42 protein-coding genes (1 of these 42 running past the window's edge) are annotated in these 57671 nt (G+C 70.7%); 11 read left to right on the top strand and 31 right to left on the bottom strand.

Annotation, left to right across the window (positions count from 1 at the left end):
- Nucleotides 1-217: 217 nt before the first annotated feature.
- The 3 genes from JW592_RS29970 to thyX all read right to left on the bottom strand — a co-directional run bounded on the left by JW592_RS29970 (nucleotide 218) and on the right by thyX (nucleotide 4908).
- Nucleotides 218-1903 (bottom strand): ribonuclease J, encoded by a 1686-nt coding sequence (locus tag JW592_RS29970; RefSeq protein WP_209268402.1) that lies wholly within the window; start codon nucleotides 1901-1903, stop codon nucleotides 218-220.
- A gap of 174 nt (nucleotides 1904-2077) precedes the next feature.
- The gene (dapA, locus tag JW592_RS29975; RefSeq protein ID WP_209268403.1) at nucleotides 2078-2977 is read right to left on the bottom strand and encodes a 4-hydroxy-tetrahydrodipicolinate synthase; all 900 of its coding nucleotides are present in this window, start codon (nucleotides 2975-2977) and stop codon (nucleotides 2078-2080) included.
- Between the two features lie 284 nt (nucleotides 2978-3261).
- The gene (gene thyX, locus JW592_RS29980) at nucleotides 3262-4908 is read right to left on the bottom strand and encodes an FAD-dependent thymidylate synthase (protein WP_209268404.1); all 1647 of its coding nucleotides are present in this window, start codon (nucleotides 4906-4908) and stop codon (nucleotides 3262-3264) included.
- Nucleotides 4909-5192: 284 nt separating this feature from the next.
- On the opposite strand from thyX, the gene JW592_RS29985 reads away from it, so the two are divergent.
- Both JW592_RS29985 and JW592_RS29990 read left to right on the top strand, forming a co-directional pair.
- Nucleotides 5193-5429 carry a hypothetical protein gene (locus JW592_RS29985; RefSeq protein WP_209268405.1) on the top strand — a complete coding sequence of 79 codons (237 nt, stop codon included), beginning with the start codon at nucleotides 5193-5195 and terminating at the stop codon, nucleotides 5427-5429.
- Nucleotides 5430-5566: 137 nt separating this feature from the next.
- Entirely contained in the window at nucleotides 5567-6121 is a 555-nt protein-coding gene (locus JW592_RS29990; protein WP_209268406.1) for an SCO5741 family PH domain-containing membrane protein, read from the top strand.
- Between the two features lie 27 nt (nucleotides 6122-6148).
- Here JW592_RS29990 and JW592_RS29995 read toward each other — a convergent pair whose 3' ends face one another.
- From JW592_RS29995 to eccD, 6 genes are all read right to left on the bottom strand, one after another.
- Nucleotides 6149-6601, bottom strand: a complete 453-nt coding sequence (locus tag JW592_RS29995) for a tetratricopeptide repeat protein (protein WP_209268407.1) — start codon at nucleotides 6599-6601, stop codon at nucleotides 6149-6151.
- A gap of 22 nt (nucleotides 6602-6623) precedes the next feature.
- A complete protein-coding gene (dapB, locus tag JW592_RS30000) occupies nucleotides 6624-7376 on the bottom strand; it encodes a 4-hydroxy-tetrahydrodipicolinate reductase (protein ID WP_209268408.1) in 753 nt (250 codons plus the stop codon).
- 57 nt (nucleotides 7377-7433) lie between these two features.
- Nucleotides 7434-8840, bottom strand: a complete 1407-nt coding sequence (locus JW592_RS30005) for a M16 family metallopeptidase (protein WP_209268409.1) — start codon at nucleotides 8838-8840, stop codon at nucleotides 7434-7436.
- A complete protein-coding gene (locus JW592_RS30010; RefSeq protein WP_209268410.1) occupies nucleotides 8837-11122 on the bottom strand; it encodes a polyribonucleotide nucleotidyltransferase in 2286 nt (761 codons plus the stop codon). Before JW592_RS30010 ends, JW592_RS30005 begins: the two co-directional genes overlap by 4 nt.
- A 330-nt stretch (nucleotides 11123-11452) precedes the next feature.
- Nucleotides 11453-11743, bottom strand: coding sequence for a 30S ribosomal protein S15 (gene rpsO, locus JW592_RS30015; protein WP_016470189.1), 291 nt, complete (start codon nucleotides 11741-11743; stop codon nucleotides 11453-11455).
- A 93-nt stretch (nucleotides 11744-11836) separates the two neighbouring features.
- Nucleotides 11837-13363: a type VII secretion integral membrane protein EccD gene (eccD, locus tag JW592_RS30020; RefSeq protein WP_209268439.1), complete on the bottom strand. Its 1527-nt coding sequence runs from the start codon at nucleotides 13361-13363 to the stop codon at nucleotides 11837-11839.
- A gap of 297 nt (nucleotides 13364-13660) precedes the next feature.
- Here eccD and eccCa point away from each other — a divergent pair, with 297 nt between their 5' ends.
- Complete coding sequence (eccCa, locus tag JW592_RS30025) at nucleotides 13661-17632, top strand: type VII secretion protein EccCa (protein WP_209268411.1); 3972 nt, start codon at nucleotides 13661-13663, stop codon at nucleotides 17630-17632.
- A gap of 130 nt (nucleotides 17633-17762) precedes the next feature.
- Nucleotides 17763-18029 (top strand): DUF397 domain-containing protein, encoded by a 267-nt coding sequence (locus tag JW592_RS30030; protein ID WP_209268412.1) that lies wholly within the window; start codon nucleotides 17763-17765, stop codon nucleotides 18027-18029.
- A gap of 64 nt (nucleotides 18030-18093) precedes the next feature.
- On the opposite strand, the gene JW592_RS30035 is transcribed toward JW592_RS30030, so the two are convergent.
- The 6 genes from JW592_RS30035 to eccB form a co-directional block, all read right to left on the bottom strand.
- On the bottom strand, nucleotides 18094-18426 hold the full coding sequence (locus JW592_RS30035; protein ID WP_209268413.1) for a WXG100 family type VII secretion target: 333 nt from the start codon (nucleotides 18424-18426) through the stop codon (nucleotides 18094-18096).
- 79 nt (nucleotides 18427-18505) lie between these two features.
- Nucleotides 18506-18961 (bottom strand): WXG100 family type VII secretion target, encoded by a 456-nt coding sequence (locus tag JW592_RS30040; RefSeq protein ID WP_209268414.1) that lies wholly within the window; start codon nucleotides 18959-18961, stop codon nucleotides 18506-18508.
- A gap of 63 nt (nucleotides 18962-19024) precedes the next feature.
- A complete protein-coding gene (locus tag JW592_RS30045) occupies nucleotides 19025-20182 on the bottom strand; it encodes a S8 family serine peptidase (protein ID WP_229377095.1) in 1158 nt (385 codons plus the stop codon).
- A gap of 1968 nt (nucleotides 20183-22150) precedes the next feature.
- Nucleotides 22151-22690, bottom strand: coding sequence for a DUF2563 family protein (locus JW592_RS30050; RefSeq protein WP_209268416.1), 540 nt, complete (start codon nucleotides 22688-22690; stop codon nucleotides 22151-22153).
- 218 nt (nucleotides 22691-22908) lie between these two features.
- Complete coding sequence (gene mycP, locus JW592_RS30055; RefSeq protein ID WP_209268417.1) at nucleotides 22909-24270, bottom strand: type VII secretion-associated serine protease mycosin; 1362 nt, start codon at nucleotides 24268-24270, stop codon at nucleotides 22909-22911.
- Between the two features lie 12 nt (nucleotides 24271-24282).
- On the bottom strand, nucleotides 24283-25800 hold the full coding sequence (gene eccB, locus JW592_RS30060) for a type VII secretion protein EccB (protein ID WP_209268418.1): 1518 nt from the start codon (nucleotides 25798-25800) through the stop codon (nucleotides 24283-24285).
- 247 nt (nucleotides 25801-26047) lie between these two features.
- Between eccB and eccE the strand changes: the two genes are divergently transcribed.
- From eccE to JW592_RS30075, 3 genes are all read left to right on the top strand, one after another.
- On the top strand, nucleotides 26048-27436 hold the full coding sequence (gene eccE, locus JW592_RS30065) for a type VII secretion protein EccE (RefSeq protein WP_209268419.1): 1389 nt from the start codon (nucleotides 26048-26050) through the stop codon (nucleotides 27434-27436).
- On the top strand, nucleotides 27436-28140 hold the full coding sequence (locus JW592_RS30070; protein ID WP_209268420.1) for a hypothetical protein: 705 nt from the start codon (nucleotides 27436-27438) through the stop codon (nucleotides 28138-28140). The genes eccE and JW592_RS30070 overlap by 1 nt, the downstream gene beginning before the upstream one ends.
- Nucleotides 28141-28252: 112 nt before the next feature.
- Entirely contained in the window at nucleotides 28253-31702 is a 3450-nt protein-coding gene (locus JW592_RS30075; RefSeq protein ID WP_307805598.1) for an SCO5717 family growth-regulating ATPase, read from the top strand.
- A gap of 122 nt (nucleotides 31703-31824) precedes the next feature.
- Here JW592_RS30075 and JW592_RS30080 read toward each other — a convergent pair whose 3' ends face one another.
- From JW592_RS30080 to rimP, 9 genes are all read right to left on the bottom strand, one after another.
- Complete coding sequence (locus tag JW592_RS30080; protein ID WP_209268421.1) at nucleotides 31825-32769, bottom strand: bifunctional riboflavin kinase/FAD synthetase; 945 nt, start codon at nucleotides 32767-32769, stop codon at nucleotides 31825-31827.
- A 123-nt stretch (nucleotides 32770-32892) separates the two neighbouring features.
- A complete protein-coding gene (locus tag JW592_RS30085; RefSeq protein WP_209268422.1) occupies nucleotides 32893-36561 on the bottom strand; it encodes a S1C family serine protease in 3669 nt (1222 codons plus the stop codon).
- Between the two features lie 266 nt (nucleotides 36562-36827).
- Nucleotides 36828-37754 carry a tRNA pseudouridine(55) synthase TruB gene (truB, locus tag JW592_RS30090; RefSeq protein WP_209268423.1) on the bottom strand — a complete coding sequence of 309 codons (927 nt, stop codon included), beginning with the start codon at nucleotides 37752-37754 and terminating at the stop codon, nucleotides 36828-36830.
- Nucleotides 37755-37757: 3 nt separating this feature from the next.
- Nucleotides 37758-38258: a 30S ribosome-binding factor RbfA gene (rbfA, locus tag JW592_RS30095; RefSeq protein ID WP_209268424.1), complete on the bottom strand. Its 501-nt coding sequence runs from the start codon at nucleotides 38256-38258 to the stop codon at nucleotides 37758-37760.
- Nucleotides 38259-38363: 105 nt separating this feature from the next.
- Nucleotides 38364-38660, bottom strand: a complete 297-nt coding sequence (locus JW592_RS30100) for a DUF503 domain-containing protein (RefSeq protein WP_209268425.1) — start codon at nucleotides 38658-38660, stop codon at nucleotides 38364-38366.
- A 145-nt stretch (nucleotides 38661-38805) separates the two neighbouring features.
- Nucleotides 38806-41850: a translation initiation factor IF-2 gene (gene infB / locus JW592_RS30105; RefSeq protein ID WP_209268426.1), complete on the bottom strand. Its 3045-nt coding sequence runs from the start codon at nucleotides 41848-41850 to the stop codon at nucleotides 38806-38808.
- 155 nt (nucleotides 41851-42005) lie between these two features.
- A complete protein-coding gene (locus JW592_RS30110; protein WP_209268427.1) occupies nucleotides 42006-42302 on the bottom strand; it encodes a YlxR family protein in 297 nt (98 codons plus the stop codon).
- A gap of 148 nt (nucleotides 42303-42450) precedes the next feature.
- On the bottom strand, nucleotides 42451-43476 hold the full coding sequence (gene nusA / locus JW592_RS30115; RefSeq protein WP_209268428.1) for a transcription termination factor NusA: 1026 nt from the start codon (nucleotides 43474-43476) through the stop codon (nucleotides 42451-42453).
- A 2-nt stretch (nucleotides 43477-43478) separates the two neighbouring features.
- Entirely contained in the window at nucleotides 43479-44039 is a 561-nt protein-coding gene (gene rimP, locus JW592_RS30120) for a ribosome maturation factor RimP (RefSeq protein WP_209268429.1), read from the bottom strand.
- Nucleotides 44040-44340: 301 nt separating this feature from the next.
- Between rimP and JW592_RS30125 the strand changes: the two genes are divergently transcribed.
- From JW592_RS30125 to JW592_RS30135, 3 genes are read left to right on the top strand one after another with little or no spacing between them, the layout of a single operon-like run.
- Nucleotides 44341-45018: a hypothetical protein gene (locus tag JW592_RS30125; protein WP_209268430.1), complete on the top strand. Its 678-nt coding sequence runs from the start codon at nucleotides 44341-44343 to the stop codon at nucleotides 45016-45018.
- Entirely contained in the window at nucleotides 45015-45506 is a 492-nt protein-coding gene (locus JW592_RS30130) for a ferritin-like domain-containing protein (RefSeq protein WP_209268431.1), read from the top strand. The genes JW592_RS30125 and JW592_RS30130 overlap by 4 nt, the downstream gene beginning before the upstream one ends.
- Before the next feature lie 57 nt (nucleotides 45507-45563).
- The gene (locus JW592_RS30135) at nucleotides 45564-46517 is read left to right on the top strand and encodes an aminoglycoside phosphotransferase family protein (RefSeq protein ID WP_209268432.1); all 954 of its coding nucleotides are present in this window, start codon (nucleotides 45564-45566) and stop codon (nucleotides 46515-46517) included.
- Nucleotides 46518-46570: 53 nt separating this feature from the next.
- On the opposite strand, the gene JW592_RS30140 is transcribed toward JW592_RS30135, so the two are convergent.
- The 6 genes from JW592_RS30140 to dxr all read right to left on the bottom strand — a co-directional run bounded on the left by JW592_RS30140 (nucleotide 46571) and on the right by dxr (nucleotide 53968).
- A complete protein-coding gene (locus JW592_RS30140; protein ID WP_209268433.1) occupies nucleotides 46571-48280 on the bottom strand; it encodes a proline--tRNA ligase in 1710 nt (569 codons plus the stop codon).
- A gap of 113 nt (nucleotides 48281-48393) precedes the next feature.
- Entirely contained in the window at nucleotides 48394-48963 is a 570-nt protein-coding gene (locus JW592_RS30145) for a GNAT family N-acetyltransferase (protein ID WP_209268434.1), read from the bottom strand.
- A gap of 85 nt (nucleotides 48964-49048) precedes the next feature.
- Complete coding sequence (locus tag JW592_RS30150) at nucleotides 49049-49894, bottom strand: GNAT family N-acetyltransferase (protein WP_209268435.1); 846 nt, start codon at nucleotides 49892-49894, stop codon at nucleotides 49049-49051.
- A 142-nt stretch (nucleotides 49895-50036) separates the two neighbouring features.
- Nucleotides 50037-51194 (bottom strand): flavodoxin-dependent (E)-4-hydroxy-3-methylbut-2-enyl-diphosphate synthase, encoded by a 1158-nt coding sequence (ispG, locus tag JW592_RS30155; protein ID WP_209268436.1) that lies wholly within the window; start codon nucleotides 51192-51194, stop codon nucleotides 50037-50039.
- 168 nt (nucleotides 51195-51362) lie between these two features.
- Nucleotides 51363-52667 (bottom strand): M50 family metallopeptidase, encoded by a 1305-nt coding sequence (locus tag JW592_RS30160; RefSeq protein ID WP_209268437.1) that lies wholly within the window; start codon nucleotides 52665-52667, stop codon nucleotides 51363-51365.
- Nucleotides 52664-53968: a 1-deoxy-D-xylulose-5-phosphate reductoisomerase gene (gene dxr, locus JW592_RS30165; RefSeq protein WP_209268438.1), complete on the bottom strand. Its 1305-nt coding sequence runs from the start codon at nucleotides 53966-53968 to the stop codon at nucleotides 52664-52666. Before dxr ends, JW592_RS30160 begins: the two co-directional genes overlap by 4 nt.
- Before the next feature lie 381 nt (nucleotides 53969-54349).
- Between dxr and JW592_RS30170 the strand changes: the two genes are divergently transcribed.
- Complete coding sequence (locus JW592_RS30170; RefSeq protein WP_307805599.1) at nucleotides 54350-56050, top strand: translation initiation factor 2; 1701 nt, start codon at nucleotides 54350-54352, stop codon at nucleotides 56048-56050.
- A gap of 3 nt (nucleotides 56051-56053) precedes the next feature.
- On the opposite strand, the gene JW592_RS30175 is transcribed toward JW592_RS30170, so the two are convergent.
- On the bottom strand, nucleotides 56054-57671 hold the 3' portion of the coding sequence (locus tag JW592_RS30175; protein ID WP_229377096.1) for a hypothetical protein. 536 nt of this gene lie beyond the right edge of the window; the window shows 1618 of its 2154 coding nt (coding positions 537-2154); its start codon lies off the right edge, out of view; the stop codon is at nucleotides 56054-56056.

Raw genomic sequence — 57671 nt, forward strand, 5'->3', positions numbered from 1 at the left:
TTCCAACCTTACCAGAATCTTTTTCCGGCTCGTTTCCGAGTCGATTTCGGATTCCTGGCCATCGGCCGTTCCCAGGCCGTGGCGGCTCCGGGTTCCCGATGCGGTGGAGATGTAAACGTACTTGAGCGGGGCGCCCGGAGGCAAATCGAGGCGCCCCGCTTGCCCGTGGACCCGAACACTCGCACGAACGTGCGCATGTGTCGGGGCCGACAGGGCGTCAGACCTCTACGACCACGGGGAGGATCATCGGACGTCGGCGGTAGGTGTCGGAGACCCACTTGCCGACCGTGCGGCGCACCAGCTGCTGGAGCTGGTGGGTCTCGGCGACGCCATCCTGCGCCGACTTGGCGAGGGCCTCGTCGAGCTTCGGGATGACCGCGGCGAAGTCGGACTCGTCGATGCCCGAGCCACGGGACTGGAGGTGGGGGCCGCCCACGATCTTGCCGGTGGTGCTGTCGACCACGACGAAGATCGAGATGATCCCCTCGTCGCCGAGGATGCGCCGGTCCTTGAGGGAGGACTCGGTGACGTCGCCGACCGAAAGACCGTCGACGTACACATAGCCGGCCTGGACCTTGCCGCTGATCTTGGCCTTGCCGTCGACCAGATCGACCACGACCCCGTCCTCGGCGATCACGATGCGGTCGTGCGGCACTCCGGTCGCCGCGCCCAGTTCGGCGTTGGCACGCAGGTGGCGCCATTCGCCGTGGACGGGCATCAGGTTGCGCGGCTGGCAGATGTTGTAGAAGTACAGCAGTTCGCCCGCCGAGGCGTGGCCGGAGACGTGCACCTTGGCGTTGCCCTTGTGCACCACGTTGGCGCCCCACCGGGTCAGCCCGTTGATCACGCGGTAGACGGCGTTCTCGTTGCCCGGAATGAGGGAGGAGGCCAGGATCACCGTGTCGCCCTGGACGATTCGGATCTGGTGGTCCCGGTTGGCCATCCGGGAGAGGGCGGCCATGGGCTCGCCCTGGGAACCGGTGCAAACCAGCACGACTTCGTCGTCCGGGAGGTCGTCGAGCGTCTTGACGTCGACGACGAGGCCAGCTGGGACCTGGAGGTAGCCGAGGTCGCGGGCGATGCCCATGTTGCGGACCATGGAGCGGCCCACGAAGGCGACCCGGCGGCCGTGCTCGTGTGCGGCGTCGAGAATCTGCTGGATGCGGTGCACATGGCTGGCGAAGCTGGCCACGATGATCCGCTTCTGGGCGCTGGCGAACACCTGGCGCAGCACCGAGGAGATCTCGCGCTCGGGCGGCACGAAGCCGGGCACCTCGGCGTTGGTCGAGTCGCTGAGCAGCAGGTCGATGCCCTCTTCACCGAGGCGTGCGAAGGCCCGCAGGTCGGTGAGGCGGCCGTCCATCGGCAACTGGTCCATCTTGAAGTCGCCGGTGTGGACGACCATGCCGGCCGGGGTGCGGATCGCGACGGCGAGGGCGTCGGGGATGGAGTGGTTGACCGCGAGGAACTCGCAGTCGAAGGGGCCGATGCGTTCCTTGTGTCCCTCTTCCACCTCGAGGGTGTAGGGCCGGATGCGGTGCTCCTGGAGCTTTGCCTCGATCAGGGCGAGGGTCAGCTTGGAGCCGATCAGCGGGATGTCGGCCTTCTCCCGCAGCAGATAGGGGATGCCGCCGATGTGGTCCTCGTGGCCGTGGGTGAGGACGATGCCGTCGATGTCGTCGAGGCGGTCCCTCAGGCTGGTGAAGTCGGGGAGGATGAGGTCGATGCCCGGCTGTTCCTCCTCGGGGAAGAGGACGCCGCAGTCGACGATCAGGAGCCTGCCGCCGTACTCGAAGACGGTCATGTTGCGCCCGATCTCGCCGAGACCTCCCAGCGGGGTGACCCGTAGGCCGCCCTCGGGGAGCTTTGGCGGTGGGCCAAGCTCGGGATGCGGATGACTCAAAAGACTCTCCTTACCACGCGCGCCACGCACCCGCCTGGGCACGTGGCGCGCGATATTCATGATGCGCACGCGGACGCACGTGTCGTACGTACGTGTCGTGCTGGTTCTGATGGGTCATGCACGGTTGTGCACTGCTGCCGTTGTCCGGCGGTATGCAGTTGTGAAGTCTGAGATCTACAGATGTACCCCGCCGTGAGCGAGATCGTGCTTGAGCTGTTCCAGTTCCTCGGGGGACAGCTCGACCAGCGGCAGGCGCAGCGGTCCCGAGGGAAGGCCCAGCCGGGCGAGCGCGGCCTTGGTAGTGATGACGCCCTGGGTACGGAACATTCCGGTGAAGACCGGGAGCAGCTTCTGGTGGATCTCGGTCGCCTTGGCGACATCGCCGCTCAGGTGGGCCTCCAGCAGGGCGCGCAGCTCCGGAGTGACGACGTGGCCGACCACGGAGACGAAGCCGACGGCGCCCACGGACAGCAGCGGGAGGTTGAGCATGTCGTCGCCGCTGTACCAGGCGAGACCGCTGGTGGCGACGGCCCAGCTCGCGCGGCCGAGGTCGCCCTTGGCGTCCTTGTTCGCGACGATGCGGGGGTGCTCGGCGAGTCGTACGAAGGTCTCGGTGTTGATGGGCACACCGCTGCGGCCGGGGATGTCGTAGAGCATCACCGGGAGGTCCGTGGCGTCGGCGATGGCCGTGAAGTGCTGGTAGAGACCCTCCTGCGGGGGCTTGCTGTAGTACGGGGTCACGGCCAGGAGACCGTGTGCGCCTGCCTTCTCGGCGGCGCGGGCCAGCTCGAGGCTGTGTGCGGTGTCGTTGGTGCCGGCTCCGGCCACCACATGGGCCCGGTCTCCCACGGCCTCCACGACCGCCTTGACCAGCTGGGCTTTCTCCGCATCGGTGGTGGTCGGGGACTCACCGGTGGTGCCGTTGACGACAAGGCCGTCGTTGCCGGCGTCCACCAGGTGGGCGGCGAGCTGCTGCGCGCCGTCGAGGTCGAGCGCGCCGTCAGCGGTGAACGGCGTGACCATCGCGGTCAGGACCCGCCCGAAGGGCGTCTGCGGTGTGGAGGTCGGAGCCATAGGGTCCACGCTACTCGCAGCGCACCCCGCGACGCTCCCTCGGGGCTGCCGATGCGGCGGAGATCCGCCGGGAAATCGGCGGGGGTACGGCGGGGAAGTGGGCGGGTCCGGCGCTGAGTGGGGAGTACGGAGAGGGCCCCGGCACTGCCTGCTCGGGGGTTCAGGCAGTGCCGGGACCGCACAATCACCCTAGATGAACTTCTCCAAAGGGTGCAATACGGACACCGTCCCGCACCCCGCCGACCGGCGGGTAGGAGTGCGGCACGGTTCGCGCCGAGCAGGGGTCAGGGGGCGACTCGGCCGTTGGCGTTGAACGCGGCGTAGGTCAGCGGCATCAGCTTGGCCCACTGCTCCTCCATCAGCTCCCCCACCATCTCGATCTCGCGCTGCGGGAAGCTGGGCACCTTGGCCTGCTCGTGCTGGGTGCGCAGGCCGAGGAAGTGCATCAGCGAGCGCGCGTTGCAGGTGGCGTACATCGACGAGTAGAGACCCACCGGCAGGACCGCGCGGGCGACCTCGCGGGCCACACCGGCCGCCAGCATCTCCTCGTACGTCTCGTACGCCTTCCGGTAGACCTCGGCCATGGAGCGGCTGGTCAGCTCGTGCTGCTCCTCGGTGCCTGCGACGAACTCGTACTTGCCTGGGCGGCCCTGCTGGACGAGCTTGCGGGACGCGTCCGGGATGTAGAAGACCGGCTGGAGCTGCCGGTAGCGGCCGGACTCCTCGTTGTACGAGTTGTGGACGACGATTCCGTTCGCGAGGAAATTGTGCCAGGGGCCCTCGACCGACAGGTCGTAGGTCATCTCCTCGCCGTCTTCGATCACCGCGACGATCTCGTCCGGGCGAGCGACCGCCACCTTGCCGCCTCGCTTCGCCCGCGCCTGCTCACCTGCGCTCTTGGTCGCATGGCAGTCAGCGCAGGCGGGGGCGAGATTACTCTCGTCCAAAGCGCGCGACAGGTCGTCCACCACGGGGATGACGTGGTCGAGGGCGAGGTCCTGCCGGGCAAACGGACGTGAGCAGAGATGGCAGACATCCTGCTCGGCGATGAGACGCTCGCGCTGCATCGAGGTCCACACTCCGATACCCCGGCGGAGACCGGGCGGCACGAGCCGGTCGCTCGGCCGCGCCGCCGTACCGGCAGCCATGACGGCGTCTCCCACCCTGAGCTCGCCGGCCTTGCACCAGCCGTCAGGAGTGAACACCGCGTGATCGACCGAACAGCGCAGCTCGCGGCCTGCAGCAGTCGTGATCTTGATCAGCTGCTTCACTCCGGACTCGATCACATCGACGATCCGAGCGCGCTGAGCGGTGAGAGTCTCCTCGTCATAGCACCTCACGTGGTTGCGGCGCACCGAACCGAGCCGTCGCAGCCGGGTGGTCGGATGCTGATCCCTGAACTCCAGCACCGCGCTCTCCGCGGCCTCCCGGCTCTCGTGGAGGCCGAGGTAGTGGCAAACGCCTTGGCGCCACACCTGAGCCCTCCACTTACCCGCTTTGGCGTGCCAGGTCACTCCTCCTGCGGACCAAGGGAGTTGGTCCTCCACGCCGTGGTGCCATTGCTGGTACAAGTCCTTGATCGTCTTGCGCCGGAGATTCCCCGCTTCACTCTCCAAAGTGATCTCTGTGTCACCAGCCAGACACCACCCGACACGGTGACGGTGGAACTCCCGGAAGACGAAGAGGGGGGCGCTGATGAAGAAGGTCATCGAGTTGTGCTCGAAGGGGCTGCCGTGCCGGTCCCGCATCAGGTAGTTGATCAGGCCCTTGGAGCGTTCCGGGTCCTTGTTCAGCTCGTCCAGGGACTGCTCGCCCGCGGTGGAGACCCGGGCCGCCCAGAGCACATCGGTGTCGGAAGCGCTGTGCTTGACCAGCTCGACGGTCATGTCGCTGCGGAAACTGGGGGCGGGCGGGGCGGGGGTTTCGGTCACCGGCTGGTCCTTCCACGTACGTCTGGCTGAGCGGGGCCAGCCTAAGGGGCGGGGCTGACAGCGAGGCCGAGCGGAGCGAGTAGCCCGTTTTGCCCATGTTTTTGCGGACAAACGAGTCCGAGGATGAAGAAACACGACCCCGGTTACATACCTCTGCGTCCCGGTTGATATTTTTCACATCTGGTCCGGCGGTTGCGGGCACTCGGACGCCGACCCGGACGTTCACCTCATAACCAACGCAGAGCCATATCCGACCCAGAACGATCACGCAGGAGCGCACCTTCATGTCCCGCCGCGGAGAGTCCGTCCCGTTCGCCTTCATAGCTGAGGCCGACCGGTTCCGCAGCAATGTCACCCCGCCGCCCCCTGCCCGCCGCAGCTTCCGCGAGGTCGCGGGCAGCGCCCTGGTGGGGCTGACCGTCGTCGCCGGGCTCGTGGGCTCGGTGCTGCTCGGTCTGCCGGCGCTCAGCGACCACGAGACGCCCTCGCACCAGCCTCCGGCAGCGGCCGAGGGCCGATGACCCAATGGCCACCCCCGGGAACGCACCCGGGGGTGGCCGGGTCCGTCAGGTCTCGCTAATGTCACCGCTCACACCACTCACACGCTGCGGCGAGCAGCCGTGGGCCCAGCCTGTCGTGACCGAGCGAGGACCCTGCCGTGCCCCTGCCCTTTCTGACAGCCGACCGTGAAGACCGCGTACTCGCGGCCCAGTCGGTGACCCTCGCCGAGGCCGACCGCGATCTGTGGCGACGTCCCTACCGTCCGGGCCCCTGGCGGGTGGGCAGCGGCGCACTTCTGCTGCTGCTCTCCTCCTATGTGCTCTTCTCCGCACTGATCATCACCCTGGCCGGCGGGCTGCCGAGCGGCGCGATATGCGCGGGTTTCGGCGTACTGCTGGTCGTACTCGCGGTACGGCTGTTGCGCTGCGGGGTGTGGGTCAGCTCCCGCGGACTGCGACAGGTGGGGCTGCTGCGCACCGCAACGCTGCGCTGGAGCGAGGTGGCGGCGGTGCGTACGGTGCAGCGGCCGGTGCGGTGGCTGGGGCTGCCGCGTACGGTGCAGGGGCAGGCGCTGGTTGCCACGGTGCCGAGCGACTCCGAGCGGGCGCTGCTGACCAGCCACAATCCCGACTTTCTGTCCCGGCCGCGGGCGTTTGACCGTGCGGCCGACGTGATCGAGAGCTGGGCCGCGGAGTCCCGTACGGGCGGGTGACATCCACGTACCCGCAGGGGCACCCCCTCACCGGCGGCGCGCGGCGGCCTCATGCAGGGCTATGGCGTGCTGCATCGCCTTCCTGGCCCGCGGCGTATCGCGGGCGTCGTGATAGGCGACAGCGAGCCGGAACCAGGAGCGCCAGTCGTCAGGGTTCTGCTCCGCCTCGACTCGGCGCCGCGCGAACACCGCATCCGCGGAGGCGCGGTCGATACGTCCCGAGGGCGTGCGTTCGAGTTCGTCGACCGGCAACCCGCCCTCTGCCTCCAACTGCCGGGCCAGCCGTCCGGCCCGCCGGGCGAAGCGCGTGGTGTGCCACAGGAACCAGGCGCCGATCAGCGGCAGCACCAGTACGGCGACGCCGAAGGCGACGGTGACGGCTGTGCCCTGTTCGATCAGCAGCACGCCCCGGCTGCCGACCAGGACGAAGTACACGACCAGGACGGCGGCCAGGAGGAAGTAGGTGATCTTCGCGCGCATGCTGCTGTGCTCCGTCGTCCGGTCAGTCCAGGTCGAGGAAGTTCTCGAGCCCGAAGGTGAGCCCCGGGGCCGAAGGCACCTTCCGTACGCCCAGCAGCACGCCGGGCATGAACGAGCTGCGGTGCAGGGAGTCGTGCCGGATGGTGAGCGTCTCGGCCTCGTCGCCGAAGAGGACCTCCTGGTGCGCGACCAGGCCGCGCAGCCGCACCGCGTGCACGGGCACCCCGTCGACGTCGGCGCCGCGCGCGCCCTCCAGCGAGGTCGTGGTCGCGTCGGGCTGCGTCGGCAGGCCGGCGGCCTCGCGGGCCTCGGCGACCACCTGAGCGGTGCGCACAGCCGTACCGCTGGGCGCGTCGGCCTTGCCGGGGTGGTGCAGCTCGACGACCTCGACGGACTCGAAGAAGCGGGCCGCCTGCTGCGCGAAGCGCATCGTCAGCACGGCTCCGATGCCGAAGTTCGGGGCGATGAGCACTCCGGTGCCGGGCGACTCGGCGAGCTGGGCGCGAACCGTCGCCAGCCGCTCGTCGGTCCACCCGGTGGTGCCGACGACAGCGTGGATGCCGTGCGCCAGGCAGAACTCCAGGTTGCCCATGACGGCGTCCGGGCGGGTCAGGTCGACGGCGACCTGGGTGCCCGCCTCGGTCAGCGCGCTGAGCGGGTCACCGCTGCCGAGGGCCGCGACCAGCTCCATGTCGTCGGCGCCCTCGACGGCGCGTACGGCCTCGGAGCCCATCCGGCCCTTGGCGCCGAGGACGGCTACCCGCAGCTTGCTCATTGTGCTCGTTCCTTACGTGAGAGACATGTGAGACGTGTGGCCCAGGAGGGAGGGCCGTCAGGCCACGGCCTCGTGCAGGTGGGCCGTCTGGCGGTCGGTGAGCCGCCCGATGGCAGCCAGCGAGGGGCGCCGGTCCAGTACCTGGCGGGCGACCTCGCGGACGTCGTCCGGGGTGACGGCGGCGATCTTGCCGAGCATGTCGTCGGTGGACATCTGCTCGCCCCAGCACAGCTCGCTCTTGCCGACACGGTGCATCAGCGCACCGGTGTCCTCCAGGCCGAGCACCGTGGAGCCGGACAGCTGGCCGATGGCGTGCCGTACCTCGTCGTCGCTCAGCCCGTGCTGTGCGACGCTGTCGAGTTCCTCACGGCAGATCTTGAGCACGTCGGGCACCTGGCTGGGGCGGCAGCCCACATAGACGCTGAAGAGGCCGCAGTCGGCGTAGCCGGAGGTGTAGGCGTAGGTGCTGTAGGCCAGGCCGCGCCGTTCGCGGATCTCCTGGAAGAGCCGGGAGCTCATACCGCCGCCGAGCGCCGTGCTGAGCACGGCGAGCGGCCAGCGGCGCTCGTCGTGGCGGGAGACGCCGGGCATGCCGAGCACCAGGTGGGCCTGTTCGGTCGGCCGGTCCAGGAAGTCGACGCGGCCGCCGCCGCGCAGGGTGCGGCTGCCGGACCGGGGGCCGACCGGATCGGCGCCGGCCGTGCGGTCGAGGGCTCCGGCGCGGTCGAACGCGGCCCGCACCTGCCTGACGACCTTCTCGTGTGAGAGGTTTCCGGCGGCGGCGACCACCAGCCGGGTGGGGTCGTAGTGCTTCCGGTAGAAGCGGGCCACCTGGTCGCGGGCGAGGGCGTTGACGCTGTCCACGGTGCCCAGGACAGGGCGGCCCAGCGGGGTGTCGCCGAACATGGTGTGCGCGAACAGGTCGTGGACGCAGTCGCCCGCGTCGTCCTCCGTCATCGCGATCTCTTCGAGGATCACGCCGCGCTCGGACTCGACCTCGGCCGGGTCGATGACGGAGCTGGTGAGCATGTCGGAGACCACGTCGATGGCCAGCGGCAGGTCGGCGTCCAGAACCCGCGCGTAGTAGCAGGTGAACTCCTTGGTGGTGAAGGCGTTCATCTCGCCCCCCACCGCGTCCAGCGCCGCCGAGATCTCCAGTGCGCTGCGCCGCTCGGTGCCTTTGAAGAGCAGATGCTCAAGGTAGTGCGTGGCACCGCTGAGCGCCCGCGTCTCGTCGCGGGAGCCGACGTGTGCCCAGATGCCGAAGGTGGCCGAGCGGACGGTCGGCAGGGTTTCGGTGATCACCCGGAGCCCGCCTGGGAGCACGCTCTTGCGGACGGTGCCCGCGCCGTTCTGCCCGGGGATCAGGGTCCGGGTGCGGGTCTTCGCCGTGGTCTTGGTACGGGCGACGGCCCGCCCTGCCGGGATGGCGGGGCGGGCCGTCGTGCGGAACGTACGCGTCACTTCGCGGTCTCGTCCTCGGTTCCGGCGGAGCCGGACTCGGAGACCGCAGCGGCGGACTCGGACGCCTCGGCGCCCTCGGTCGCGGAGCCGCTGTCGGACTCGGCCTCGTCCAGGACCGGGATGAGGGACAGCTTGCCGCGCTGGTCGATCTCGGCGATCTCGACCTGGACCTTCTGACCGACGCCCAGGACGTCCTCGACGTTCTCCACGCGCTTGCCGCCGGCCAGCTTGCGGATCTGCGAGATGTGCAGCAGACCGTCCTTGCCGGGCAGCAGCGAGACGAAGGCACCGAAGGTGGTCGTCTTGACGACGGTGCCCAGGTAGCGCTCGCCCACCTCGGGCATCGTCGGGTTGGCGATGCCGTTGATGGTGGCGCGCGCCGCCTCGGCTGCCGGGCCGTCGGCGGCACCGATGTAGATGGTGCCGTCGTCCTCGATGGTGATGTCGGCGCCGGTGTCCTCCTGGATCTGGTTGATCATCTTGCCCTTGGGGCCGATGACCTCACCGATCTTGTCCACCGGGATCTTCACGGTGATGATCCGCGGCGCGTTCGGGGACATCTCGTCCGGGACGTCGATGGCCTCGGTCATCACATCGAGGATGTGCAGCCGGGCGTCGCGGGCCTGCTTGAGGGCCGCGGCCAGCACGGAGGCCGGGATGCCGTCCAGCTTGGTGTCGAGCTGGAGCGCGGTGACGAACTCCTTGGTGCCGGCGACCTTGAAGTCCATGTCGCCGAACGCGTCCTCGGCGCCGAGGATGTCGGTCAGCGTCACATAGTGGGTCTCGCCCTCGATCTCCTGGGAGATCAGGCCCATGGCGATACCGGCGACCGGGGCCTTGAGCGGCACACCGGCGTTCAGCAGCGACATCGTGGACGCGCAGACCGAGCCCATGGACGTCGAGCCGTTGGAGCCCAGCGCCTCGGAGACCTGCCGGATCGCGTACGGGAACTCCTCGCGGGTCGGCAGCACCGGTACCACGGCGCGCTCGGCGAGCGCGCCGTGCCCGATCTCGCGGCGCTTGGGCGAGCCGACGCGGCCCGTCTCGCCGGTGGAGTAGGGCGGGAAGTTGTAGTTGTGCATGTAGCGCTTGCGGGTCACCGGCGAGAGGGTGTCCAGCTGCTGCTCCATGCGGAGCATGTTCAGCGTGGTGACGCCCAGGATCTGGGTCTCGCCGCGCTCGAACAGCGCCGAGCCGTGCACCCGCGGGATGGCCTCGACCTCGGCGGCCAGCGTACGGATGTCCGTGACACCGCGGCCGTCGATGCGCTTCTTCTCCTTGATGACGCGCTCGCGCACCAGGTTCTTCGTCAGCGCGCGGTAGGCGGCGGAGATCTCCTTCTCGCGGCCTTCGAACTGCGGGAGCAGCTTCTCGGCGGCGAGCGCCTTGACGCGGTCCAGCTCGCTCTCGCGCTCCTGCTTGCCCCCGATGGTCAGCGCCTGGGCGAGTTCGTCGCGAACGGCCTCGGTGAGCGCCTCCAGGACGTCGTCCTGGTAGTCGAGGAAGATCGGGAACTCGCCGGTGGGCTTGGCGGCCTTCGCGGCGAGGTCGGCCTGTGCCTTGCACAGCACCTTGATGAAGGGCTTGGCGGCCTCCAGACCGGCGGCAACCACCTCCTCGGTCGGTGCCTCGGCGCCGCCCTTGACCAGCTCGATGGTCTTCTCGGTGGCCTCGGCCTCGACCATCATCACGGCCACGTCGCCGTCCGGCAGCACGCGGCCGGCGACGACCATGTCGAAGACGGCCTCCTCCAGCTCGGTGTGGGTCGGGAAGGCGACCCACTGGCCCTTGATCAGGGCGACACGGGTGCCGCCGATCGGGCCCGAGAAGGGCAGGCCCGCGAGCTGCGTGGAGCAGGAGGCGGCATTGATGGCGACCACGTCGTAGAGGTGGTCGGGGTTGAGGGCCATGATCGTCTCGACGATCTGGATCTCGTTGCGCAGGCCCTTCTTGAAGGAGGGGCGCAGCGGGCGGTCGATCAGGCGGCAGGTGAGGATCGCGTCCTCGGACGGGCGGCCCTCACGCCGGAAGAAGGAGCCGGGGATCTTGCCCGCGGAGTACATCCGCTCTTCGACGTCGACCGTCAGAGGGAAGAAGTCCAGCTGGTCCTTGGGCTGCTTCGAGGCGGTGGTGGCCGACAGCACCATGGTGTCGTCGTCCAGGTAGGCCACGGCCGAACCGGCGGCCTGCTTGGCGAGGCGGCCGGTCTCGAAGCGGATGGTACGGGTGCCGAAGGGGCCGTTGTCGATGACGGCCTCGGCGTAGTGGGTCTCGTTCTCCACCAGGAATATCTCCTCGTCTGTGTCCGCTGCTCGTCTGCGGCGGACTGTGTACTGGCGGAGCGCTCCCGGTGCGGGCCGGTCTTCGATCGAAGCTCCCGGTGCCTCCGCGGGGTCTCCACGGGTCCGGGGGCCACTACCGAGGACCGGCGTCTCGGGCGCGCTCCTTCCTCATGCTGTCTGTGCTGTCCTACGGCTTTGTCTCGCGTGACAAGACTACAAAGCTTCGACGGTCCGCGAGAGGCTGCCGTACTGCGATGTGGCGAGCGGCCGTGCTGCGATACGGCGAAGGGAGCGGTTCCCGGGTCCGGGAACCGCTCCCTTCGTCACGTGCTAGCGGGCGCCCGCCGCGCCGCGGCGGATGCCGAGGCGCTCGACCAGCGCACGGAAGCGCTGGATGTCCTTCTTGGCGAGGTACTGCAGCAGGCGGCGACGCTGGCCGACCAGCAGCAGCAGACCACGGCGCGAGTGGTGGTCGTGCTTGTGGGTCTTCAGGTGCTCGGTCAGGTCGCTGATGCGACGGGAGAGCAGCGCCACCTGGACCTCGGGGGAGCCGGTGTCACCCTCCTTGGTGGCGAACTCGGAGATGATCTGCTTCTTCGTCGCGGCGTCGAGAGACGACACTCGTACTCCTCGGGGTTCTGGCCGCCGAGCGCCCCTGGTCTTCTTCACAGGGGAGGCTTCGATACTCGGGAGGCCGGTACAGGGTATCAGTGGCTAACTGGTGAGACTGCGGGCCGCCGAGTAGACGTTCATCACCGCCAGGCACAGCGGTACCAGCGTGAGCAGGACGAACGTCTCCATGATCTCCACGAACCTGCCCCAGAAGGGGGTCACGCCCTTGTGGGGGACCGTCAGCCCGATGGCCACGGCCAACACGGCGGCCAGGGCGAGCGCGGCGCTCAGCCACACGGTGCGCAGCGCGTCACCACCGGCCGGGAAGTCCCCGGCGAGACCCGCCCCGAGCAGCACCAGCGCCACCAGACCGGCGACCAGGGAGCTGCTGACCTGCGAGGTGTAGCGGAAGAGGCGGGCCCGCAGCAGCATCGCGATGCCCGTCGCCAGGGTGAGCAGCTGCCCCCACCCGGAGCCGGAGAAGCTGAGCACCGCACTGGAGACGACGACCACGGCGGCGCAGCCGCCCACCAGGCCGACCAGCAGTTCGTGGCCGCGCCTCGCCTGGGCCGCGATCCGCTCCGCGTCGATCGGCCCCTGGGTCTGCGGGGCGGCGTCCGGGTCCGCGTCGTAGTCACTCATCTGGGTGCGCGTGGCCTCGAAGCCGATGGGCAGCCGCGCGAAGCGGGTGGAGAGGCCCGGCAGAAACGCCAGGACGCCGACGGCGACGGGCGCGCAGATGGCGGCCGTCTCGACCGGGCGCAGGTCGCTCACGATCGCGATGAAGGTGATCAGGGTGCCGATGGTGGCGGTGAAGGCCGCGGCGACGAACGGGCCGTCGCCGTTGGGGGTGAGCGCGATCAGGATGCTGGAGGCCAGCAGCACGGTCACACAGCCCAGCAGGAACTGCAGCCTGCCGATGCCCAGCCCGTCCTCCAGGGGCAGCAGGCCGCTGCCTGCCACCATCAGATGCGGCATGGCCGCGAGGCCGAGCGCGATGGCGGTGGCCCGGTCGTCGTAGACGCGGGCCCGCACGGCGGACAGCGCCATCAGCAGCACACCCGCGACGGCGGCCAGCACACCGGCGAGCCCGTGCATGTCGTGCCCGGCCGGGTCGGAGAACCACAGCACGAGCGCCATCAGGGCCAGCAGTACGCCACCGCCGATCAGCCCGGCGGCGCGCAGCATCCCGTCGCCCCACAGCCGGCGGTCCCGGGTGACGGCCGAGGCGACCGCGTCGGAGACGTCGTCGAAGACGGCGGGCGGCAGCGACTCGGCGAACGGGCGCAGGCTGAGCACCTCGCCGTCCAGGATGCGCTGGGCCGCGAACGAGCGGGAGCTGTCCAGGACCGTGCCGTCGCGGCGCACCAGGTGGTAGCCGACAGGGGCGCCCTCGGCCGGGCTCTGTCCGGACAGCCGCAGGATCTCGGGATAGAGGTCGGCGACCGGGATGTCCTCGGGGAGCGCGACATCGATCCGGCTGTCCGGTGCGACGATGGTCACCCGGCTGAAGCCGGTGTCCAGTGCCGACCCGGCCGCCCGGCCGGACGGACCGGCCGCACCTCGGGCACCACCGGAACCCGGCTGCCCACCGGATCCGGTGGCCGCGGCGGAAGCCGTCGTACTCACCTGTGTGTCCCCCTCGAAGAGCCTGCTGGGCACCTGCTCGAAAGTGTGCTGGGCGTCAGTGGGCCGGGCGTCCGCTCGCGAGCCCCTGGGCCGCCGCCACGTCATCGCGGCAGCGCGCGACACCCTACCGCTCCCGGTCAACTCACTGTGCCACTAGGATCGCCAGCCGCGGAGGGGGACCGTCCTGAAGGGACCGTCGCCACCGGGTGCCGGCACCGAACCGTCCCTTCCGCACCAGGGACGCGGGGAACCCGGACGCAGGGAACCCTAGGGAACGCAAGGGAAATTGGTGCGCGAGTGACCCAGATCGTCGTCAAGCGTCCGCCTCGGGCATTGCCTCCCGAAGTGCCCGCCGAGGAACTCCGGTTGGAGCCGCCCCCTGAGCTGCCCAAGGCGAATCAGGAGGGCATGTGGATGCAGGTGCTGCCGATGCTCGGCATGGGCGGCTCCAGCGTCTACTTCCTCATGCCTGGCATGAACTCCCACCCGATGATGAAGATCATGGGTGTCCTGATGCTGTTCTCCACGGTCACCATGGTCATCGCCATGGTGGTGCGGATGCGCCGGGGCACCCAGGGCGAGATGGCGCAGTCGCGGCGCGACTACTTCAGGTACCTGGCCCAGACCCGCCGCACGGTCCGCAAGACCGCGCTCAAGCAGCGCGACGCCCAGTTCTATCTGCACCCCGCGCCCGACCAGTTGTGGTCCCTGGTGGCCGAGGGCAGCAGGGTGTGGGAGCGGCGCCCCTCCGACGTCGACTTCGGACAGGTGCGCGTCGGGCTCGGCGTACAGCAGTTGGCCACCCCGCTGATCAGCCCGGACACCGCACCGGTCGACGAACTGGAGCCGCTGACGGCCGGCGCGATGCACCAGTTCATCAACACCCACGCCACCCTCGACGGGCTACCGATGGCCGTGTCGCTGCGGGCCTTCTACCACATGACCGTCAGCGGCGACCCCGACTCCGTGTACGCCTCGGCACGCGCCCTGCTGTGCTCGCTCGCCGCGATGCACTCCCCCGAGGACCTGGTCATCGCGGTCGCAGCGAACCGTGAGAGCTACGGCGCCTGGGACTGGGCCAAGTGGCTGCCGCACGCGCAGGCCAAGGACCAGGCCGACGGTGCGGGAGCACGACGGCTGGTCGTCGGCGACACCCTCGAACTCGAGGAGCTGCTCGCCGCCCGGCTGGAGGGACGCCCGCGGTTCAGCGCCGCGGCCGACCCGGTGCTGGAAGCGCCGCACCTCGTCGTCGTCCTGGACGGCACGACCGTGCTCCCCAACTCGCAACTGGCCGCGCAGGAAGGTCTCCAGGGCGTCACCATCGTCGAGATCGTCCCCGGCGACATCGACGTACCGCGCGGCGGACTGTCCGTCGTCGTACAGCCGCGCACCCTGCGTCTGGAGTCGGGCCACGGCATGGTCTACGAGGGGACCCCCGACTCCCTCTCCTACGAGGCGGCCGAGGCGGTGGCGCGGCAGCTCGCGCCACTGCGGGTCGGCTCCGGCGACGACGGTGACGAACCGCTGCTGGCCAAACTGGAGTTCACCGACCTGCTCAACCTGGGAGACGCCGCCTCCGTCGATGTCTCCCGCACCTGGCGGCCGCGCTCGCAGGCCGAGCGGCTGCGGGTGCCCATCGGCGTGGGCGAGGACGGCCAGCCGGTGATGCTCGACCTCAAGGAGGCCGCACAGGACGGCATGGGGCCGCACGGGCTGTGCGTGGGCGCGACCGGTTCCGGTAAGTCGGAGCTGCTTCGCACCCTGGTGCTCGGCCTGGCCGTCACCCACTCCTCGGAGACCCTGAACTTCGTCCTCGCGGACTTCAAGGGCGGTGCGACCTTCGCCGGAATGGCGCACATGCCGCACGTCGCCGCCGTGATCACCAACCTCGCCGACGACCTGACCCTCGTCGACCGCATGGGCGACTCCATCCGCGGCGAGCTCAACCGGCGCCAGGAGATGCTGCGCGACGCGGGCAACTACGCCAACATCCACGATTACGAGAAGGCCCGCGCGGCCGGAGCCCCCCTCTCCCCCATCCCGTCACTCGTCCTGGTCATTGACGAGTTCAGCGAGCTGCTCACCGCCAAGCCGGACTTCATCGACATGTTCATCCAGATCGGCCGCATCGGCCGCTCCCTGGGTGTGCACCTGCTGCTGGCCTCTCAGCGGCTGGAAGAGGGTCGGCTGCGCGGCCTGGAGACCTATCTCTCCTACCGGGTCGGCCTGCGCACCTTCTCCGCCGCCGAGTCCCGCGCCGCACTGGGCGTCCCCGACGCCTACCACCTGCCCTCGGTGCCCGGCTCCGGCTATCTGAAGTTCGGCACCGACGAGATGACCCGCTTCAAGGCCGCCTACGTCTCCGGCGTCTACCGGGCCGGCGGAGACGACCTGCCGGCCGGACCGCTGGCCCCCAACCGGCGGCCCGTGCTGTTCACAGCCGCCGAGGTGCCCGTACAGCGGCCCGACCCGGAGACAGCGCCCGTGCCCGCGCAGCCCGACACCGGCGCCGACGACGACGCGCTCGCCGACACCGTGCTGGACGTGGTCGTACGGCGGCTGGAAGGCCAGGGCACCCCTGCGCACCAGGTGTGGCTGCCCCCGCTGGACAACGCCTCGCCCCTGGACGAACTGCTGCCGCCGCTGCAGCCCGTCGAGGGCCGCGGCCTGACGGCGCCCGACTACCCCCGGCGCGGACAGCTCGTCGTCCCAGTCGGCCTCGTGGACAAGCCCTTCGAACAGCGCCGCGACCCGCTGTACCTCGACTTCTCCGGCGCCGCGGGCCATATGCTCGTCGTCGGCGGTCCGCAGTCCGGCAAGTCCACCCTGATGCGGACGCTGATCTCGTCGTTCGCCCTCACCCACACCCCCGCCGAGGTGCAGTTCTACGGGCTCGACTTCGGTGGTGGCGGCATGTCGGCCATCGCCGGACTGCCGCACGTGGGCGGCATCGCCTCCCGCCTCGACCCCGAACGGGTACGGCGCACGGTCGCCGAGGTCTACGGCATCCTCAACCGCCGCGAGGAGTACTTCCGCGCCAACAACATCGACTCCATCTCGACCTACCGCAGGCGCCGCTCCCGCGGTGAGATCACCGATCAGCCGTGGGGCGATGTCTTCCTGGTCATCGACGGCTGGGGCAACTTCCGCAACGACTACGAGGGCCTGGGCGACATCGTCAACGACATCGCGGCCCGCGGCCTCGGCTACGGCGTCCACCTGGTCGTCACAGCATCCCGCAACATGGAGGTGCGCGCAGCGCTCAAGGACCTGCTGATGAACCGGCTGGAGCTGCGGCTCGGTGACACCATGGACTCCGAGTTCAACCGGAAGGTCGCCGCCAACGTCCCGCCCGGCGTACCAGGACGCGGCCAGACCATGGACGCGCAACACTTCATGGCCGGCGTCCCGCGCATCGACGGCGTCGACTCCGACGACGAACTCGCCGACGCCAGCACCGAGATGTGCAACGCCGTCAGCACCCACTGGCAGGGCGACCCCGCGCCCCAGGTCCGGCTGCTGCCCAGGGAACTCCCGGCCGCCCGCCTCCCCGGCGGCGGCACGCACCCCGAGCGCGGGGTCGCCTTCGCCATCGACGAGAACAACCTGGAGCCCGTCTTCGTCGACTTCGAGACGGACCCGTTCTTCCTCGTCTTCGGCGAGAGCGAATCCGGCAAGACGGCGCTGCTGCGGCTGCTCGTCAAGCAGATCACCGAGCGGTACTCGGGCGACGAGGCGAAGATCGTCGTCGGCGACTACCGGCGCTCCCTCCTCGGAGCCATACCGGACAGCCATCTGCTGGAGTACGCGCCGATGTCCAACACGATGGAGACGCACATGAACGCGCTCCGCGATCTGATGGACCGCCGCGCACCGTCCTCCGACGTCACACCGCAGCAGCTGCGTGACCGCAGCTGGTGGACGGGCCCGCAGATCTTCATCGTCGTCGACGACTACGAGCTGGTCGCCACCTCCAGCGGCAACCCTCTCGCCGTCCTCACCGAGCACCTGCCCTTCTCCCGCGACGTCGGCGTCCGCTTCATCATCGCCCGCAGCTCCGCCGGCGCCTCCCGGTCGATGTTCGAGTCCTTCATGACCCGCATCAAGGAACTCGGGGCACAGGGCGTGGTGTTGTCCGGCGATCCGGGCGAGGGCGACCTGCTCGGCAATGTCCGCCCCCGCCCCATGCCGCCGGGGCGTGGCTTCTTCGTCTCACGCAAGCGGGGGACTCCGCTGGTGCAGTTGGGGTGGATGCCGGACGAGATGTGAGCCTCCCCGTGGACCCGGCGCATGGTCGCGCCGCGTCCACGTAGGCTGACCCTCCGAAGCCGGAGCGGGGCCAGAACCGGAGCCGGAGCCGGGGCCGGAGGCTCGAGAAACTCGAGGAAGGAGAACTGCTGTGGGGACTCAGCAGGAAAAGGAAGAGCTGTACGCCATGGACATCTCCGACGCGGTCTGGGAGAGCGCCCCTGGCAGTCCCGAGGACGAGCGAGTCGAGATCGCCCACCTCCCCGGCGGCGCCGTCGCCATGCGCAACTCGAAAGAGCCGGAGGTGGTGCTGCGCTACACGGCCGCCGAGTGGGAGGCGTTCGTGCTGGGGGCGCGGGACGGGGAGTTCGATCTGGAGCGGGCGCCGGGGGATGGGGGGACGGCGGCGCAGCAGTAACGCTCGAACGCAGCAGGGGCTGGGCTGTTCTGGAAACAGCCCAGCCCCTGAAACTGCGGGAAGGCTACCAGCCCGAGACCTGGCCGGAGATCTGCTGGAAGAGGCTCGCGCCCTTCTTGTCGGTCATGTGGTAGTGACCCTTGCCTTCATGGATCAACTTCTCGACCTTGTCGAGCTGAGCCTTGATGTCGTTCGCACGCGCGTGCCACTGCTTGTCGATCGCGCGGAACATCTCCTTGGCTTCACCCTCCCATGCCTGGTCGACCTTCTTGACCTCGGCCCAGATCGCGTCCATCTGAGTCTCGATCTGAGTACGGCGATTCTTGAGCTCCTCGGCAATGGAGTCAAGGTGGCCGTAATTGACCTTCAGGGTGTCCAACTGGTTCTCTGCGGACATGCTCTCTCCGATCACGAAAGAGGGTTGCGGGGCTCTTTGCTGGCAAGCGGCACGTCCTTGCCGTACCGCGTTCGGTCGACTACAGGCCGGACAGCTTGCTCCTGTCGACGCCGACCTGAGAACCGTTGAAGTCGGCCTTTCCTGCGCCGCTCTGGTCCAGCCCCGCGTCGATTCCTCCGAGGCCGCTGCCGGCGCTGATGTGTCCGCCAGCGGCGCTACCGTTGACGTCGATCTGGCGGAAAGAGTTCAGGATGTCCTCGTCATTCCCCACGCCGAGCTTCTGCGTGTTGTGGACAGCCTCGATGATGCCGCTCAGCATCTGGTTCATAGCGTGGTGGTCGTTGTTGATGGCGTTCTGCGCCTTCTGAAACGCCGAGGCACCGGCGCCCTGCCAGCCGACACTCACCGTTCCGATGAGCGCTTGAAGCTGACGCACGTTCTGGACCAACTGACCGTTGATCTCATTCAGATTCCTCTTGAACGTGCTGTATTCGGAGTGACTGATCTTCTGGCCGTAGCCAGCACCTTCTGCCATGGATGTACCCTCTCTCTTCTCGAAGCCACCCGCGTCGCCGTCTACGACGCCGGATGTCCAGGTCTAGTTCCGCCTCAGGCGCACGGCAGCGAAGCCGCACCCCGCGAGGATGATGACTCCCGCTCCGATCCCGACCCCTGGGAGAAGCCAACTGCTGTCCTCCCCCTTGGACTTCGAGTCTGCCACCTTCACCTTGTCGGGGGCAGCCTCTTTGTTCGAGTCGCCTTTGCCGGAGCCCTTGGCCTGCGAGCTCGACTCCTTCGACTTCGACGGCTTGGTGTGGAGAGTCCGCTCGCCGGTGAGGGGACTGATGTCGGGGTCGCCGGGATCGCCCTCGCCTTCGACGAGGTTCATACGCGGGCGGACCTCTCCGTACCCGACGTACTTGCTGGGCTCGTCGCCCTTCAGGCCAGCGGTTTTGATCATGACACGGAGGACCTGATTCGAGGTCCAGTCGGGGTGGTGGGACCAGATCAGGGCTGCGGAGGCCGAGACTACGGCGGCGGCAGAACTGGTCCCTCCCCCGCGGCAGTACCTCTTCTTCTCGCCATCACACCATGCAGGAAGCCCTGCACTTGCCCCGGAAAGGACCGTGTGCTGGCCATAGCTGGAATATTCAGCAACTTTTCCAGCCTTGTTGGTCGACGCCACAGCTACCACGTCCGGATACGCCGCAGGGTAACTCTCTCGATTGCCCTTCTGGGCATCGTTCCCCGCACCGGCGAACAGAAGTTTTCCCTTTTTGACGGCATACCTCACCGCGTTCGCTATGGAAGGGTGAGGGTTTGTACCGCCGAGAGACATATTGATGATTTGAGCGTCACTGTCAGCTGCTGCCCTGATGGCTTCCCCGAGGTGCTCCTTCTCTTTGTCCGCACCTTTCATACCTTCGAGGTTGGTACGGATGGGGATGATCTTCGCGTCAGGTGCAAGCCCCTTTAGGGTTCCGCCCTCCCCAGAACCCGCGATGAGCTCGGCCATTGTCGTCCCATGGCCATCATCGTCCCGTGTTTCGTCACCGGGAGCGCCCGAAACATCCTTACCTGGCAGCACTCGACCTTGTAGGGATCGAGTGGACGGGTCGACCCCGGTATCGATGACAGCTACCTTGACCCCCTTCCCGGTGCTGACCTTCCAGACCTTCTCGGCCTGCATGGCCTTGAGGTGCCACTCCTGGGACTGGATTCCGTCCGCGCTCGCGGCTGGTGCCAGACCAGTCATGGCGACCGTCCAGGCCCCAACTGCGGCAATTCCAGTGAGGAGCCGACGCCTTGCTCGTGGTTGCCGGAAACTTGCCGTCATTGTCGCTCTCACTGGTTACTCGATGACCGGCGGCACGCTGCCGTGCCGCCCGGCTCGCCCCTTTTGTTCACCTTCTGCCGAAGCGTCAGGGCGTCGCGGCTCCTCACGACGCTTCTCCTGCTTCGACGACGTCTGTCCTCCGACGACCAAGCCCCCTCCTCCGGGGATCGCGCGCGCGTCGGCCTCCCGTGCCTTGTCACCTTCGCGAGGTTCTCCGACGACGCCGTCCCGGTCACTCGGTCTCCTGCGGTTCTTCGCCGAACGCCCGCCGCCCGTCCCGCCTACTCCCCCCGAGCCCAGAGCATTGACAGGCGGGGCCATGCCGGTGAGCCGCCGAGCTGCCGGAGCGCCCTGCCCGTCGATCACCATCCCGCGCGGCTTCTGTGAGGCGGGCGGTTTCGCACCGGATCCGAACTGACTCGGTGTGCCACCAACGATTCCGCCACGTTGGACAGGCCGAGCGGTGCCGGAGTTCGTTCCACGGCCACCGGTATTGGGCCCCGTCGTGGCCGGCGGAACGCCCATCATTCCCGGACGCCCGAGCGGCCGAGGTCCGTTGTTGCTACCGGCCTGTCGGCCGGCCTGCCCAGGCGGCGGGACCGGACCGACCGGGCCCGGACGCATCGGCCCCGGGCGTCCAACGGGGCCAGTCGGGCCCGGTCCGGTGCGGCCCGGGTTCACGGGCGGCGGTACGTACGGGCGTTGCTGTCCAGGGCCGGTGGGGCCCACTCGGCCGGGACCTACGCGGCCAGGAGGCGGACCACCCGGCGGAACGATGACAGGGCCAGGGCTGGGAGGCCCACCAGGCGGCAGGCCGGGCTGGCTGGTTGTCGGAGGCATCTGTGGTGGAGTGCCGGGCTCTATCGGCTTCAGGACGGGCGCGGGAGGGGCACTGTCGATGTCCGTCCCGACAGATGCCTCCGGAAGAACCGGCGTCTGAGGGCGATACTGGGGTGCGACGGGATCGATCCGGCTGGTCCCCTCGTCACCGCGGGGTACGTGGGCAGCGGTCGTGTGATCGGTCGCACCTGGAGAGTTCCCAGCGACATAGGGCACTCCTGCCGACTCCGTACCGCCTCCCCTACCAGGATCACCCGGGCGGAGCGGGCCAGAGCCCCGCGGCGGCGGAGGCATGCCCACGTCCGGCATCGTTCCGAACACCGGCTTGTTCTTCTCCGCTGCCTGGATGTTCGTGAGCGCCACCTTGTAGTAGGAGCTCAGCTTGTTCATCTGCTGGATGGCCTCTTGGCGGTTCTTCTCCCGCTCGCGTGCCTTGGGCGTCGACTTGCTGGTGATTTTGGGAGGGAGGTACGGCCCGTAAACCTTGTCCTCCTCCGGGTCCCGCTTCGGCATCGAGGACTTGACCATGGACAGACCGAAGCCGGCCGCCTTGAGCTGTGTGCCCGCAGCACCCGCGTACTCGCTGAGCTTGAGGGTGTCCCGGCGAAGACGTGTGGCCCACTTGGAGAACTCTTCCTTCGCCTCACCCTTCCAGTCGGACTCCACCCCGTCGAAGTAGGTCTTCAGCTCCTCCGCGGCCTTCCTGATGGCGCGAGCAGCGTCCCAGAGAGCGTCCCCGACGTCCTCCAGGTCCTGGGGGGAAGCGTCCTCGACGAGATCCACCATCTGGTTGAGGCGGTAGGGCTCGAAGTCCGTGGTTCCGCCCGAGCCGGCAGCAGGTGGGGCCAAAGGGCCGGCGCCGGGGGCACGGAAGAGCTCGGGCTTCTGCGTGGTCGGCGGCTGCAGGAAAGGGCTGAACTCCATCGGGAGTGTGGGGTCCTCCGGCATCTCATCCGCCGTGTACCCCTTCCCTGTGAACGGGTCAACAGGTTCCTTGTTCCCCTTGTCGCCCATGTGTCCTCCTGAATCCGGGTGTGCGCCTGCCGATCAGCGTTCGATCTCGTCGGCGTTTCCTTCGGGCTTGTTCTCGGTAGGCGTCTCGCCACCCTTGTCCTGGCCCTTGCCTCCGTGCTGCTGTCCCTCACCGTCCGGGTGCTTCAGCTTCCTCTCCGCCGCTTCCACCCGGGCCTGGATCTGCCAGAAGCGACGCTTTTCTTCCTCCTCCAAGGCATCGAAGCCCTTGTCGGCGCCCTTGATGGCGATACCCGTCGCGTCGATCTGGTCCCGGAGGGTGGAGGAGAGGAGCGTGAGGGTCTCGTGCACCTCGGCGTATTTGGTGAAGAGGTCGTCCGCTTCCGAGTAGGGGATGCTCTCCCCGCTGAGCGACTTCCTGGTGACGCGCCTGCAGGAGACTTGGTGCTTCGCGGCGGGGGAGGTGTCCAACTCCGAGATGACCCCGTCGATACGCGTCTTGAGCTTCTTCAGCGCTTCAGCACGTCGTTCCAGGTCCCCCTTCGAGGAGGACGCCTTGACCGGCGACAGCACCGGCGGTGGCATCTCCTTGCCGTCGGGCCCCAACTGCCCCATGGGCTCCCCCCTTCTGCCCCGTTTCATCCACTGTCCGGCGGTCTTCGTGGTCCGGCCGGGCAGCGCTCATGTCACTGTAGTAGTTGTGTCCAGCACGTTCCAACTGCAAATAAGCTGTGAGTAGTTGCTCGTAGCAGGACCGTAACGTGTGACACCGGCGTGGCACATGCCTCTCTTCTATCAGCCGCCTCCGACACCGGTGGGGTGTCGGTTCCCGTTCAGCGGGTGGTCGCCGGGCGCTTGCGGCGGCGCCAGTCGCGGTAGATGAGCGAGGAGCCCGCGACCACCGCGACGAGGGTGCCGCCCCCTACAAGGACGTAAGTGCCCAGTCTCTCGTTCCTTTCTTGCTCGGTTTCGCCGAGCTGAAGCTTGGCCGGGGTCGGCTTCTCGACCGTTTCGACGCCTTCTTCGGCCACCGGGCGAGTGATGCGCTTGTCGTCCTCGGTGAGAGCGGCCACCGGGTCGACGACACCCCAGCCGACGAGGCGGTCGTGGCCGGGGATGGAGCGCTCCGCGGTCTGCTCGATCTGGGCGACGATGTTCTGCTGGGACCACCTGTCAGGGCCCTTGTCGTGCTTCGCGCGGAGCAGGGCGGCGACTCCGGCCACGTAGGGGGCGGAGAAACTGGTGCCGTTGTCCACGCAGTGGCCGCCCCTGGGGACGGTGGAGACCATGTCGACGCCGGGGGCCGCCACGTCCACGAAGTCGCCTGCCTGGGAGAAGGGGGCGCGCTCGTTGTTGCGGTCGGAGGCTGCGACGGCGAGGACGCCGGGGTAGGAGGCGGGGTAGGTCTTCTTGTCCCTGCCGCCCAGGCCGTCGTTGCCCGCTGAGGCGATCACGACGACGTCTGCCTCTACGGCCCGCTGCACCGCCTGCTCCAGTTCGGAGTCCGGTTGCAGGGCCTCGGCAGTGTCCTGGGAGATGTTGATGATGTCGGCGTCGGCCTCGACCGCGTAGTCGATCGAATCGGCCAGAGTGGCGGCGGTGCCGCTGCCGTTGGCGTCGTTCTGTTTGATCGGGATGATCGTGGCCTTGGGGGCGAGACCCACGAAGCCGGTGCCTTCGGCCGGGCGTGCGGCGATGATGCCGGCGACCTTGGTGCCGTGGCCGACCTCGTCGCTGGTGCCGTTGGCCTTGCCACGGGGCGTGGCGCGGCCGCTCTCCTCGTCCTTCTTCGGCTTCTTGGGCAGCAGGTTCTTGCCCGCGTCGGCGTCGACGGCGTCCTTGAGCTGTTCGTTCTTGATGTCGACGCCGGTGTCGATGACGGCGACCCGGACGCCCGCGCCCTGGTCGGTGTTCTGCCACAGCTCGTTGAGCAGGACCCGCTGGAGCGACCAGGGGCGGCCCTTGAAGGGCTTGGCGGGAAAGCTGCACTGGGTGCTGGCGTCCGCGGCTGCCGGAGGGGCCGCGGTGACGGTCAGGGTGGAGGCCGTGACGGCTGTCGCCGCGGCCACCGCCCCCAGTCTGCGCAATCGCAGCAGTCGGCGCAGGAGTGCGCTGCCGGGCCGCCGGTCCCCGCTCGCGGGCGTCGTCGTACGGCGGCTGCTACTGGGCCTCGTCGCCCCGTCGATCCTGTGCATCCGTGCCACCCCTCAGGAGCCCTGCGGCTGTCGTGCGTCGCCGGTGGACAGGCGTGGCCCGGTGGGCAGGAAAGCGGCCCAGGTGGCGGGGACGGGCGCGGGCTTGACCTTCTCGTATCCGAGCCGGCGCTGGGCGTTCTGGGTCTCGGTCTGCTGCTGCTGCTTGTCGGACTTCTTGTCCTCACCGATCCCCGATTCGCCCTCCTCGCTGTCGGTGTTGTTCTGCATCGCGTAGCGCAGACCGGTGTCGGTCACCAGGAAGATGCCGCCGTCGCCGGGACTGCGTCCCTTGAACTGGCGGAAGAGCTGGCCGGTTCCAGGGGTGACGTAGGCGCTGGAGGTGCCGGCGGGGAGCTGTTCGGGGAACTCCTTGCCCACCCAGGTGCTGAGCGTGGTGGCGCCGGTCTTCTTGTCGACCTTGCGCAGTACGTTGCAGGCGACGTTGCGGCTGCCGGAGCGGGTGCTGGCGGAGTTGACGGCGTAGCTCTCGTCCTTGGGCCACTTCAGGGTTTCACCCCAGGCCCCGGACGCTGAGAAGGCGCTGGCGTTGACCTTGATGGCCTCGCCGTTCTGCTTGAGCGGCAGCAGCTGCTTGGAGGAGAGCAGGAGCTGTGCCATGAAGTCGCTGATCCGCAGGACCCTGCCGGACAGCACGATGTAGTGCTGCATGTGGTTCCCGGACGGCGCCTTGATGACGGTGCCGACCTTGTTGGTGTTCGGGTCGAGGCCGGAGATGCCCGCATCGGCGCCGACCTGGCCGGGGACCTGCGGGAAGGAGATGTGCCGGCCGCTGTGCAGGGTGGCGAGCCACTCGCGGGAGACGCGCTGCGGCTTGCGGTTGCCCACCAGGATGGTCAGCAGGGTCTCGTCCTGTGCGATGCGGTACTTCCAGCCGGCCTTGTCGACCACGTACAGCCGGTCGTCGGGGCCCTGAACGAAGATGAGCTCACCGTTGCGCAGCCGGTTCTTGCCCTCGACCTTGTCCTGGTCGCGGTCGGCCAGGACGAAGGCTGCCTTCTGGACGGCGCGGTCGCCCTGGCTGGGCCGTACGCAGACCGCCCAGCGCTTCTTCTCGCCCGCCTCCTTGCGCTCGGGGAGCCGGTCGGGGGCGTAGGGGATACCGAGAGTGGCTCCGTGCGGGATGTCGCCCTTGTCGAGGACCTTCTCGTCGACCTTGACGACCTCGCCCTTGCCCGGGTCGAGGAGCAGCTTGGCGGAGGCGAGGTTGAGTACCGGGTGGAGCTGGGGCTTCCCGTTGGTCTTGAGGACCACGTACCGGGTGGTCGACTCGGAGCCGATGATGACCTTCTCCTCGGGCGTGTCCCAGCCTTCGGGGGCCTTCGGTTTGAACATGCCCCAGGCGCCGAATCCGACGAGGATCAGCGCGCCGACGACGACGCCGGGCAGGATGCCGCGCAACGGGCGGGGTGCGCCCTCCTCCGTGCCGGTCGGTGACGGCTGGAGGAACGCCGCCACCAGCCGCTTCTTGGCGAAGGTGTAGGCATTGAGCTCGTCGCGCCGTGATGCCATGAGTGAAAGACGCTCCCCTGAAGTACCTGCTGTCCCCCGCACCGTCCGGCCCTGAGGGACCTGAGCCCCGGCCGGTCCGGAACGGTACCGCTCGCCGGTCCGCGCGGCGCTCGCGGCCGCTGCCGATTGTCGGACCGGGCACCTACTATGCCGGTTGGGGATTGCCTTGTGCCGCTCCGGTATCGTGATCGCCCGCCCAACGCCCCCGACGAGTGGGGCGAATTCGGACATGAGGGGGCCTTCTCGGATGGGATCTGCGACGCGGGCGCGCGGTGCGGCCGGCGCCACGAGCCGCTCTGGGCCGGGTGCGTCCCGGCGCCCGGGAGCCGCCGCGTCCGCGTCCCGGGGGTCCCAGGCCCCACGGCCAGGCCCTCGGGTGCCCGCCTCGACGACGCTGCGCACCGAGTCGCGTACGAGCCGTCTGGGACCGCTTCAGCTGCAACAACTGGTGCTGCTGGAGCTGGCCGCCACGGTGTTGCTGATCGCGGCCGCCATCGACCGACTGCTGCTGGTACCCGGCGTCGTCGTCGCCGCCGTGCTGGTGGCGCTGGCCGTGATCCGCAGGCATCAGCGCTCTGTTCATGACTGGTTCGGCACGCTGCTGGCGCTGCGGGCGCGCAGACGAGTGGCGTCCCAGCCGCTGACGCCGGCGATGGTGCTGGACGAGGAGGGCGAGCGGATCGACGCCAGCTTCCTCCCCCTGGTCGAGTGCGCTCCGGCGCTGCGCACATACGCCTATGTGGACAAGAAGCGGCGCACCACAGGGATGCTGGGTGACGGCACCTTCCTGACGGCCGTGGTGCGGATAGAGGCCGCGCCCAGCGCGCTCCGCCCCGCCTTCGGGGCGCGAGCGCTGCCGCTGGGGCTGATGCACGATGCACTTGATGTGGACGGCATCGCGCTGGAGTCCGTCCAGCTGGTGCAGCACGTACAGCCGGCTCCGGCGCCCCACCTGCCGGACCAGTCGGTGGCACGGCGCAGTTACGGGCCGCTGCAGGAGCAGACCGGGTCGCCCGCGCTGCGGCTGACCTGGGTGGCGCTGAAGTTCGATCCGGAGCTGTGCCCGGAGGCGGTCGAGGCGCGTGGAGGCGGCCTGGAGGGCGCGCAGCGCTGTCTGGTGCGCGCCGCCGACCATCTGGCCAGCCGGGTGACGGGAGCCGGCTTCGTCGCCACGGTGCTCAACGAGCAGGAGTTGACTGCCGCGGTCGCCACTTCCGCCTGTGTGAGCCCGGCGGCAACGGCCAGGGCGAGCCGGCCGGACGCGGCCCCCGCGCGACGTACCGCCGAGTCGGCACGCACCTGGCGGTGCGACGACAGGTGGCACACCACTTACGCGGTCGGCCGCTGGCCCGAGTTGGGCCGTGCCGCCACCCCGCTGCCGCGCCTGGTGGCGCTGTTGACCTCGGCGCCGACGCTCACCACGACGTTCAGCCTGACGCTGGGCCGCTCGACGCGCCGCAGCGCGGTCACCGTCAGCGGCCATGTGCGGCTGACCGGCCGTTCGGACAACGAGCTGGCCGGTGCCCGGCGGCATCTGGAGCGGGCCGCCCGCTCGGCGCGGGTCGGGCTGGTGCGACTCGACCGGGAGCAGCTGCCTGGCGCTTTCGCGACGCTGCCGCTGGGGGGTGTGCGCTGATGGCGAGCCGCTACACGCAAGGGCTGCTGGGGCCGCATCGTGTGGAACACGCTGTGCCCGCAGACCATTTGGGCGCGCTGTCGCTGCCCATCGGGGACGACGGTGTGGTCGTCGGGAACGATGCGGAGGGCCGCCCCCAGGTGATCGGCTTCCACCACCCGTCCCCGTACGACGTGGTGCTCGTCGGCGGCCTGTGGACGGCGCAGGTGCTGGCGCTGCGGCTGGCTGGAACGGGCGCACGGGTGGCGGTGGAGACCGGCCGGGCACAGGCGTGGACGCATCTGGTGCAGGCGGCGGGCGCAGGCCAGGAGTGCATCTCGCTCTACGACGTGGGTCGGGTACCGCCCATGGGCCCAACGGTGAGCAGCCCGGTGCTGGTCATCCGGGACTGTGGCATGCGGCCTCCACGCGGCCGTGTCGCGGCGATGCCGTGGCAGTCGGTGCTGACGCTGCTGCCGTATCTGAGCCCTGTCGCCCCCCGGCTGCTGCGCAGCGCGGCGTTGGTGGGCGTTCAGCGGGTGTCACCCGATGAGGCGCAGCAGATCGGCCGCATCATGCAGTTGCCGCCGCAGGAGGTGGAGGCGCTCTCCACGCTGGGCGACGGTGTCACTCTTTGGTGCACACGACGCGAGAGGCAGTACGCGCTCACGCAGCCGACCGACGCGGAGTCGGGGCTGCTGGGGACGCCGCGACGGCTGGACTGACGCCGGGCGCCGGACCGGACTGCCCGAGTGACACTTGCGATGATTAGGCTGGACTGACGCGCGTGGGCGGGCGCGTGACAAACCGGGGTGAATGACCACAGCAGGAGGCATTGTGAGCAGCGACCGGGACGAGATCCGCGTCCGCGGGACCATGCCCGGCTCCGACCAGCTCGACGCGGAAGCGGATGCCGAGAGCGAGCCGGAGGCCACGGGCCAGTTCACCATCGACTACACGCCGCCTGCCTGGTACACCCAGGACGCGGCGAGCAGGCCCGAGCCGCAGGCGACGACGCCTCCGAGCGCACCACCTCCGAGCGCACCGGCGCCCGACACGTCGGCACCGATGCCCGGAGCGGGGCAGCAAGGCGGCACCGCGGGCGAACCCGCCTACGGCAGTACGGGATTCAACGACGCTGACTGGTGGGCGAGTTCGTCCGGTCCCCCCTCTCCGCCGGCAGGCCCGTCGACGGCCGACGTCCCGCCGTCGGCCGACAGCGGTCCCTCGGCAGGCTTCGAGCCGGCCGAGTCCCCTGGTGCCGCCGGGAGCTACGGCACCTCCGGCCCCGCCGAGGGCGAAGGACCGGGCTCGGAGCTGCCCGCCTTTCCCTCGTTGAAGCCGTTCAGCGAGCCGCGGGCCGACGAGCCGGAGGCAGCGGCGGAAGACTCGGAGCCAGAGCACGCTTCGGGGACCGCGGAAGCTGCGGCGACGGCTGAGGCCGAGCGCGAGCGTCCGTTCACCGGCATGCCCGCCGACGCTGCTGACGACCTGGGGCCGGACTCCTTCGGTGCGGAAGTGGCCGGTGACGATACGGCCGACGGTGATGCGGCCGGTCGCGATGGCGCGGGTGGTGACGCGGACCCGGCGGGCGCGGACCGTGCGGACATGGACCGTGCGGACCAGAACCCTGCGGATGACGGCCGGTCCGAGGACGGCGAGGCGCTGTCGAGTGCGGCCGCACCGAGCTGGCGCGCTCCCTCCCCTGCCGTGACCGAGCCCGAAAAGCCCACGGATGACCCCGGGGAAGCGGCCTCCGCCGATCCGGAGCCGGTGAAGCCCGTGGAGCCGCCGGAGGCTACGGTCACGTCCGCCACGGCACCGGAGAACGAGGAACCGCAGTCCCCGGGCCCGGCCGAGGATGGCGCCACCATGCGCTTCTCCGCGTCCGCGCTGCGCCGGGAGATGGCCGCGTACGCCGCCAAGGAGCAGCGCGAGAGCGAAGATGCTGCCGCGAGTACGGCACAGCCCGAGGGCGGTGACGGCGAGGGCGCGGTCGGCCGCTCCGAACCGAGGGAGACGGACGAGCCGGAGGAGCCGCAGGACGCGATCCCCGCCGCGTACGACTTCGATCTGGACGCACCCTCCGAGCAGCGCCGGTACGCGGAAGCGCCCGCACCGACGCCCCCGGAGCCGCAGGACGCGGAACCGCAGGACGCTGTACCGCCCCACCCCCTCGCCCCCGCAGCGCCGCAGGAGACGGCCCCTTGGGCGGCCCCGCCCGGCGAGGGTGGCGGCAGCAGTGCGGAAGGCGCACAGGAACTTCCGCCGCTGCCACCCGACTTCCAGCCCGCCGCCGCACCCCCGCCCGGCTCGGCATGGCCGGGTGTGACCGAGCCCCCTGCGGCGGCGCAGGGGATGCCGACGGCACCGTACGCACCCCAGCAGCCGCAGCCGCAGCAAGCCGGGCAGAATCCGCAGGCGCCGCAGCTCCCGCAACAGGCACACCACGCACAACAGCCTCCGCACCAGGGGCAGGGCCAGGGGCAGCAGTTCCCGCACCAGCTCCCGGGCCAGGGGCAGCAGCCGGGCGGCCAGCCGCAGGAGAGCCACTACGGCTATCCGCAGGCAGGGCAACAACAGCCCCGGAGCGGCGCCGGAGTGCCACCCGCACAGCAGCAACTGGGGCACTCGGTGCCCGGCCAGGCCCAGCCAGGGCAGCAGTACCAGCCGGGGCCCAACCAGCCCGTGCCGCCGCACGGTCAGCAGCAGGCCGGTCAGCAGCAGCCCGCCCCGCCCCAGCACGGTTACGGCTACCCAGGTCAGCCTCAACCCGGAGCGCCCCAGCACCAGCACCAGCACCAGCACCAGCAGGGCCAGCCTCCCGCGCAACTGCCGGCCCAGGCCCCGAGCCCGGCACAGGCGCAGCAGCAGCCCCAGCCGGCCCAGGCCCGGCCTCAACCGCAGGCCCCCGCGTCAGGGCAGGGACAGCCGTCGGCTCCAGGCCAGCTGCCACCCGGCCATGCTCAACAGCCCGGCGCGCCCCAACCGTCGGCCCAGGCACAGCCACCGGCCCAGCCCCAGCCACCGGCCCAGGCACAGCAGCCCTTGCAGCCGCATCCCGGCGCCGTTGACCCGCGCCGGGTGGACCAGTCGGGATCACCGCTGGGCTATACGGCGGCAGTTGAGCTCTCCTCCGACCGGCTGATCAACAACAAGAAGAAGCCGCGCCCCCAGTCGGGGCACAAGAGCTCGCGGTTCAAGTTCGGCGCCAAGAAGGAGGAGGCGGAGCGGCAGCGCAAGCTGGATGTGATCCGTACTCCGGTGCTGTCCTGCTACCGGATCGCGGTCATCAGCCTCAAGGGCGGCGTGGGAAAGACAACCACCACCACGGCCCTGGGTTCGACGCTGGCCAGCGAGCGTCAGGACAAGGTGATCGCCATCGACGCCAACCCGGACGCGGGCACGCTCGGCCGCCGGGTGCGGCGCGAGACCGGTGCCACCATCCGCGACCTGGTCACGGCGATCCCGTATCTCAACAGCTATATGGACATCCGCCGGTTCACCTCGCAGGCGTCGTCCGGGCTGGAGATCCTGGCCAACGACGTCGACCCGGCGATCTCGACGACGTTCAACGACGACGACTACCGCCGTGTCATCGATGTGCTGGGCAGGCAGTACCCGATCATCCTGACCGACTCGGGAACGGGCCTGCTCTACTCGGCGATGCGTGGTGTGCTGGACCTCGCCGACCAGCTCATCATCATCTCCACACCGTCCGTCGACGGTGCGAGCAGCGCCAGTACGACGCTCGACTGGCTCGCCGCGCACGGCTACTCGGAGTTGGTGCAGCGGAGCATCACGGTGATCTCCGGCGTGCGCGAGGTCGGAAAGATGATCAGGGTCGAGGACATCGTGGCCCACTTCGAGACCCGGTGCCGCGGTGTGATCACCGTCCCGTTCGACGAGCACCTGTCGGCGGGCGCGGAACTGGATCTGAACATGATGCGGCCCCGTACCCGCGAGGCGTACTTCAACCTCTCCGCGATGGTCGCCGAGGACTTCGCACGGGCCCAGCAGGAGCAGGGTCTGTGGACGGCGGACGGCAACCCGCCGCCGCAGCTGGCCCCGCCGATGCCGGGACAGGGCGGCGTACCGGGCCAGCCCGCCCAGCCCGGGCACCCGGGTGCTGCCGCGGGTCCGCCGCCCGCACAGCAGCAGCCCCAACCGCCGTACGGGGCGGGCGGCGGCTACGGGTATCCGGGCCCCCCGCAGCCCGGGCAGCCGCACCCCGGGGCCCCCGGTCACCCGGGACAGCCCCAGCCCGGCAGCGGCTGGCAGCAGTAGCGGTAACAGTTGAGGTGAGGGGTGGCGGACCGCGGTCCGCCACCCCTCACCTCGTCACACACCGGGGGCAGGCCGCGATCCCGTGAGCCCACCGCCCCGCAACGGGCTCACCTCACCGGGGCTCAGCCTTCCACCGCCGCCACCAGGCGCCGGGCCTCGTCGACGTCCTGCGCCATCCGGGCCTTGAGGGCTTCGAGGGTCTCGAACTTCTCCTGGCCCCGGATGTACTCCAGGAAGTCGACGGCCACATGCAGCCCGTACAGGTCCAGGCCCACCCGGTCGATGGCGTACGCCTCGACGGTGCGCTCGGTGCCGTCGAATTGCGGGTTCGTGCCGACGGAGAGCGCGGCGGGCATCGCCTCGCCCTCGGCGGTCAGCCAGCCCGCGTACACGCCGTCAGCGGGGACGGCGGTGTGCGGCAGCGTCTCCACGTTCGCCGTGGGATAGCCGAGCTCGCGCCCGCGCTGTGCTCCGCGCACCACCGTGCCCTCCACGCGGTGCGGGCGGCCGAGCACCTCGCTCACGGCGCGCATGTCGCCCTCGGCCACCAGTCGCCGGGCCATCGTGGAGGAGAATGCCTCGCCGCTCTCCGTGCGCTCGAACAGGTCGACGACGATCACGTCGTAGTCGTACGTCTCGCCCAGCTCGGCCAGGGATGCGACGGTGCCGGCCGCCTTGTGGCCGAAGCGGAAGTTCGGGCCCTCGACGACACTGCGTGCGTGCAGCTTGTCGACGAGCACCTTCACCACGAAGTCGGCCGGCGACAGCTTGGAGAAGTCGGAGGTGAAGGGCAGGACGAGGACCGCGTCCACGCCTAGCTCGCCCATGAGTTCGGCCCGCCGGTGATGCGGCGCGAGCAGCGGGGGATGACTGCCCGGCCTGACGACCTCGCTGGGGTGCGGATCGAAGGTGACGACCACGGCCGGGACGCCCAGCTCCCTGGCACGCTCCACCGTCCTGCCGATGATGAGCTGGTGCCCCCGGTGCACCCCGTCGTACGAGCCGATGGTGACGACGCTGCGCCCCCAGCCCTCGGGGATGTCCTCCAAGCCACGCCAGCGCTGCACGTCTGCTCCTCGTCACTACCTAGTTCGCCAGTGCCTGTGCCCATGGTGATGATGGCGGGTCTCGCCGGTCCAAGGGTGCCATGCCCCGCACTCCCGGCCCGCACGGACCCACCTCCGGGCGGCTCACGGGTGGGAGCCGCGAGCGCCCGGCCGAAGGAGACCGCTCTCGGCGCCGTACCGGCCCTCCGTCCCGATGTGCCGCACCAGCGTCCCCCCGGCTCTCTGGTCGGCCTTTTTGCAGGCCTTCTGGTCGGGCCTCTCGTCGGCCCTTTTGCCGGCCTTCTGATCGGCTCTCTGGTCACCCCTCCTGTCAGCTCTCTTGTCCGCCTTCTTGTCGGCCCATGCCTCGGCTCTGTGGCCGTTGCCGCTGGGCGGGCCGGTTCCGTTTGTGGGCAGGCGCCGCGGCCGGGGGGCGGTCGCGCGCCGGGACACGGCCTCGAGGGCGGCCTCCAGGACGGATACGTCGCGCTCCTGGGCGAGCAGCAGGTCGAGCAGCTCGTCGCGCAGCGGACCCTCCCCCATGCCCAGCACCCGCGCGAGCTCCGCCCTGAGGGGAGGCTCCTGTTCCCGCAGCAGCTCCGTCACCAGGGGAAGCAGCACCTCGCGGGCGCCCGGCCCGTGCCGCAGCCGGTGGCCCACGAAGGCGGCCACGTCCTCGCGCGCCCGCCACGGACGGAGCTCGGCGTATGCGCGTACGAGCGCGGCGGCCCGGCGGGCCAGTGCCGGGGTGCGTACCCGGGCGAGCGCCCGTACGGCCTCCGACTGCGCCGCCGGATCGCCGGGCTCGGTCAGCAGCGAGCGGAAGGCGGCGAGAACCGGCTCCGGGTGCGTGGTCAGTGCGGTGCCCAGGGAAGCGGCCAGCTCCGCGTCCCCGGTGTCGGAGAAGCGGCACAGCGCGGCCGCCATGTGCCGTGTGCGGCCGTGCGGGTGCGGGTCCCGAACGAGCATGGTGAGAGCCGCCGTGCGCAGGTCGGTGCCCGCGCTGCGGTGCAGCAGTGCGAGCGCGGCGGACCGCAGCGGCTTCCGGTCGGTCCCGCTCCGCGCCAGGCGCGCGGCCTGAACCCCGTAGCGGGCGGCGGCCGTCCAGCGGCTGTCGCGGCTGTCCCGGCTGTCGTGGGCCCACCGCTCGACAGCTCGGCACATGACGGAGAGTTCGTCGTGCACCAGCTCGGCCAGGAGTTCGTCGGCGCACGGGTGTGCCGCGTCCACGAGGGCGTCGGCAAGGTCGTCGGCGGCGCGGTTCCGGTGGGTGTACAGCAGCGCCTGCGCCGCCGTCGCGACGGTGGGCACGGTACGGCTCTCCACGTCCGTACGCCGCCGCAACGGCCGCTGGTCGCTGAACCACTCGCACAACAACCGCTGCACGGCGACCGGTTCGGCGACCAGCAGTTCCCCCAGCAGGTCGAGGCTGCGGCCCTGTTCGCACGGCCGGTCCGCCGGCGGGTCGGCGGGCAGCAGGTGCCGCAGCAGTCCGGCCTTGTCGGCCACCGTGAGCGGCAGTCCGTGCCAGAAACGGGGCCCGAAGTGTTCCCGCACCGTGGCGCTCTCCTGCCGCTCTGCCACTCGTCGGGCCAGGCACGCCAGCACCTGCGTGTACGGGCTCGCGTCGGGCAACAGCGGAAGCGTCCCCGCCAGCAGGTGCACCGCCCACCAGACCACCTCGCCAGGTGCTTCCCCAGGGACCTGTCCTGCCTCGCCCGTCGGCTGCCCCTGTGCTACGTCCGCCTTGTCCGCCGCCTCGGCCAAAGGATCGACCAAGGAGTCCGCCAGCCGTCGCAGCCGGGGAGTGAGCGCCACCGCGCCGTCTCTCCGGTCGCACAGCAGCAACGCCTGGACGACCGGTGAGATGCGGTGGTGTGGCACCGGTGGCGCCTCGGTCGCGTCGCCCTGGCTCCGGTTGCCCACGAGCGCGTCCAGCGCTCCGTCGAGATCCAGGTGGCAGCCCTGCAGCCAGTCGGAGAACTCTTCGTCCACGAACCGGTATCCCTCGCCTGCCGGGGCCAGCACGCCCTCCGCCAGCACGGCGGACGCCCAGCCACCGCGCCGCGGGAAGAGCTCGTCGAAGGCCGCGCGGCTCAGATCTCCCTGCCCCGACCCGAGGCAGCGCCGCGCGGCCTCGTGCAGTCGCCCCGCGACCCGGGCCGCGAGCCGCCGTACAGCCCCGGAGTCCTCTCCTTCCGAGCCCTCGTCGCCTGGGGCCTCACTTTCCGAGCCCTCGCCGTCCGGGGCCTCACTTTCCGAGCCGTCCGAGCCCTCACCTTCCGAGCCCTCGCCCTCGGTGCACGAGGTCAGACGCCGCGCGATACGGAGGCAGAGCAGGTCGAGAAAGGCGGAGAAGATCTCGTGCCGGGCAGGGGCCCGCTCACCCTCCCTGTCGGCCGGGTCCGCCTCCGACCCACCCGGTGGTCGCCGTCCGCACAGCGCGCCTTGCGCGGCACGCACTTGGGACAGCATCCGCATCGCCAGGGGGTGCCCGGCGTCGCGGGGTGCCAGAAGGCCGTCCGGCAGTCCGTAGGCGGTCTGTGCGCGGGTGGCCTGCCGTCTCGGCAGGCCACCCACCCGGACGCTGCCGTCGGTACCGGCGAGTGCGTAGAGCATGTCGGCGGGAAAGAGCGCGGCCGCCTGTTCCCAGTGCTCGGGGCGGCAGGCGACGGCGAGCCGCGCTCCGGAGGCTCTCAGCCAGCTCGCCGTAGAGGCGGTCCACTGCGGCAGCGTGTGCGCGAGTTGGAGGGGCATCTCCTCGGGCGCGTCCAGCAGTACGAGCAGCGGACGGCCGGCAGCGGACGCGAGACGGGCCACCAGATCGGGGTCCGCACTGTGGGCGTCTCCGGGGCAGGGTGCGACCCCTGCGAGCGCGCGGCCGACCGCCTCGCCGAGGTCCGTGTCGTCCGGCCGCAGGTCGGCACCGCGCAGCCAGACGCTCGGCGCGGGAGCGGCCGCCCGCGCCCTCCGGGCAATCGCCGCGGCCAGTTCGGTGGTGCGGCCCGTACCGGGGGCGCCGACCAGTGCGAGGACGGAAGCACCGCTGTGTGCGAACATCTCGAATGCCTCGGCGACTTCCGGCCGGGTCACCGCGTGGGCACACCGCTCGACCGCGGGGCCCACACAGGCGGCCGTCAGTCGCAGCACGCCGGCCAGGTTCAGATCGGGCCCGAACCCGGGTACCACCGCACCGTTGCGCCGCAGCAGTACCCCGAGCGGGCCGTCGGGTGCCGCCATGCCCGCGGCCCGCAGCGGCACCGCGAACGTTCCACGCCGCCCCGAGGTCGCGTGCAGCGCGGTGCCCAGGACGCCGAGGACGGCCCCGGTCGCCGCGTCCACGACGGGGGCGCCCGACGCCCTGCGGGAGAGCCGCAGCGGGACACCGTCGGCCTCCGGCAGCTCCACTTGGAGCACCCGTTCCATGGCGTGGTAGCGGGCGGTGGAGGTGTAGGTGGCGGGTACGGTCCCGATGAGCGTCGCGTGCAGCGCCTCGTCCTCGGTCAGCAGCACGGCCGGGGTGCCGGGGCGGGTTCGTTCTCCGCCGATGACCAGCGGGTCCAGATGGTGCAGCCCAGGTGTGCGGATGAGCGCCAGGTTCCACCGCGGCACCGGCGTGATGTCACGGTCGGCCGCGACGAGGGTGCTGCGAGTGCCGTCTCCGGCGTGCAGGACGACCCTCCCGAGGCCGTCCACCGCCTCATGGCTGGTGACCACCGTGCCGAGTCCGTCGGCGACGAAGCCCAGACCGCGCGGCCGTCCCGCCAGATCGCGGATACGAACCAGGGTGGGTCTCCCGCACACCGTCGACATCGCTCGAACCTCCGCGCCGGCCCACACCGCCGCGTCGACCGTAGAGCGGAGTTGATCAGCGGCGACAGGTCCGGCGCCGAACGCGCCCCCGCCCGCGCCCACGCTTCACCCCGAGCGCCCGCCCACTCGGGTGAACCGACCGGTGAACAGGGATATCCCCGGCGCTTCACCCGTCAGGGGAGGCGCCCCGGCGGCGCGGGCCGCCAGCCGTCGGCAGCCAGACCGTGGGCCGCCAGCCGTTGGCCGCGGCCGCCAGCCGTTGGCCGCTAGACGAAGACCGCCAGGCTCTTCGCCCTGCCGCTCCGCTCCTCCACCAGCGCGACGAACCGTCCGCCCGGGCCGAACACCGCGACAGGGCCCGGTCCGCCCGCGTCCGACGGCATCCGCAGCTGGACGCCGTTGCCGATGCGCCGCGCCTGCTCCTCGTCCACGTCCCAGCGGGAGAACGCGGCAGCCGCGGCCTCGCCCAACGGCAGTACGGGCAGCGGCTCCTCGGCGTCCACGTGCTCCTGGAGCCGCTCCAGGGTGTGGGCACCGTCCAGCCCGTACGGGCCGACCCGGGTGCGCCGCAGTGCGGTCAGATGGCCGCCCGTGCCCAGCGCTGCGCCCAGATCACGGGCGAGTGCGCGCACATAGGTGCCGGACGAGCACACCACGGACACCAGCAGATCGGTGACCGGAGTGCCCTCCTCGGCAGTTTCCTCCCGCATGTCGTGCACCACGAACGAGGAGACGGTGACCGGCCGGGCGGCCAGCTCGACCTCCTCGCCCTCACGCACCCGCGCATACGCGCGCCTGCCGTCCACCTTGACCGCGCTGACGGCAGAGGGCACCTGCAGGATCTGTCCGGTCAGCGTGGCCACCGCTGCCTCCACGCGCTCCCGGTCCAGGTCCTTGGCGCCCCGCGAGGCGGTGATCTCGCCCTCGGCGTCCTCCGTCACGGTGTCCTGACCGAGCCGGACGGTCGCCACGTACTCCTTCTCCGTCAGGGCGAGGTGGCCGAGCAGCCGGGTGGCCCGCTCGGTGCCGATGACCAGTACACCGGTGGCCATCGGGTCGAGGGTCCCCGCATGCCCGACACGGCGGGTGCGGGCCATACCGCGCAGCTTGGCCACCACGTCGTGCGAGGTGAACCCGGCGGGCTTGTCGACGATGATCAGCCCGCCGGGTCCGTTGTCTCTCTTGCGTGCCACAGGTCAGGCGCTCTCGTCCTTGCCACCGGAAGCATCCCCGCCGTCCGCATCGGCGGGCGGCTCCTCGTCGTCGAGAGCGGATTCTCCCGGCTTGCGGTACGGGTCGGGCTCGCCCGCGTACGAAGCGCCGGAGGAAGCCTTGCGGACCTCCTCGTCGGCGGCCCGGGCCCTGGCGAGCGCCTCGTCGATGGTCTTGGCGGTCTCCGGGAGCGCGTCGGCGACGAACGTGAGGCTCGGCGTGTGCTTGATGCCGGCCGCCGAGCCGACGGCGGAGCGGAGCACGCCCTTGGCGCTCTCCAGACCCGCTGCCGCGGCCTTGCGATCCTCCTCGTCGCCGTAGACGGTGTAGAAGACCGTCGCCTCCCTGAGGTCGCCGGTGACCCTGGTGTCCGTAACGGTCACGTGTGTGCCGAGCCGCGGGTCCTTGATCCCCCGGTGCAGCTTCTCGGCGACCACCTCACGGATGAGGTCCGCCAGCCTCTTCGCCCGCGCATTGTCGGCCACTGGTCCGTCTCCTTGCTCTGCGCCATGCGCTCACGCGCTGCTGCATCCTGCGTTACTGCTGTTCTGAGTAGCCGCGACCGCTTCCGACCAGCCTCCACAGAGCGGCTAGTCATCGTCGTCGCCGTGGAACCGCCGCCGCACGGACAGCAGTTCAATCTCAGGACGCGCGGCGACCAGCCGCTCGCAGCGGTCCAGCACGTCACTGAGGTGCCCCGCGTCCCCGGACACCGCCGCCAGTCCGATTCGAGCCCGGCGGTAGAGGTCCTGTTCGCCCGTCTCCGCCACGCTGACCGCGTATTTGCGCTGCAGCTCGGCGACGATGGGTCGGACGACGGAGCGCTTCTCCTTGAGCGACCGCACGTCGCCGAGAAGCAGATCGAAGGACAGCGTCCCTACGTACATACAGTGCGGGTCATGCCACCCGTGGGGCCTTGGGGTACCGCCCAGCGGAGGCTGGGCGTGCCAGTCACTGGCACCGTACACGCAACGGCCGGGGCCGATCGACGGAAATATCTTCCGCCGGTCGGCCCCGGTTCGAGGGAGCGGGTCAGCCTCGCGGCTTTTCCCTCATCTCGTATGTCGCGATGACGTCGTCGATCTTGATGTCGTTGAAGTTTCCGAGGTTGATACCGCCCTCGAAGCCTTCGCGGATCTCGGTCACATCGTCCTTGAAGCGGCGCAGGCCCTCGATGTTGAGGTTCTCCGCCACGACCTTGCCGTCCCGGATGACACGGGCCTTGGTGTTCCTGCGCACCTCGCCGGAGCGGATGATGACACCCGCGATGTTGCCCAGCTTGGACGAGCGGAAGATCTCGCGGATCTCCGCCGTACCCAGCTCGACCTCTTCGTACTCCGGCTTGAGCATGCCCTTCAGGGCCGCCTCGATCTCCTCGATGACCTGGTAGATCACCGAGTAGTAGCGGACGTCCACACCCTCGCGCTCGGCCAGCTGCGTCGCACGCCCCTCGGCGCGGACGTTGAAGCCGATGACGATGGCGTCGGATCCGGTCGCCAGGTCGATGTCGGTCTCGGTGACCGCACCCACACCGCGGTGCAGGATGCGCAGGTCCACCTCTTCGCCGACGTCGAGCTGGAGCAGCGAGGACTCCAGGGCCTCGACCGAACCGGACGCGTCGCCCTTGATGATGAGGTTGAGCTGCTGCACCTCGCCCGCCTTGAGCACCTTGTCCAGGTCCTCCAGGGAGACGCGGCGGGTCCGCTTGGCAAAGGCCGCGTTGCGCTCGCGCGCCGCGCGCTTCTCGGCGATCTGCCGGGCCGTACGGTCCTCCTCGACCACCAGGAAGTTGTCGCCCGCGCCCGGGACATTGGTGAGACCGAGCACCAGGACGGGGGTCGAGGGACCCGCTTCCTTGATGTTCTCGCCCTTGTCGTCGAGCATCGCGCGCACCCGGCCGTAGGCGTCGCCCACCACCATGGTGTCGCCGACCCGCAGCGTTCCGCGCTGCACCAGCACGGTCGCCACGGCGCCGCGGCCGCGGTCGAGGTGGGCTTCGATCGCGATGCCCTGCGCGTCCTGGTCGGGGTTGGCCCGCAGGTCGAGCGAGGCGTCCGCGGTCAGGACCACGGCCTCCAGCAGCTCCTCGATGTTCAGCCCCTGGCGCGCGGAGATGTCGACGAACATCGTGTCGCCGCCGTACTCCTCGGCCACCAGCCCGTACTCGGTGAGCTGGCCGCGGACCTTGGTCGGGTCGGCACCCTCGACGTCGATCTTGTTGACCGCGACGACGATCGGCACGTCGGCCGCCTTGGCGTGGTTGAGCGCCTCGACGGTCTGCGGCATCACGCCGTCGTTGGCCGCGACGACCAGGATCGCGATGTCGGTCGACTTGGCACCGCGGGCACGCATGGCGGTGAACGCCTCGTGGCCAGGGGTGTCGATGAAGGTGATCTTGCGCTCTTCGTCGTTCACCTCGGTCGACGCCTGGTAGGCGCCGATGTGCTGGGTGATGCCGCCGGCCTCGCCCTCGATGACGTTGGTCTTCCGGATCGCGTCCAGCAGCCTCGTCTTACCGTGGTCGACGTGACCCATGACGGTCACCACCGGCGGACGCGGCATGAGCGCCGTCTCGCCGCCCTCGTCCTCGCCGAACTCGATGTCGAAGGACTCGAGAAGCTCGCGGTCCTCCTCCTCCGGGCTGACGATCTGGACGACGTAGTTCATCTCCTCGCCGAGGAGGTGCAGCGTCTCGTCGGAGACAGACTGGGTCGCGGTGACCATCTCGCCCAGGTTGAACATCACCTGGACCAGCGACGCCGGGTTGGCGTTGATCTTCTCCGCGAAGTCCGTGAGCGAGGCACCACGCGACAGCCGGACGGTCTCGCCCTTGCCGCGCGGCAGCATCACACCGCCGACGGACGGCGCCTGCATCTGCTCGTACTCCTGGCGCCGCTGCCGCTTCGACTTGCGGCCACGACGGGCCGGACCGCCGGGACGGCCGAACGCGCCCTGCGTGCCGCCACGGCCACCGGGACCACCCGGGCGACCGGCGAAACCGGGACGGCCACCGCCGCCGGGACGGCCGGCGAAGCCGCCACCGCCACCGGGACGACCGCCGCCACCGCCACCGGGGCGCCCGGCGAAGCCGCCACCGCCACCGGGACGGCCACCGCCGCCGCCCGGACGGCCACCGCCGCCGGGACCGCCACGGCCGGGACCCGGACGCGGGCCCGCGGCGGGACGCTGCGGCATCATGCCCGGGTTCGGACGGTTACCGCCGCCACCACCCGGACGCGGGCCGCCGCCCTGCGGGGCCTGCGGACGAGGCATGTTGCCCGGCGTGGCACGACCGCCACCCGGAGCCTGCGGACGCGGACCCGCCTGGCCCGCGCCGCCGGGACCCTGGCCCGGCTTGGGCGCACCCGGCTTCGGAGCGCCCGGCTTGGGGGCACCACCGGAACGAGGCGCCTGCGGGCGCGCCATCCCGGTGGAGCCACCGGAGGTGAAGGGGTTGTTACCCGGACGCGGCCCTGAGGGGCGCGCACCCGGCTTGGGGGCCTGGCCACCCTGCGGACGACCCTGACCGCCCGGACGCGGCGTCTGACCCGGCTTGGGGGCCTGGCCCGGCTTGGGAGCCTGGCCACCGGGCCGCGGGGTCTGGCCCGGCTTGGGTGCGCCCGGCGCGGCGGGCGGCGCCTGGAAGTCCGGCTTCGCGGGCGCTGCGGGCTGTGCGGGCCCCGGCTTGGGCGCACCGGGCTTCGGGGCGCCGGGCTTGGGAGCCTCGGGCGCACCCGTCTCGCCCTGTGCGGGGCTCGGGGCAGGGGTCACCGGGGCCTCGGGGCCCGGCTTGGGGGCACCGGGCTTCGGTGCGCCCGGCTTCGGCGCGCTCGCACCCGGCTTGGGTGCGGCGGGCTTGGCGGCTGCCTTCTTGGGCGCCGCGGGCTTCGCTGCGGACTTCTTGGCGCCACCGCCGGAGCCCGCGTCGAACGCGTCTGTCAGTTTGCGGACTACCGGCGCCTCGATCGTCGAGGACGCCGAACGGACGAATTCACCGAGTTCTTGGAGCTTGGCCATCACGACCTTGCTCTCCACTCCAAGTTCCTTGGCGAGTTCGTATACCCGGACCTTAGCCACTTCGCTCCTTACGGCCCGGGGGATCGTCCGCCGGACCTTCGCTACTGATGCATGGGCGTACTCATCGCGTACTCATCGAGTGCTCATCGCAATCTCGACCTACTTCCCACTCGCGAGGTACCTCTCCCCGAACGGAGGTTCCGTACGGGCTGTGCTTACAGTCTTTCGGTGCTGGTCTGTGCGTTCCGCTCCACGTGCTCCCGCAGCTCCGCGAGGTCGAACGGACCCGGACCTCGAAAGGCCCGGTTGAATGCCCGGCGCCGGACGGCCTGCTCGAGACAGGACGGAACGGAGTGCACATATGCACCCCGACCGGGCAGCCTACCGCGAAGATCGGGGATCAGGCTTCCCCCGATCAGCACCAATCGCAGCAGAACATCCTTGTCGGTGCGCTCCCGGCAGCCCACGCAGGTCCGCTGAGGGCACGCCCGACCACGCGTCCGGCCAGACACTGGTTAAGTCTACCTCCCCGAAGCCCCGAAACCCGTTGGGGGGTAAGGGCGCCGTTACTCATTCGCAGCCGGACGCGCCCACCCGGACGCGCTCCGTGATCACTACAGGCTGCTACCGGGCGACTCAGCTGGGTTGCTCCGGCCCGGCTCAGCCCTGCTCGGCGGGGCGGCCCTGGGAGTGATCGTCCCCGCTCGTCGCCTCGGCGGTGTCAGGACGGATGTCGATCCGCCAGCCGGTGAGCCGCGCTGCGAGCCGGGCGTTCTGGCCTTCCTTGCCGATGGCCAGTGACAGCTGGTAATCGGGCACGGTGACCCGCGCGGAACGTGCCGCCAGGTCGAGGATCTCCACCTTGCTCACCCGCGCCGGGGACAGGGCGTTGGCGACCAGTTCGGCCGGGTCCTCGGACCAGTCCACGATGTCGATCTTCTCGCCGTGCAGCTCCGCCATGACATTGCGCACCCGGCCGCCCATCGGACCGATGCAGGCGCCCTTGGCGTTCAGGCCCGAGCGGGTGGACCGTACGGCGATCTTCGTGCGGTGGCCCGCCTCGCGAGCGATGGCGGAGATCTCCACCGAACCGTCGGCGATCTCCGGGACCTCCAGCTCGAAGAGCTTCTTGACCAGGTTGGGGTGGGTGCGCGAGAGGGTCACCGACGGCCCGCGCACGCCCTTGGCGACGCGGACGACGTAGGTGCGCAGCCGGGTGCCGTGTGCGTAGTCCTCACCGGGGACCTGCTCCTGCGGCGGCAGGATGGCCTCCAGCTTGCCGATGTCCACCAGCACGCTCTTGGGGTCCTTGCCCTGCTGCACGACGCCCGCGACGACATCGCCCTCGCGTCCCGCGTACTCGCCGAAGGTGACCTCCTCCTCGGCGTCCCGCAGCCGCTGCAGGATGACCTGCTTGGCCGTCGTCGCTGCGATCCGGCCGAAGCCGGTGGGGGTGTCGTCGAACTCCCGCGGCTCGGCGCCCTCTTCGAGCTCCTCGGGGCTCTCCTTGGCCCACACCGTGACGTGGCCCGTCTTGCGGTTCAGCTCGACGCGCGCGTCCCGCCTGCTGCCCTCGGTGCGGTGGTACGCGATGAGGAGGGCCGACTCGATCGCCTCGACCAACAGGTCCAGGGAGATCTCCTTCTCCCTGACCAGCCCGCGCAGGGCACTCATGTCGATGTCCACGGCTACGCCTCCTCCTCGTTCTCGTTCCCGGCGGCTTCGGCGTCGCCGGCCGCGGAGGTGCGCCGCGGCTGCTCCGCGGCCTTGCGGTTGAACTCGATCTCGACCCGCGCCTTGGCGATCTCGTCGAAGGCGAGTCTGCGGGCCGTGGGCTTGCGCCCCTTGACGCCGGGCACCTGGAGATCCACGCCCGCGTCATCGACGGCGGTGAGGCGGGCCGTCAGCTCGCCGCCGCCGGCGGCCTCGGTCGGCTGCACCTTGATGAGCCGCCCGACGGCGCGGCGGAAGTGCCGCTGCTCGGTCAGCGGGCGGTCGGCACCCGGGGAGGTGACCTCCAGCACGTAGGGGGCGCCACCCATCGCGTCGCTCTCGTCGAGCACTTCGGAGAAGGCGCGGCTCAGCTCCGCGCAGGTGTCCAACTGGACCCCGTCATCAGCGTCCACGACGACACGCAGCACGCGTCGCTTTCCGGCCGGGGTCACATCGATCTCTTCGAGATCCAACCCCCTCTTGCTGACGAGCGGTTCCAGCAGTCCGCGCAGCCTCTCGCTCTGGGTGGTGCTCATCCGGGTGACTCCTCGGCCGCGTGTGCTGTTGTAGGGGGCCTCGTGACAGGGGCGTGTCGCCGCCCAAGCCTATCGTCTGTGGCGGGCTGCGCCGACCGGTCGGGTAACGCACGGCCGTATCGGCACGCGGCACTGTACGGCGTACGGGTACGGAGCGGCCCGGCACCGGGTGGCCCCGGGCGGCCGCGGGAACATCCCCGGGTACCCTCGCGGGGCGTGACCAGCGCCCCACTGCGGTCACAAGTCCGGGCGAGGCCGCAGTCCGTCTGGCCGTTCGTTCGCCCACATCCAGGGAGTGCACATGTCGCTCACGCCGTCACCGGCGGCGGCACGACCACGCCGCAGGTCGATACTGACCGGCGCACTGAGCGCCGCCTCCGCCGCGTTCAGCCTGCCGCTCGTATCGGCCTGCACGGACCAGGAGGGCCAGGAGAGCGCCGACGGGGAGAGCGCGGACACGGCGCGCCGGCTGCGCGGAAGCGCGGCTCGCGACAGCGAGCACCTGCTCGCCCGCTACGACGGCACCGTCAAGGTGTACCCGGCGCTCGCCGCACCGCTGCGTCCGCTGCGCGAGGAGGTCGCCCGCCATGTGCGGGTGCTGCGGGGCCGCGAGTCCGGCACCACGGGTCCCTCGCCAGGTCCGTCCGGCTCGCCGGAGACCAGGTCGCCCTCCGGCTCGCCCGGGCCGGCCCGCTCGGACCGGCCCGGCGGGAGGAACAGCCCGTCCGAGCGGCCGCCCAGCCCGGACACCGCGTCCGTGCCCAAGAGCGAGAAGGCGGCGTTCGCGGCGCTCGCCGAGGCCGAGCGCCGGCTGGCCGACGCGCGTACCAGGGCGCTGGACAGCGCGCCGCCCGAGTTCGCCCGCCTGCTGGCCTCGGTGGCCGCCTGCGGCGCGGCGCACAGGTATCTGCTGGACGAGCACGGCAAGAAGGCGAGCGAGGACAGCGGCGGGGACCACGAGGGGGCGGCGGAGAGATGACGGAACGCACCAGGGAACTGGCCGCACTCCAGGCCGCGTTGCGCGCCGAGCACGCCGCCGTTTACGGCTACGGAGTTGTCGGCGGGCGGATCGACGAGAACCACAAGAGCCAGGTCCGCGAGTGCTACGAGGCACACCGGACCCGCCGGAACGCGCTGCGCCGCGCCGTCCGCTCGCTGGGCGGCGAGCCGGAGCCTGCCGCGGCTGCCTACGCGCTGCCTTTCGCGGTGCCCGACAGCCAGGCCGCCGTCCGCCTCGCGGCCCAGTTGGAGGACCGCATAGCGGGGGTGTACGCGGACCTGGTGCGGGCAAGCGAGGGGGCGCGGCGGCGCACCGCCGCCGAGGCGCTGCGCGAGGCCGCCGTCCGCTCGGTGCGCTGGAAGGGCGGCGGCGTGGCCTTCCCGGGCCTCACCGAACTGGGCGCCGGGGACTCTCCGGCCTCCCCCTCCGGAGCACCGACCGGCTCCGAAGCGCCCGGCACTCTGTGACCACGCCGCCGTGTGCGCACGCCGTGCGCACACGCCCTGACGAAAGGCCCATGAGGAATGGCTTCTGTGCTGCCCCTCCAACCCCCGCAGCGGCTGGTGCGTGCCCTGGCCGCCCAGCAGGGCGCCGCCGCTGCCACCGCGGCACAGGACTGGCTGCGAGGGCTCTCCGCACTCCTGGAGCGGTGGCTGGAACGGTGGGAGCTGGTGGCCGAACGGGTGGTGACACCCGGCGGGCGCAGCAGTGTGGTGGTACTGGTGCGGCAGGCGGACGGCACACCGGCTGCGCTCAAACTGCCGGCCCCCGACGGCTCGCCCGCGCCGGTACGTACCGCACGCGAGTACGAAGCACTCACCGCCTGGCACGGACTGGGTGCGGCACGGGTGTTGCGGGCCGCGCCGGACGACGGCGCGCTGCTGCTGGAACGTCTGCGGTGCGAGGTGTCGCTGCGGTCCCTCCCGGAGGCCAAGGCGACCCTTGAGGCGGTCTCGGTGGTACGGCGCCTGTGGGTACCGCCGCCCGCCGAGCACGGCCTGGAGACGGTCGCCGAGCACACCGCCGTGGAGGCGGAGCTGATGCGTTCTGCCGTACCGCCGGACGCCGAGCCGCTGGTGGCCGCCGCGCTGGAAGCCCGCGAGACGATGCTGGCCGAGTCTCCCGGGGGCGAGCCCGTGCTGCTGCACGGTGACTTCCGGCAGGGCGCCGTACTGGCCGCCTCCGCGCCCGGGGAGCGCGCACACTGGCTGACCGTTGGGCCCGACCCCCTGGTGGGCGAGCCCGCCTACGACCTCGCGCGGCTGGTCCGGGACCGGCTGCACGACCTGATGGCGTCCTCCGGCGCCCCTGCCGTCACCCGCCGCCGCGTCAACAAACTCGCCGACTCGCTGGACGTACCGCGCGAACGGGTGCGCCAGTGGGCGCTGTACCGCGCGGTGGAGTCGGCGTGCAGACAGTACGCCGGTGGCAGCACGGCGGACGCGGAGATGCTGCTGGAGTTCGCCGCCTGGCTGTGACGGCGTGGGGCCCCTGCTGTCGCGGGGCCCCACAGTTGTTCTGCTCCGGTCCCTCAGCCCTGGCTGAGGCGGGCGACCGCCTCGTCGATGGGCAGCTCTTCGCGCTCCCCCGTGCGCCGGTCCTTCAGCTCGACACGGCCATCCTTGATGCCCCGTCCGGCGACCAGGATGGTCGGCACGCCGATCAGCTCGGCGTCGGTGAACTTCACGCCCGGTGAGACGCTCGTACGGTCGTCCACGATCACCCGCACGCCTGCCGCGCCGAGCCGCTCGGCGATCTCCAGCGCCGCCTCGGTCTGCTGCGCCTTGCCCGCCGCGACCACGTGCACCTCGGCCGGCGCCACCTCCCGGGGCCAGCACAGGCCCTGCTCGTCGGCGTGCTGCTCGGCCAGCGCTGCCACGGCACGCGAGACACCGATGCCGTAGGAGCCCATGGTGACGCGGACCGGCTTGCCGTCCTGGCCGAGCACGTCCAGCTCGAACGCGTCGGCGTACTTGCGGCCGAGCTGGAAGATGTGACCGATCTCGATGGCACGGTCCAGCTCGATGCCCGCACCGCACCTGGGGCAGGGGTCGCCCGGCTCGACCACGACGACGTCGAGGTACTGGTCGACCTCGAAGTCCCGGCCGCACACCACATTGCGGGCGTGCTTGCCGTCCTCGTTGGCGCCGGTGATCCACGATGTGCCGGGCGCCACGCGCGGGTCGGCGAGGTAGCGGAACGCCTTCCCCGCCATGCCGCCCTGCGGGCCGATGTAGCCGCGCACCAGGTCGCCGCGCCCCTCGAAGTCCTCGGCGGTGACGACCTCGACCGTGGCGGGCGCCAAGTGCTCGGCAAGCTTGCCCAGGTCCACCTCGCGGTCGCCGGGGACGCCGACCGCGGTGATCTCACCGTCGACCTTCACCAGCAGGTTCTTCAGCGTCGCCGAGGCCGGCACACCCAGGTACTCGGCCAGGGTCTCGATGGTGGGGGTGTCCGGGGTGTCGAGCTTCTCCACCGGGTCGTGGCCCTCGGTGGAGGACGGCGGCACGGTGACCGAGACGGCCTCGGTGTTGGCCGCGTAGCCGCACTGCGGGCACTGCACATAGGTGTCCTCACCGGCCGCGGCGGGTGCCAGGAACTCCTCGGATGCGGAGCCGCCCATGGCGCCGGAGACGGCCGAGACGATGCGGTAGTCCAGCCCCAGGCGCTCGAAGATGCGCTGGTAGGCGACGCGGTGCGCGGCGTAGGACTCGGCCAGCGCCTCGTCGGAGACATCGAAGGAGTAGGAGTCCTTCATCGTGAACTCACGGCCGCGCAGGATGCCCGAGCGCGGACGGGCCTCGTCCCGGTACTTGGTCTGGATCTGGTAGACGATGGCCGGGAGGTCCTTGTACGAGGTGCACTGGTCCTTGACGACCTGCGCGAAGATCTCCTCGTGCGTCGGGCCCAGGAGGTACTCGCCGCCCTTGCGGTCCTTGAGGCGGAAGAGCAGGTCGCCGTACTCCTCGTAGCGTCCCGAGACCTCGTAGGGCTCCTTGGGCAGCAGCGCCGGGAGCAGCACCTCCTGGCCGCCGATGGCGTCCATCTCCTCGCGGACGATACGGGTGACGTTCTCCAGCACCTTCTTGCCCAGCGGGAGCCACGTCCAGATCCCGGCGGCGGTGCGGCGTACGTACCCGGCGCGGACCAGCAGCTTGTGGCTGAGCGTCTCCGCATCGGCCGGGTCGTCACGCAGCGTCTTCAGCATCGACCTGGACAAACGCTGGACACGGGCTGCCATGGGGACTCCTGCTCGGGGCTGTACTCGCGATGAGTGACGGAACACGTCGATGCGGAGCCTATCGGCCCGGACCGCCCGCACGGAAACGAGATCCGCCCCTCCCGGGGCCCCTCTCACCCCCGCGCCAACGGCAACCACGCCCCCATGACGACATACGGCTGCACCGCACTCGGGAACTGGACCCGGCGGGCCAGGTCGCGGTAGCCCAGGCTGCGGTAGAGGGCGCGGGCCGGGCTGTCCAGGTCGAGGGCCGACAGGAGGGAGCGGGGCTCGGTGGCGGCGTCGGTGAGGCGGGTGATCAGCTCGCGTCCGATGCCGCGGCGCTGAAAGGCCGGGTGCACATGCAACTCGGTGATGACGAACGTGTCGTCCAGCCAGTCCTCACAGCCCTGTTCGCGCAGATACGGCTCCACCACCGTCGACCACCACTGGGAGCGGTCGTTGGGCATCCCGTAGACGAACCCGACGAGGCGGCCCTCCTCGGTGGTTGCGCCCAGGGCCCGCGCGTCCGGTGAGGTCATATGACGCAGCACGATGTGTTTGCGGACCCCGATCTCCTCGTCGGTCAGGCCGAAGGCGACGGCCTGCACGGCCAGCGCCTCGTCGACGCGGGCTGCCAGGTCGATCGGCCCTGTGACCACTGTCCGGGGGTCCGGGAGCTGTCCCCCGGCTGTGTGCGGCATGGCCGGGAGGCTACTTCCTGTGCGGCGGCGCCGCCACGGAAGCGGCACCGCCGGCGCTCGAGCGCACACGCGGGGCGCGCCGCGTTCAGAACAGCACGCTCATGAAGGCGCCGACCTCGCGGAAGCCGACGCGCCGGTAGGCAGCACGGGCCGGGGCGTTGTAGTCGTTGACGTAGAGGCTCACGAGCGGGGCGACCTCGCGCAGCGCATAGTCGATGACGGCGGCCATACCGGTCTCCGACAGGCCCTCGCCGCGCCGCTCAGGAGCCACCCAGACGCCCTGGATCTGGCAGGCGTGGGCGGTCACGGCGCCGATCTCGGCCTTGAAGACGACGCTGCCGTCCTCGATGCGCGCGAAGGAGCGTCCTGTGGTGACGAGCTCGGCGACCCGTGCCTGGTAGACGAGTCCGCCGTCACCGGCCAGCGGGGAGATGCCGACCTCCTCGGTGAACATCGCCACGCATGCGGGCAGCACCAGGTCCATCTCGTTCTTGGCGACGCGGCGCACCAGCGGGTCGGGGGCCACGTCCCCGGGCACCCGGTCGGTGACCAGCAGCGGCTGGTGGGGGCGCACCTCGCGGGGCGGGCCCCAGTGCGGCTCCAGGTACGACCACAGCGCCGCTGTCGGGCCTGCCGGGCCGACGATGGACGAGCAGCGGCGGCCCTGGCGGCGGGCCCGCTCGGCGAAAGCGCGGACGGCCTCGGGACCCGCGCACAGGGGGACGAGGTTGGCTCCGCTGTAGCAGAGGGCTTCCAGCCTGCCGTTCTGGTACCAGCCCCACATCTCGCCGCCGAGGCGCCAGGGGTCGAGTCCGGAGTTCTGCACCCGGGCGGCGACGAACGCGTTGTTGACCGGCTCCCGGCGCAGAACGGCGAGCGCGTCCGCCAGCTCGGCCGGTTCGACGACCTTGAGGGAAGTGGTGGTCAACAACGGTCTCGGTGCCTCACCGTGCGGCCCGTGGGCGTAAGGAACAATCTGTTGGCACTGTACCCGGGCATACCGAAGGCCGCCGCCGTGCGGCCGTGTCCGGCCGCACGGCGGTTTCCGCGAGGAGCGGACGGGGCGGGGCGGGTCAGCCCGCGGTCGTCACCACCGGTTCACCGGAGGCGACGCCGTCCTTCTCCATCTGCTCGGCGATCTTCATGGCCTCGTCGATCAGCGTCTCAACGATCTTGGACTCGGGCACGGTCTTGATGACCTCGCCCTTGACGAAGATCTGGCCCTTGCCGTTGCCCGAGGCGACGCCCAGGTCGGCCTCGCGGGCCTCCCCCGGGCCGTTGACGACGCAGCCCATGACGGCGACGCGCAGCGGTACGTCCATGCCTTCGAGACCCGCGGTGACCTCTTCGGCGAGCTTGTACACGTCGACCTGGGCCCGGCCGCAGGACGGGCACGAGACGATCTCCAGGCCGCGCTGGCGCAGCCCCAGGGACTCCAGGATCTGGATGCCGACCTTGACCTCCTCGGCGGGCGGTGCCGAGAGGGAGACCCGGATGGTGTCGCCGATGCCCTCGCTCAGCAGCGCGCCGAAGGCCACGGCGGACTTGATGGTGCCCTGGAAGGCGGGGCCCGCCTCGGTGACGCCGAGGTGCAGCGGGTAGTCGCAGCGCTGGGCCAGCAGCCGGTAGGCGTTGACCATCACCACGGGGTCGTTGTGCTTGACGGAGATCTTGATGTCGCGGAAGCCGTGCTCCTCGAACAGCGAGCACTCCCACAGCGCGGACTCCACGAGCGCCTCTGGGGTGGCCTTGCCGTACTTCTCCAGCAGCCGCTTGTCGAGCGAGCCGGCGTTGACGCCGATCCGGATGGGAGTGCCCGCTGCGGAGGCTGCGGCGGCGATCTCCTTGACCTTGTCGTCGAACTGCTTGATGTTGCCCGGGTTGACGCGGACGGCTGCGCAGCCGGCGTCGATCGCCTGGAAGACGTACTTCGGCTGGAAGTGGATGTCGGCGATCACCGGGATCTGCGACTTACGGGCGATGGTGGCGAGCGCGTCGGCGTCGTCCTGTGTGGGACATGCCACTCGGACGATCTGACAGCCGGAGGCCGTCAGCTCGGCGATCTGCTGCAGCGTCGAGCCGATGTCGGAGGTGCGGGTCGTGGTCATGGACTGCACGGACACGGGCGCGTCTCCCCCGACCGCGACCGTTCCTACCTGGATCTTCCGGCTGACCCTGCGGTCGGCGAGCTTGGCCGGGACGTCCGGCATTCCGAGCGAAATCGCTGTCATCAGCGTGCAACCCCAACGGTGTCGTTCAAGTCCCGGGTTCGACGGGCTCCAGGCCCCCGAGATTACGGCACCGGCCTCGCGCGGAGCACATCGCTCACTGGAGCATGCCGCAAAAGATGACGCCCGTGCAGGAATCACACGGGCGTCCAGGCCGGAACCTCCGTGCGATCAGCCGGTCAGTTTGACCGGATTCACCACGTCCGCGACGAGCACCAGAAGAGTGAAGCAGAGGAAGATCCCGGCCACCACGTAGGCCACCGGCATCAGCTTGGCGACGTCGAAGGGGCCCGGGTCCGGCCTGCGGAAGACCCTGGCCAGATTCCGCCGCAGCGACTCCCACAGGGCACCGGCGATATGACCGCCGTCCAGCGGCAGCAGCGGCAGCATGTTGAACAGGAAGAGGCTCAGGTTGAACCCGGCGACCAGGAACAGCATCGTCGCCACCCGCTGGCTCGGCGGGATGTCGAGCGAGAAGACCTCGCCGCCCACTCTGGCGGCGCCCACCACGCCCATCGGCGAGTCCTGCTTGCGCTCGGCTCCGTCGAAGGCCGCGTTCCACAGGTCGGGCACCTTGCCCGGCAGGTCGATCAGCGCCTGCACACCGTTGGCCATCATGTCGCCCATCCGGTCCACGGCCTGCGGGAAGGACTGCTGCACGATGCCGCTGGCCGGGGTGAAACCGAGGAAGCCGGCTGTGACGTACTCGTCGGGTACGTAGCTGCCGCGGCCGTCGGACTTGGCGACCTTGTTCTCGATCAGGTCGGCGTGCAGGGTGCGCCTCTCGCCGTTCCGCTCCACGGTGAGCGTGGCGGGTCCCGTGGTGTCCCGGATGCGCTGCTGGAGCGTGCCCCACTCCCCGACCGGCCGCCCGTCGAAGGCGACGATCTTGTCACCCGGCTCGAGGCCCGCCGCCTTGGCCGGGGAGTCCTTGGCGTCCTTGGGGCACTTGTCGGTCTGCGCGGAGGCGGGGATCACACACTCCGAGACGGTGGAGACGGTGGTCGTCTGGGTGTTGATGCCGAAGGTCATCAGCACCGTCAGGAAGATCACCACCGCCAGCACCAGGTTCATGAACGGCCCGGCGAACATCACGATGACGCGCTTCCACGGCTTGCGCGTATAGAGCAGCCGGTGCTCGTCACCAGGCTTGAGCTCCTCGTACGCGGCAGCACGCGCGTCCTCGATCATGCCCCGGAAGGGCGAGGAGGAGCGTTGCCGCACAGCACCGTCGTCGCCGGGAGGGAACATGCCGATCATGCGGATGTAGCCGCCGAGCGGGACGGCCTTGATGCCGTACTCGGTCTCGCCCTTGCGCTTGGACCACAGAGTGGGGCCGAAGCCCACCATGAACTGCGGCACCCGGACCCCGAACATCTTGGCCGTCGAGAAGTGCCCCAGCTCGTGCCAGGCGATGGAGAAGAGCAGGCCGACGACGAAGACGACTATGCCGAGAATGGTCATGAACGCCGTCATGCGCGGGCCTCCGCTGTCGCTGTGGCGGATTCTGCCGCCAGTTCACGGGCGCGGGCTCGCGCCCAGGTCTCTGCGGCGAGGACATCGGGAAGGGTCAGCCCGGTTCCGTCCGGTGTGCCGTGCTCGTCGACCACAGCCGCCACCGTATCCACGATGCCCGTGAACGGCAGCCTTCCGGCCAGAAACGCCTCGACGCACTCCTCGTTGGCCGCGTTGAAGACGGCGGGTGCGGTGCCGCCCAGCGCGCCCACCCGGCAGGCCAGCGGGACGGAGGGGAACGCCTCCTGATCCAGCGGGTAGAAGTCCCAGGACATCGCCTCGGTCCAGGAGAACACGGGTCCCGCGTCGGGCACCCGCTCCGGCCAGCCGAGGCCGAGCGCGATGGGCAGCCGCATGTCCGGAGGGCCGCACTGGGCAAGGGTGGAACCGTCCGTGAACTCCACCATCGAGTGGACTGCGGACTGCGGATGGACCACGACCTGGATCCGGTCGAACGGGATGTCGTAGAGCAGATGGGCCTCGATGACCTCGAGCCCCTTGTTCACCAAGGTGGCCGAGTTGACCGTGATGACCGGGCCCATGTCCCAGGTGGGGTGGGCCATCGCCTCCTGCGGGGTGACATCGGCGAGTTCCGCCCTGCTCCGGCCGCGGAACGGGCCTCCGGAAGCGGTGACCAACAGCTTGCGGACCTCGGCTCGGGCGCCGCCCATCAGGGCCTGGAAGAGCGCGGAGTGCTCCGAGTCGACGGGCACGATCTGGCCGGGCCTGGCCACCGCCTTGACCAGCGGCCCGCCGACGATGAGGGACTCCTTGTTGGCCAGCGCCAGCACCCGGCCCGCCTCCAGCGCGGCAAGGGTCGGGGCGAGCCCGATGGAGCCGGTGATGCCGTTGAGCACGGTGTGGCACGGGGAGGCGGCCAGCTCCGTGGCGGCATCCGGGCCCGCCAGCACCTCGGGCAGCGGCTCGGCGCCGCCGTACACCTCGCGCAACGCCGTACGGAGTGCGGGCACCGCCTCTTCGCGGGCCACGGCGACGGTGCGCACCCCCAGCCGGCGCGCCTGCTCGGCCAGCAGCTCGACCCGGCCGCCGGAGGCAGCCAGCGCGGTGACCCGGAATCGTCCGGGGTTCTTCAGCACGACATCGACCGCCTGCGTGCCGATGGAACCCGTCGAGCCGAGGATCACGATGTCGCGCGGTGCACCCGCCTGCGACTCCGCTCCCGGGCCAGTGCCGTCTCCGGAGTGCTCCGAAGGCTCAGTGCCGGGGTAGCGCAGATGCGGGTCAGCGAGGGAGTCGGTCATGCCCCCTATTGTGTCCGCTCCTCGGACGCGCTCGGACAGCGCACCGGGTGCGAGGCCGGGCACGCGAGGAGCACGGCTCGCAACGCGTCTGCCACGAGTGCCGTACGGGACTTCTGCGACCGCGGACCTCGACCGGCCTGCCGGTCGATACGATCGCGCTCATGCCGTCGAGCGATCACCACCGGCCCCCGACCGGTCAGCAACGTGGCATTCGCGGTCGCGCACGGCCCACTAGGATGGATGCTCGGCCGGGAGCCGGGAGCCGGGAGCCGGGAGCCGGGAGCCGGGAGCCGGGAGCCGGGAGCCGGGAGCCGGGAGCCGGGAGCCGGGAGCCGGGAGCCGGGAGCCGGGAGCCGGGAGCCGGGAGCCGGGAGCCGGGGCGTGAGGCGCGCGGCGGCGGAGACCCGCAGCGTGCTGTTCGTCGTCAGGACGGCGACGACACTGCACCGGCTGCTGGACGCGGCGCCGGCACTCGCGGGCGACCGGCGGATCGAGCCGTTTGTCACGCTCGTGCCCGGATCACGGTTCTGTGCCGAGGCGCTGGCGGCGCTGGAGGGCCTGCGGGCGCGGCAGCTGCCGTGGGAAGAAGCCACCGGGCGGCCGTTCTCGCTGATACTCGCGGCTTCAGCGCGCGGTGAACTCCACCGGCTGCAGGGCCCGCTGACACTGCTTCCGCACGGTGCCGGCTTCAGCAAGCGCATGCCCGCCACTGTGGGCCGAGGTGCAGCGCTTGATGCCCCGAACGGCCTCCACGCCGGCGAGTTGCTGCGCCCCGACGGCGGACCACTCGCACAGCTGCACGCCCTCGCCCACCCCGGGCAGCTCGACCGGCTCGCCGCACAGTCGCCACGAGCCGCCGCACAAGCCGCCGTCGTCGGCGATCCGACGCTCGACCGGCTGCTGGAGTCACTGCCGCGCAGAGAGCGCTACCGGCACGCACTGCGCGTCGCCGGGCGCAGACTGGTCGCCGTCCTGTCCACCTGGGGGCCCGAGTCGCTGCTGGAGCGCCGTCCCGAGCTGCCGCTGCGGCTGGCGACGGAGCTGCCGTACGACAGCTACCGGACGGCACTGGTACTGCATCCCAACGTGCACGCACGCAAACAGCAGTTCGGGCTCAGCCAGGACCTCACTCCGGAGCGGAAGGCCGGGGTGCTGCTGCCCCGACCGTACGAGGAGTGGGCAGCGCTCCTGGTCGCGGCGGACTGTGTCGTCACCGACCACGGCTCGACCGCGCTGTACGCGGCCGCGCTCGGCCTCCCTGTGCTGGGCGCCTGCGACGGCGGCGAGGAGCTGCTGCCCGGCACGCCCATGGCCCGGCTGCTGGACTCGGCTCCCCGGCTCGACATACGGCAGCCCCTCCGGCAGCAACTGGAAAGGGCACTGGCCGGACACAGCGGCGAGACCGTGCGTGAGATTGCCGCCGAGGCTTTCACCCGGGAGGGCAGGGCGGTGGAAGAGCTGCAGCGTCGCCTGTACGCGCTGCTGGAGCTCTCCCCGCCGCGCGTGCCCGCCGAACCCGAACCACTGCCGGTTCCGGACGCCGTGGCGCGGCGCTCGCCGGCCCTGTGCGCCTTCGCTGTGGACTGTGAGGTGGCCGGTGAGGTGGCCGGCGACGGGGAGCAGTCCGACGGGGCCGCTGTGCGGGTGATACGGCGCCCGGTGTCCGGCGAACCGGGCGACCATCTGGCGGCCGAGGAGGACTGGGCCGGACTGCGCCATGTGCAGAGCGCTGGACTGCTGTACCGGCACTGGGAACGGAGCACGGCCCCGGCCTCGGTGCGGCAGTGGAGCGCGGATGTGCTCGCGGCGTATCCGGCATGCCGCACCGCCGCAGCGGTGGTCGGCGGCAACCGGTGTGTGCTGCGGGTGCGGGACGGCGGGCTGCTGGGTGTGCACTGGGAGGGGGACGGCGGGGCGCACACTGCGGCTGCGGCCGATCCCGTCGCGGTGCTGTGCGGGGTGCACGCCTGGCTCGTGAAACGCCCCGCTGCCGTGCCTGCCGGACAGCGGGTCAGGTGCGAGGTGGGAGGGCAGCGCGTGGTGGCGGTCGTGCGCCCCCTCCCCGTGGCGGAGACAGCGTGAGGCTCAGGCGGAGCCCACAGTGCCACCAGCGCGGGTCTCGATGGCGTGGGCGGCCGCGCGGTGGGTCCCGGCCGCCTCACGGTCCCCCGCCTCCTGCGCCAGGTCGGCCAGTGCGTGCAGCGCCGCCGCTTCCTCGTGATCGGCTCCGCGGGTGCGGGCGCTGTCGAGGGCACGCTCGTACAGGGCGCGAATCCGGTCGCTGGCGGTGGTCGCCTCCAGCAGGCGAAGGGCGCGGGCGAGTTCATGGGCGGTACGGCCGGTCATCCGGGGGTGCTTCAGATCGAGGGCCGCGCGGTGTGCCGCTTCCAGTGTCGGGACGGCGCGCTGCGGCTCGCCCTGTTCGGTGAGGGTCTTGCCGAGCAGGTAGCTCTGCAGCAGTACGCCGTAGGGGTTGTGGTTCTCCTCGTGGATACGGCGGGATGCCGTGAACTGTTCCGCCGCGCTCGCCAGGTCGCCTTCGGCGCGGTGCAGCAGCCCGCGGAATTCGAGGGTGGAAGCGCGCAGCACCGGCTCGCCGTCCAGCAGCGCGGCCGCCTGCACGGCGCGGTCCACCTGGGTGCGCGCTCCGGTCAGGTCGCCGGTCTCCCACAGAGCGCGGGCCAGCTGGCAGCGCATTCGGGTCTGTGCCGCAAGGTGTTCTGCGCGCTGGGCCGCGGCCAGCCCCGCGCGGAAGGCGTCGATGGCCTCGGCGTGGTGCCGGTGGTTCATGAAGTGGGTCCACAGCGGTTCGCACAGGCCCCAGGCGTCGGCGTCGCCCTCCGGGTCGCCGCTCGCCCCGCTGTCGTGCGCGAGGCGTACGCACGCGTACAGCGCGAACTGCTCCGCCTTCGTCCAGCGGGCCGCCTCGGCCTCGTCGGCGAAGGGCACATCCGGTGCGTACGGAAGCGGAGCCACGGGCTCGGCGAACCGCAGACGGCGGCCGGCGATCAGCCAGTCGGCCCGTTCGGCCTGCCGTCGGTACCAGCGCACGATCCGCCGCAGCGCCGCGGCCATCTCGCCGGGCTCGCTCTCGTCGCGTGCCCGGCGTTGTGCGTGGGCGCGCAACAGATCGTGCATCCTGAGGCGCTCCGCCACCGCACCGGTTGGCTCGCCGTCCCCGCCGGGACGTTCCCAGACCGCGACCAGGTTGGCGTCCTCCAGCTCGCCCAGTGCGTCGTAGGCGGTGTCCGGCTCTGCGGCGCCCAGCAGCGCGACGGCTGATGCGGCGGTGAAGGACGGTCCCGGGTGCGCGGCGAGCAGCCGGTAGAGGCGGGCTGCCGGAGCGCTGAGTTCGCGGTAGGAGGCGTCCCAGACGGCTTCGACCACGGGCAGGCCCTCCTCGTCGAGTTCGGTGCGCAGCGCGGCCACCAGCCTCTCGGGCGGTCTGCGCCGGTGCGTCCGCAGATAGCTGCCGGCGATGTGCAGGGCGGCGGGCAGCCCGGCGCACATCCGGGCGATCTCTGCGACGACGTCGGGGCCGCCCGCCGGGCGTGCGCCGTCCAGCACGGCGTGCAGAAGCTCTTCCGACGCCTGTCCGGGCAGGGGACCCAGCGACACCTCGAGGGCGCCTGACAGCTGTGCCAGCCGCTTGCGGCTGATGACGATGGCCACGCCGGTGGAGGAGACGGGCAGCAGGGGTTCG

The organism is Streptomyces spirodelae, from assembly GCF_017676385.1.
Classification (GTDB): Bacteria; Actinomycetota; Actinomycetes; order Streptomycetales; family Streptomycetaceae; genus Streptomyces; species Streptomyces spirodelae.

Excerpts from the sequence above, each read along its gene's own strand:
- JW592_RS30100 (WP_209268425.1), bottom strand. The coding sequence starts at position 38,660 with ATGTACGTAGGGACGCTGTCCTTCGATCTGCTTCTCGGCGACGTGCGG.
- dapB (WP_209268408.1), bottom strand. The coding sequence starts at position 7,376 with ATGAGCAAGCTGCGGGTAGCCGTCCTCGGCGCCAAGGGCCGGATGGGC.
- eccE (WP_209268419.1), top strand. The coding sequence starts at position 26,048 with ATGGGATCTGCGACGCGGGCGCGCGGTGCGGCCGGCGCCACGAGCCGC.
- JW592_RS30125 (WP_209268430.1), top strand. The coding sequence starts at position 44,341 with ATGTCGCTCACGCCGTCACCGGCGGCGGCACGACCACGCCGCAGGTCG.
- JW592_RS30140 (WP_209268433.1), bottom strand. The coding sequence starts at position 48,280 with ATGGCAGCCCGTGTCCAGCGTTTGTCCAGGTCGATGCTGAAGACGCTG.
- JW592_RS30085 (WP_209268422.1), bottom strand. The coding sequence starts at position 36,561 with ATGTCGACGGTGTGCGGGAGACCCACCCTGGTTCGTATCCGCGATCTG.
- JW592_RS30135 (WP_209268432.1), top strand. The coding sequence starts at position 45,564 with ATGGCTTCTGTGCTGCCCCTCCAACCCCCGCAGCGGCTGGTGCGTGCC.
- JW592_RS30035 (WP_209268413.1), bottom strand. The coding sequence starts at position 18,426 with ATGTCCGCAGAGAACCAGTTGGACACCCTGAAGGTCAATTACGGCCAC.
- eccB (WP_209268418.1), bottom strand. The coding sequence starts at position 25,800 with ATGGCATCACGGCGCGACGAGCTCAATGCCTACACCTTCGCCAAGAAG.
- JW592_RS30040 (WP_209268414.1), bottom strand. The coding sequence starts at position 18,961 with ATGGCAGAAGGTGCTGGCTACGGCCAGAAGATCAGTCACTCCGAATAC.
- JW592_RS30130 (WP_209268431.1), top strand. The coding sequence starts at position 45,015 with ATGACGGAACGCACCAGGGAACTGGCCGCACTCCAGGCCGCGTTGCGC.
- dapA (WP_209268403.1), bottom strand. The coding sequence starts at position 2,977 with ATGGCTCCGACCTCCACACCGCAGACGCCCTTCGGGCGGGTCCTGACC.
- JW592_RS30160 (WP_209268437.1), bottom strand. The coding sequence starts at position 52,667 with ATGACGGCGTTCATGACCATTCTCGGCATAGTCGTCTTCGTCGTCGGC.
- JW592_RS30070 (WP_209268420.1), top strand. The coding sequence starts at position 27,436 with ATGGCGAGCCGCTACACGCAAGGGCTGCTGGGGCCGCATCGTGTGGAA.
- JW592_RS30045 (WP_229377095.1), bottom strand. The coding sequence starts at position 20,182 with ATGACTGGTCTGGCACCAGCCGCGAGCGCGGACGGAATCCAGTCCCAG.
- JW592_RS30145 (WP_209268434.1), bottom strand. The coding sequence starts at position 48,963 with ATGCCGCACACAGCCGGGGGACAGCTCCCGGACCCCCGGACAGTGGTC.
- rimP (WP_209268429.1), bottom strand. The coding sequence starts at position 44,039 with ATGAGCACCACCCAGAGCGAGAGGCTGCGCGGACTGCTGGAACCGCTC.
- dxr (WP_209268438.1), bottom strand. The coding sequence starts at position 53,968 with ATGACCGACTCCCTCGCTGACCCGCATCTGCGCTACCCCGGCACTGAG.
- ispG (WP_209268436.1), bottom strand. The coding sequence starts at position 51,194 with ATGACAGCGATTTCGCTCGGAATGCCGGACGTCCCGGCCAAGCTCGCC.
- JW592_RS30050 (WP_209268416.1), bottom strand. The coding sequence starts at position 22,690 with ATGGGGCAGTTGGGGCCCGACGGCAAGGAGATGCCACCGCCGGTGCTG.
- JW592_RS29985 (WP_209268405.1), top strand. The coding sequence starts at position 5,193 with ATGTCCCGCCGCGGAGAGTCCGTCCCGTTCGCCTTCATAGCTGAGGCC.
- JW592_RS29995 (WP_209268407.1), bottom strand. The coding sequence starts at position 6,601 with ATGCGCGCGAAGATCACCTACTTCCTCCTGGCCGCCGTCCTGGTCGTG.
- mycP (WP_209268417.1), bottom strand. The coding sequence starts at position 24,270 with ATGCACAGGATCGACGGGGCGACGAGGCCCAGTAGCAGCCGCCGTACG.